This is a genomic window from Methyloversatilis sp. RAC08 (assembly GCF_001713355.1).
Taxonomy (GTDB): domain Bacteria; phylum Pseudomonadota; class Gammaproteobacteria; order Burkholderiales; family Rhodocyclaceae; genus Methyloversatilis.
In genome coordinates this window covers 1,977,233-2,033,929 of the sequence record NZ_CP016448.1, presented here as the reverse complement: position 1 = coordinate 2,033,929, position 56,697 = coordinate 1,977,233, and the positions used below count along the sequence as shown (strand labels likewise).

Genomic DNA, 56,697 nt, shown 5'->3' with positions numbered 1-56,697 from the left:
GTCGCACCCAACCGTCGGCTGACCGTGGCGCCGGCGGCCATGCGCGCGCTGCAGGCCTATGCCTTCCCGGGCAATGTGCGCGAGCTGCGCAATGTGCTGGAACGCGCCAGCCTGCTGTGCGACGGCGAAGAGATCGGCACGCAGCATCTCGATGAGGAAATCTGCATCGGCTGCGCAGGCCCTGCCCGCCGTGACGCGACAGACGGTCTGCCGGTGGAGGGCGAGGGCGCGGTCGATCTGGAAGAGGCGCAGCGTCAGATGCTCGCGCGCGTGGTGCGCAACCACACCGGCAGCCGCCACGACCTCGCCCGCAAGCTCGGCATCAGCGAACGCACGCTGTACCGCCGGCTGCGCGCGCTGGGCATCGCGCAGGACTGAAACCGGCGCTGCGAGCGGTGCGACTGCGCCATCGCTGGCAGGCAGCCCTGACTGCGCTGGCAGCGCGGCAGTTCCGGCTGGCACATGCATCGACCGCAAACGGCGCGCTGCGGTGAAAGTGCCGAGTGGCACGCGGATTGCGAATGTCCAGTGACAGAAACCGGCAACCGGGGGCAGGCAGTGACCCGGGTCGCCGGCTTCGTCCTTTTCCGCATGCTTCACCGGAGCCCGTGCCATGACCCACACGACCGAACTGCCCGCCCTCCTTCCGCACGCGATGTGCGCCGACCGCCGCCGCCTGCTGATCGCCACCACCGGCGTCGGCGCAATTGCCGTCGCGGCGACCGCCGTCCCCTTCCTGTCCAGCTTCGCGCCGTCCGATCGGGCGCGTGCCGCCGGCGCGCCGGTCGAAGCCGACGTGAGCAAGCTGGCGCCGGGCAGCATGATGACCGTCGAATGGCGCGGCAAGCCGGTCTGGGTGCTGCACCGGACGCCCGAAATGCTGGCCGCGCTCGAGCGGCACGAAGCACGTCTGGCCGACGCCACATCGGCCGAAGCACAGCAGCCCGGCTATGCCGCCAATCGCGAGCGCGCGCGCCGCGCCGACTATCTGGTGGTGATCGGCATCTGCACCCACCTCGGCTGCTCGCCGACCGAAAAGATCGACACCGGCAGCAGTTCCGGTCTGGGCGACGACTGGCCGGGCGGCTTCCTGTGCCCCTGCCACGGCTCGACCTTCGACCTCGCAGGACGCGTGTTCCGCAACCAGCCAGCGCCCACCAATCTCGAAGTGCCACCGCATGCGTGGCTGTCGGATACGCGGCTGCTGATCGGGGACGACGGCGCGACCGCGGCCTGAAGCCGGGAACCTAAGTCGATCGCGGCAGTGGTCGCGAGGCGGGCGAAGGCCCAGTGGACAATCCGATTTTTGTGGATACAATAAATCGGTGCGACTGACCTACGACCCTGCCAAAAGTGAGCGTAATGATCAAGAGCGCGGCATGCCATTCGCGCTTGCCCAACAGTTCGACTGGAGCGTCGCCCTCATCGTCGAGGACACTCGGCAAGCTTACCCGGAGCGGCGTTTTCAGGCGCTGGGCTTCATCGATGAGCACTTGTGCATGCTGGTATTCACACCACGCGAGGGCGCACTGCACGTGATCAGCCTGCGCCGGGCCAACAAACGCGAAAGGACTCGTTATGAAGCGCAAACCCAACCCTGAATGCCTGGACGCCGATGCACCCGAGGCCACCGAGGAATGGTTCGCGAAAGCGCGGCCCGCGAAAAGCGTGCTGCCCGAGTTGATGGGCGAAGACGTGGCTGAAGAAATGCTGAAGCCCAAGCGAGGACGACCCGTAACGCTCCAGCCGAAGGCGCACGTCAACATTCGCCTGGATGCGGACATTCTTGAGGCATTCAAGGATGGCGGAGTGGGCTGGCAGACGCGTATCAACAGTGCGCTCCGCGATTGGCTGAAAACGCACCCCGGCGAGCGAAAGGACTGATGGAGCGCTGAGGATGAGATTGCGCAAGCGCTGAGCAGTCGTCCTCCCGCTCAGCGCTTGCGCGGATGACCTCACAAATCCCAATGAGGCGACAGCCGCTCATCCCATCGCGTCACCGACCTGAACCGCATCACGAGTTCAGCGACCGCTCCCCACGGCTCGCCAGCTAACTCGTCTGCCTGTGCAGGTCTCAGTTCGGAAAACTCATGCCAGACGTGGTCATCCTCGGTCGGCGTGCTCTTGCCTTCCTCCGGCTTCGCATACGCGGCCGGAATTCCGAGCTGTTCGGCGATGAAGAACTCACCACGGTCAAGGCTTGCCTTGACTGCCTCGATGTCGGCTGAAGTCGCGCATCCTTCGAGCAACAGGCTGCGCCACGATTTGTAGTTGCCTGCATCGCGGTAGAGGTAGTCGAAAATGCTGTACTCATTCATGCGAAACCTGCCCAGCGGTTGTCGAGAAATACCTCGCTGCGGTGCCTTCGAAGAAAGGCGGCCTCAGGCACAAAGCGATGCGGTAGCTCGATCGTGCGGCCTTCGAGCGGTTTGAAGACGGACTCGACGAAGGGCTCATCGGATCGGCGCAGCTTGTCCGACAGCAGGACTTTCCAGTCGTCGCTCAGCGAAATGAGCCCTTGGTCGAAAGCACGATCATGAATGGCGGAAAGACACAGCCCGTTGCCCGGATTGAGCCGGTTTGCCTTGTCCGCCTTCCACGGCACGATATGGCTTGCAATGAGCAGCCGCGGTTCGGAAACCCCGGACATGCAACATCGACCGCGATAACTGGCCAGCACAGCGCGGCGGAAGAAGTTCTGCTTGATGCGCTGTTCGGTCAGGACGCGGCGGGATTCGCCGGTGAAATCGTCCGGAATCTCGAAGCCCTGTAGCGCCTCCTCTTCCATCGGGTCGACCGCAGCATCCGCCACGAATTGCTTGCGCAGTCGCTCGCACTCAAGTGCCAGACTTTCCCAGTCAGCATGGAAATCCGCCCAGATCTCGCGGTCGAGCGCAGACGCGCCATCAAGGCCCTTTCGGCCCGTACTCGTGATCGCCGGATCAAGGCTGGCGAAGTTCACAAGCTTCATGGCCACGGCTGACGGCGTTCTGCCGATCTGGCTGGCCAACTGCATGACCTCGTTATTGCGCGAATGCAGCTTTCCGAATGGAAGCTGGCAATACAAATGAAAGGCAAGCTTCAGTTGATCTCTTGTCCAACGGCCTTCACGCATGACGATTTCAGGCAGTGCAACCGAAGCTGCTGCTGCCGGCTCCCCGGGGACTGATGACGTGGCAATGAGTGTAGCTAACGCGCCGGTCATCGGTACAACGAAGCGTTCAGATCGCCGCTCGCTACACTGTCTTCCGGGGCAGACGCCGTAAGCGGATACGCGCCACTACGTCCTAGCCGCGCACTTGTGCCGCTTCGCCGCTGGCGATGCGAGCCTCCCGACAATCGGCCTCTTTCGACCAGGCGGTCGCCCACTCGGGGTCTTTCTCCAGGCTCGAGTTGAGCCGGTCGATGAGCTTGACGCGTTCTGCTTCAGGGAGGCTCAGGACTTCGGCCTCGAGAACATCAATTGGAATGGTCATTTCACACCTCGCTTGCGGCAGGCACGCCACAGGTGGAAGACCGCGTGGATGGCGGCGAGTGCGTGAGGCTGGCTGTCGGACACGCAGATGCAGATCCGCGACGGCCGACGCCGAAGAGGACAAGGTATCAGTGCGGGCGGGCGACAGGCGCCCGCCCGCCCACCGCGAAAATCAGAACGCCACGACCTTGCGGTTCGGCTCCATCAGCGCACGACCCATGGCATCCGGCTTGGCCGGTGCGATGCCGTCCTTCAGCATGTCCGGCTTGTGGCCGGTGTTCGGCAGATAGATCGCGCACACCGACGCGGTGGCGCCCTTCTTCATGGCTGCATCCAGCAGTTGCGCGGGCGTGACGTCCTTGGGCTTGAGCGGCGTGCCGCCGGCGCCCTTCAGCGCGAGGTCGCCCGCCTTGTCGCACAGCAGGATGTCGACCTGTCCGCCCTGTTCCTGCATCTGGTTGGCCAGCACCAGGGCCATGCCCTGGGTCATGCCGCTTTCGGCACTGAGGATGACGGTGACGGCCTGCTTGTCGGCCAGTGCGACGGTCGACAGGGTGGCGAGTGCGAGAGTGGCGAGTGCTTTCTTCATGGGTAGGTCTCCGGGGTTGTGACTGGAAGGGGTGGGGCGTCAGCGCCGCTTCGCCGTCGGCGAAGGACGAGCGTGCCGCAGATGTGCGGCGCGTCTGGATGTCATGTCGGTGATGAAGGCGTCGCGACTGCCGGCGAGCAGCGGTGCGCTGCGCAGGCGCAGTTCGCCCAGCGTGGCCACGCGGCGGCCGCGCAGCGGATGGGCCGGAAACACCAGGGTCTGTTCCGGCAGCATGAAAAGGCGGCAGGTCAGGCTGTCGTACAGCAGGCCGGCATCGGCGTCATCGTCGCCATCGGCGCAACTGCCCAGATCGAAGGCATCGCCGCAGAACAGGCGATCACGCCACAGATAGCTCACGCAGTGCGCGGTGTGGCCGGGCGTGGCCAGCACGCGCAGCACCTCCTGGCCGAACACCAGCGTGCTGCCGTGCACCGCGCGCTCGACCTTCGCCGGGCAGGCGGCATTGATGCCAACACCGTCGGCGATCACCAGCATGGCGCCGGTCAGCTCGCTCAGCGCGCTGCAGTTCAGCGGCTGGCGGGCATGGACATGGGTGCGCAGCACGTGACTCAAGCGCAGGCGGCGCTCGGCCAGCAACGCAAGCAGCAGTTCGGTGCTGCGCGGCGGCGGATCGATGATGACGGCGTCCTGCGTGTCGCCATCGGCGAGCAGGTAGCCGATCTGTCCGGAATCGGGTTCTTCTATCGGATGGAAATACACGATGGGTTCGGCAGGGCGAGAAGGAGTGTGTGCACTGTCCTATCAAGTGCCGTGCCAGATGCGGCAGGAGGGGGAAAAGCCATTCAAATCAGTTGCATGAGCGCTGGGCGCGGCAAGCTGGCCGGGCGGACGCACTGACTTTGGCAGTGGTGCTGCCATCTTGGGCAGTCGTCTGGCAGCGCGGCAGGACGCATGCAGTCGGCGGGCGCAGCCCCAAGTCCATGAATGGATGCGTCTTTTGCGCAGCAAGAACGAGCCGTCGCGCACGGCACGCATCTTGATAGGGGAAACGTGCCCGGCGGCGGCAACGGTGCCGGGACGGATTCAGCGGACCGATCCTTGCGCGCAGTCCGCCGACATTTTCTCGATCGCTTGTCCAGCCCATGACCCAAGACCCTGTGTTTGCCTTGATCAGAGCCACCTGCCGGAATGGAATCGCGCCGGAGCCACCGACAGCGTCGCATGTCGCGAAGCGTGTCGACATCCACGCGTCGCCGTTCAGACGCTGGCTGCTGCGACGCTTCGCGGCGACCCGCGAGCCGCATGGGACCACGCCGGCGGACTGCGGACTGCCGGCGGTCACCGTATGGCTGACGGCCTGCGATGGCCGGCGCCTGCACGGCTGGTTCGTTCCGGCCGGCACCGGAGCGCGCGCACCGGCCGCACTGGTGATGCACGGCTGGGGCGCCAATGCGTCGATGATGCTGCCGCTCGCACGCCCGTTGCACGAGGCCGGCCATGCCGTGCTGCTGCTTGATGCACGCGGGCACGGCGACAGCGATGACATTGACTTCATGTCGCTGCCGCGCTTCGCCGACGATGTGGCCACCGGACTGGACTGGCTCGGCGCGCGCTGCGACGTCGATGCGGCGCGGCTGTCGCTGATCGGCCATTCGGTCGGCGCCGCCGCCGTGCTGCTGGAAGCCAGCCGCCGCCCGCGTGCGCAGGCGGTCATCAGCCTGTCCGCCTTCGCGCACCCGCAGGACATGATGCGGCGCTATCTCTCGGCGATGGGCATCCCGTGGCGACCGTTCGGTGCGCTGATCACGCGCCAGGTGCAGCGAGTGATCGGCGCGCGCTTCGACGACATCGCGCCGCTGGCCACATTGCCGAAAGTCCGCTGCCCGGTGCTGCTGGCGCACGGTCTGCGCGACAGCACCGTGCCGATCACCGAAGCGCACCGACTGGTGGCCGCGCGGCCCGGTACGCCGCTGATTGCCCTCGATGCCGAACATGACCTGAGCGCGGCACTGCCACAGGCGCGCGCTGCGCTGATGGCCTTTCTCGCCACATCAGCGTGACTGCGCTAACCGAAAGCATCGTTGACCTCGATCAGTCTGGACTGAGTCCAGATTGGCCACACTGTAGTCAGTCATTTACAGGGGAGTACCCAGCATGAAACGCATTCTTCTGGCCGCGGCGATCGCCGCGGTGTCGGGTTTGGCGGTCAGCCAGGCCTTCAGGGAGGAGCCCATCAAGCCCATCCGTCCGCCGCAGAACATCAATCTGGGCATGGTCGAACTGGGCAAGAAGCTCTACTTCGACCCGCGTCTGTCCAAGTCCGGCTTCATCTCCTGCAATTCCTGTCACAACCTGTCGATGGGCGGCACCGACAACATTCCGACCTCGATCGGCGACAAGTGGCAGCAAGGGCCGATCAATGCACCGACGGTGCTCAATTCGAGCCTGAACGTCGCGCAGTTCTGGGACGGCCGTGCGGCCGATCTGAAGGAACAGGCGGGCGGGCCGATCGCCAACCCGGGTGAAATGGCGTTCTCGCACACGCTGGCCATCAGCGTACTGGGCACCATTCCGGGCTATGTGCGCGAATTCCGCCAGGTGTTCGGCAAGGAGAAGATCGACATCGACCAGGTGACACTGGCGATCGCCGAATTCGAAAAGACGCTGGTGACGCCGAACTCGCGCTTCGACCAGTGGCTGCTCGGCCGGGACGACGCGCTCACCGCGCAGGAGCTTGCCGGCTACGAGCTGTTCAAGGACAGCGGCTGCATTGCCTGCCACAACGGTGAGGCGGTCGGTGGCGCGACGTTCCAGAAGATGGGGCTGGTCGAGCCGTACAAATCCACGAGTTCGGCCGAGGGGCGTTCGGCGGTGACCGGCCAGGACATCGACCGTTTCAACTTCAAGGTGCCGACGCTGCGCAACGTGGAACTGACCTACCCCTACTTCCACGACGGTGCGGCCAATACGCTGGCCGAATCGGTCACCATCATGGGCCGGCTGCAACTGGGCCGGAAATTCTCGCCGGACGAAAACGCGCGCATCGTCGCCTTTCTGAAGACGCTGACCGGTGACCAACCCAGCTTCACGCTGCCCATTCTGCCGCCATCCGCCGACAGCACGCCGCGTCCGACGCCGTTCTCGAAGAACTGAGCGCGGAGACACAGGCCCCCTGTGGAAGCGGGGGACCTGTGGGAGGCGCCACCAACGGCCACAGCGAAACCTCAGCGCAGGGATGTGGGAGCGACGGCCCCGTCGCGATCGGTTCAGTGACCATCGCAGCGCGAAGTGCGCATCGCGGCGAGGCCGCCGCTCCCACAAGGGCAGCACCCTCGGAGACCACAGCAAGCCCTCAAGCGCAGCGCCTCTGGGAGCGACGGCCCCGTCGCGATCGGTGCAACGACCATCGCAGCGCGAAGTGCGCATCGCGGCGGGGCCGCCGCACCCACAAGGGCGGAGCGGGGGTTTCGGCGAGCACTGCTCGCCGCCCGCGGAGCCGGTTGGCCATGCAGGGCCAACCGTGCATCGCCGCGCCCACAGCGGAAGCTCCCACAGGAAACGCTACGGCAGGTCGCGCACCCGAACGAACACCGGGAAGCGCGGCAGGCCGCGGGCGGTCAGTTCGCGATAGCGGTAGGTCACCTGTGTGCCGATGGCCGGCGGCGCGATGCGCGACGCGTCGCTGAAGCCGCTGCCGATGCGAAAACGCCGTCCTTCTGCATCCACCACCTCGAGCGCGCCGAGCCGGCCGCGGTGACGGCCCTTGCCCGGCACGTGGCCGGTCACGGCTGCTTCGGCATCGAAAAAGGGCGTGAGCTTGAGCAGGGCATCGCTGCGCCCGGCCGTCCACAGCGCGTCGGCCCGATGCAGCATCAGTCCTTCGCCGCCACCGGCGACCACCTCAGCGAAGCGTGATGCCAGTTCGGCCCGGTCGGCCACACGTTGTTGCGGCACGGCCTGCAGCCAGGGCAGACCCGCGTCGGCGACGATGTGCTTCAGGCGCGCGAGGCGCTGGCTGAAGTCGCCCGGCGCACCAGGCAGGTCGAACAGCAGGTAGCGCACCGGCTGCCAGTCGACATCGTCCGGCACATCGCGCCGCACTACACCGGACAGCACATCGAAGCGGCCACGGGCGATCCACAGTTCGCCATCCAGCGGCACCGCAGGCAGCGACGCGGTGAACCAGGCCGGCGCCGCGATCGGCCGCCCGCTGCGAAAGCGCAGCACCCGCCCGTCCCACACCGCGCGCACCCCGTCCAGCTTTTCGCTGACCCAGTAGGCGGCCGGATCGATGCCGTCGTGATGGCGCTGCGCGTGCATCAGTGCCGGCGGCGCAGCCTGTGAGGCCTGCATCGACAGCACCGCGCACAGCGCGACGCACAGCCATGCGCGCAATCGGAGCATAGGGGCGATGTATCGGGGAGCGGGATGCACAGCTTAACCCCGACATGCGGATGGCATCAACTTTAGCGGTCGGAGATGTTCGCAGGTGACATTGCATCTGACGGCGCAGTGGCTGCGTAGACGTCGCGAGCCTGACCGTGTCGCCGACACGGGTCCGGTTCCCGCATGACGCAGTCACCCCACAACACTCCGGAGGTTCAGATGAAAGCTTCAATCCTGTTTGCACCGGCTGTCCTGGCAGCCGCCCTGTCGTTCGGCCACGCCGCGAACGCCGCCGTCAATGTCACGCTGCAGCCGGACGAAGCGTCCAGCGAAGACGTGTTCATCTACGAATTCGGCATCGACGGTGTATTCGGTATTCCGGCACCGCGCCGCACCAATCTCGACACGACCACGCTGTCGGCGCTGAACCCGCCGGCCGCCGTGCCCTTCGGCAACTTCCTCGGCACCGCGGACACCGACCCGCGTTTCGGCGAAGGCGGCGTCGAGCGGGCGCACGACACCAAAACCCTGATCCGCTTCGACCTCGGGCTGCTTAACCTGACGTCGGCCGGCGTCGGCAGTGCGACGATCAACCTGTATGGCGTGCCGTCGCTGTCGCCGTTCGAAAGCCCGAGCGCCGAGCATCCAGCGACCACCGAAATGTTCCAGGTGCTCGAAGCGTGGAACGAAAGCAGCGTGACCTGGGAAACGGCGCCGATGACCGCCATGACGGCCAGTTCGAGCACGGTGCAGAACAGCGTGAATACCTGGGTCAGTTTCGATGCCACGGCGCTGGTACGCAGCTGGCTCGACAATCCGTCGTCGAACTACGGTGTGCTGCTGGCGCAGCGCGACGTGGTGGAATTCGACGTTGACGGCAACAGCCGCTACGTCGGCGCGCTGTATGCGTCGTCGGCGTCGGCCGATGCCTCGATGCGCCCCTTCCTGCAGATCAGTGCGGTGCCGGAGCCGTCGTCGGTGCTGATGATGGGCGCCGGTCTGGGTCTGCTGCTGATGGTGGCGCGTCGCCGTCGCAACAGGGCCTGAACGTCGTTGCAGCAAAGCAGCCTGCGCGTCGGTCAGCGACCGTTGCGCAGGCTGTCGATGACGGCCATGTTCTGTTCGATCAGCCGATTGCACTCGTCGCTGCGCCGGTCGACGGCTGCTGTCGTCTCACTCGCCCAGATAGGCGGCGCGTACGGCGGGATTGTCGAGCAGTTCGGCCGAGGCGGCGGCCAACGTGATGCGTCCGCTGTCCATCACGTAGCCGCGATCGCACAGCGACAGCGCAAGGCGCGCGTTCTGTTCGACCAGCAGCAGGGTGACGCCGTCGCGCGCGATGTCGCGGATGACGCCGAACACCGTATCGACCATGACCGGTGACAGGCCCATCGACGGCTCGTCGAGCAGCAGCAGGCGCGGCCGGCTCATCAGCGCGCGGCCGATGGCGACCATCTGCTGTTCGCCACCGGACAGGGTGCCGGCGGTCTGACCCGCGCGTTCCTTCAGCCGCGGCAGCAGCGTATAGACACGTTCGAGATCCGCTGCGATGGCGGCGCGGTCGTCGCGCGCATAGGCCCCCATGTCGAGGTTTTCGCGCACCGACAGGCGGGCGAACACGCCGCGGCCTTCCGGCACCAGCGCCAGACCGCGACCGACCAGAGTGTGCGGCGGGGCATGCGAAATGTCGCCGCCGTCGAAACGCACTTCACCACCGGCCGGCAGCATGCGCGCCAGCGCCTTCAGCGTGCTGGTCTTGCCGGCGCCGTTGGCACCGATCAGCGCCACCTTCTCGCCGGCCGCGATGTCCAGATCGATGCCCTTGACCGCCCGGATGCCGCCGTAGTGCACGGTCAGCCCGCGTACTTCCAGCATCAGGCGGCCTCCGGGTCGGACTGCTGGCCCAGGTACGCGGTGATCACGCGCGGATGGCGGCGCACCACGTCGGGTACGTCTTCGGCGATCTTCTCGCCGTAGTCGAGCACGGCCACACGGTCGCACAGGCCCATCACCAGCTTCACGTCATGCTCGATCAGCAGCGCGGTGAGCCCGTCGCCGCGCAGCTTTTCGATCAATGTGCGCAGACCGGCGGTTTCGGTGGCATTCATGCCGGCCGCCGGTTCGTCGAGCGCCAGCAGCTTGGGTTCGGACGCCAGCGCGCGGGCGATTTCGAGCCGGCGCTGGTCGCCGTAACTGAGGTGGGTCGCCTGCTGGTTGGCCAGATGGTCGATGCCGACATAGCGCAGCAGCGCATGCGCGCGCGCCTCCGTCGCCGCCTCTTCGGCGCGCGCGGACGGCGTGCGCAGGATGGCGCCGATGACGCCGGTACGCAGCCGGATGTGCCGGCCGACCATGACATTCTCAAGCGCGCTCATGGCGCCGAACAGCCGGATGTTCTGGAAGGTGCGCGCGATGCCGGCGCCGGCGATGCGGTGCGGCACGCCCGGCGGCAGGTCACGGCCGTCGAACATGACGCGACCTTCGTCCGGGCTGTACAGGCCGGTCAGCACATTGAAGAAGCTGGTCTTGCCGGCGCCATTCGGCCCGATCAGGCCATACACCTCACCGCGCCGTATCGTCAGCGACACGTCGCGCAGCGCCTGCACGCCGCCGAAACGCTTCGACACGCCGCTGGCCGACAGCAGCACTGCGTCCTGCGCGAACGTGCCCACCGGGTCGCTCATGTCGCCTCCGCGTGCGCGGCCAGTTCGCGCTTGCGCAGCGCCGATGGCCACAGGCCGGCCGGTCGCCAGCGCATCACGAGCACCAGCGCCACGCCGAACAGCAGCAGGCGCAGCGATTCCGGATCGACCAGCACCTTGCCGAACAGCCATTGCTGCACCGGTGCGGCGCCCCAGCGCAGCAGTTCGGGCAGCAACGCCAGCAGCAGCGCACCGAGGATGACGCCGGCGATGTGGCCCATGCCCCCCAGCACCACCATGCACAGCACCATGATGGATTCGAGCAGGCCGAACGACTCCGGACTGACGAAACCCTGGAAGCCGGCAAACAGGCCGCCTGCCACGCCGCCGAACGTCGCGCCGAGCCCGAACGCCAGCAGCTTCACGTTGCGCGTATTGATGCCGCAGGCACGCGCCGCCAGTTCGTCTTCGCGGATGGCCACCCAGGCGCGGCCGAGCCGCGAATCCTGCAGGCGCACGCAGATGAAGATGACCGCCAGCGTCAGCGCCAGGAAGAAGTAGTAGTGCGCGGTGACCGAGGGGATCTGCAGCCCGAACAGTTCGAAGCTGCGGCCGAGCGACTGGCCGGCGATCTGCGCCGACTGGATGTTGTTGATGCCCTGCGGCCCGTTGGTCAGGTTCAGTGGTGCATTCAGGTTGTTCAGGAAGATGCGGATGATTTCGCCGAAGCCGAGCGTGACGATGGCGAGGTAATCGCCGCGCAGCTTCAGCGTCGGCGTGCCCAGCATCACACCGAACAGGCCGGCGACCAGCGCACCCAGCGGCAGCACCAGCCACACCGACCACGCCGGCGCACTGGCGAACACGGCCGGAAAGGCGATGGCCAGATGCGGGCTCGACAGCAGCGCGTACAGATAGGCACCGACTGCGTAGAAGGCGATGTAGCCCAGGTCGAGCAGGCCGGCGAAGCCGACCACGATGTTCAGGCCGAGCGCCAGCATGACGTAGAGCAGTGCGAAATCGATGATGCGCACCCACGAATTGCCGAAATTCGCGCCGACGACGAAGGGCAGCACCGCCAGCGCGATGCCGATCAGCACGATGCCCAGCCGGGCGCGCAGCTTCGGGTCGCCGGGCAGGGTCACGTGGCGTCACCGAGAAAAGGGTTCTCGACACGCACGCCGTCAATCACCTGGCCGTGGCTGAGGTCTTCGGTGATCAGCGTGCCGCATCCGGCATGGGCGGCCGCTGAAACGATGAGCGCATCCGAGAACGACAGTCGATGATGCTGACTGCGCCGCGCCGCGATCAGTACCAGTTGCGGCGTGACCTGTACGACATCGAGCACCGTCAGCGCCTCGGTCATGCGAAAAGCGTCCTCCGCCGGAACGGTGGACGCGAATCGTGCCCGAAGCACGTAATGAAACTCCTGCATGACTTGCGTGCTGATGACGGCGTTGCCGGCTTCAGCGTGGTGGTTGAAGCACGCGCGGGCGGACTGCTGCTTGATCGGGTCAGCCGTATCTATCCGGTACAGCAGGACATTCGTGTCGAAGAAGAACTTCACTGCTCGCGCGCCGGGCCATGGGGTGACATCCGCTCTTCGTAGATGTCATTGCGATCGAAGGTCCAGCCGTCTCCGCTGGAGGGCTGGAGGCGGTCGACCAGTGCGTCGAGATCCGCCAACGCGCGCAGGCGCGCCTCGCGGCCGCTGGCGTAGCGGGCAATCTGCTCGCGCACGACAGCGTTGACCGAAGTCCCTTCGCTCGCTGCCCGGATTCTCGCCTTCTGCAGCAACTCGTCATCGATCACCAACGTAAGATTGGCCATGGCACCCTCGACATCGAAAAATTACACAGGACCAGCGTAGCACAGGTCATGTGTTAAAGATGCCATGCGCTCATGCCCGTTCCGCCACTTTCTCGCCCATCAGGCCGGACGGGCGGAATACCAGCACCAGGATGAGCACGAAGAACGCGAACACGTCCTGGTAGTGGCTGCCGAGGAAACCGCCGGTCAGGTCGCCGATGTAACCGGCGCCCAGACTTTCGATGACGCCCAGCAGCAGGCCGCCCAGCATGGCGCCGCCGACATTGCCGATGCCGCCCAGCACGGCGGCGGTGAAGGCCTTCAGGCCGAGCATGAAGCCCATGGCGTAGTGCGCGATCGAATAGTTGGCCGCGACCATGACGCCGGCCACCGCGGCCAGTGCCGAGCCGAGCACGAAGGTGAAGGCGATGACGCGATCGACGTCGACACCCATCAGCCGCGCCACCGCCGGATTCTCGGACGTCGCGCGCATCGCGCGGCCAAGCCGGGTGCGCGTGATCAGCCACAGCAGCGCCGACATCAGCACTGCGGCGGTGACGACGATCAGGATCTGCAGATCGGTGATCGCGGCGCCGAACACCTGGTGCGGCGTGGTCGGCAGAATGGCCGGGAAGGTGTGGTAATTGCGGCCCCAGCCCATCATGGCCAGCTGCTGCAGCACGATGGACACGCCGATGGCCGTGATCAGCGGCGCCAGCCGGGGTGCGTTGCGCAGCGGCCGGTAGGCGATGCGCTCGATCGAGAAGCCGACCACCATGCAGACCGGAATCGCGATCAGCAGGCCGCCGAGCACCACCACCGGGCCGGGCAGCCCCGACGGCACCAGCAGGCCGATGGCGGTCAGCGCAGTCAGCGCGCCGATCATCACCACCTCGCCGTGCGCGAAATTGATCAGCCCGAGGATGCCGTAGACCATCGTGTAGCCCAGTGCCACCAGCGCATAGATGCTGCCGAGCACCAGACCATTGATGATCTGCTGGATGAAAATGTCCACGCGGCGCTTACGGCGTCGCGTCGCCGCCCATCGTCTCCAGCGGAGACCATGCGCCAGCCTTCGCCTGGTACAGCGTCACCGCGCCGTTCTTGATGTCGCCCTTTTCGTCGAAGGCGATCTGCGCGGTCAGGCCGGGGTAGTTGATCTGTTCAAGTTCGGGCAGGAATTTCATGCGATCGGTCGAGCCGGCCTGCTTCATCGCCTCGGCCACGACGCGCACCGCGTCGTACGCATACGGCGCGTAAAGCTGGATGTCGGTGTTGAACTTCGCCTTGTAGCGGTCACGGAAAGCGGTGCCGCCGGCCATCTTTTCCAGCGGCACGCCGGGCAGCGAGCAGTAGTGGCCTTCCGCGCCCTCGCCGGCCAGTTTGTGGAATTCCACCGTGCAGCCACCGTCGCCGAACAGCATGGGGATGCCCAGATTGAGTGTCTTCAGCTGGCGCGCCATCGGGCCCGCCTGGGTGTCCATGCCGCCGTAGAACAGCAGGTCGGCCGAAGTCGATTTCACCTTGGTCAGGATGGCGGCGAAGTCGGTCGCCTTGTCGGTCGTGTATTCGCGGGTGACGATTTCTGCGCCGGCCGCCTTGGCGGCCTTTTCGAATTCGTCGGCCAGGCCCTGACCATAGGCGGTGCGGTCATCGATGATGGCGATGCGCCGCGCATTCAGGTTCTTCATCGCGAACGTACCGAGCGCGCCGCCCTGCTGCACGTCGTCGGCGAACACGCGGAACGCGCCGGCGTAACCCTGGCGGGTGTACTGCGGGTTGGTCGCCGACGGCGACACCTGGACGATGCCCGCATCGTGGTAGATGCGCGATGCCGGAATCGTGGTGCCGCTGTTCAGGTGACCGATGACTGCATTGACGCGCGAATCGGCGAGCTTCTGCGCCACGGTCGTGCCCTGGCGCGGGTCGGCCTGATCGTCTTCGCCGAGCAGTTCGAAACGTGCCGGCTTGCCGCCGATCTGGAAGCCCTCGGCGTTCAGATCATCGATGGCCAGCCTGGCGCCGTTCTCGTTGTCCTTGCCCAGATGCGCCTGCGGCCCGGTCAGCGGGGCCACATGACCCAGCCGCACGATCAGCGGAGCATCCATCGCCGGTGCGCCGCCCACGGATGCCGCCGACGGCGCCGTATCGGACTGCTCGCCGCACGCCGCGAGCAGGCAGGCCGACAGAATGAGAAGCGCAGGCAGGGGACGCGACGGGAAAGGTTGGGTCATGAAAGGTCTCCGCAAGGCTGGAAGGAAGGTCAGCGCCGGATTTTGCGGGCGGCTGCGGGCAGCGTCAATTTTGTTTGTGCGCTGCGGCGCCGGGCGGGCGGCAGACAAGATGGATGGCGTGCGCTTGCATCACCTCGCACGCCGGCTTTTCAGAACCTCGGAACCGCTTGCGCCTTAAGGATGAGACCCGGACCGGCAGGGAACAGCGCATACGCTTCCGGCTCCGGCCGCGACAGCACGATCCGGTTCAGCTGCCGCCGCCCCCTTCTTGACCGCCACCGGGAAGCAACAGGAGACGGCGAAAGAACATGGTGAAGTGCCTTGAACCCAATACGGGCGCTTGGCCGCCGTCGTTTCATCACAACCATGTCGTAAAGACCCATTGCCGGAACAAGGCACTCAGGTGATGCATTGCAGGGCGGCCATCCACTCTGAAAAAGAGTGCGACACACCTTCAGCGCAGGTCACTGACCTTTGCGGCCGCTGGCGCCAGCCCGCCTTCTTCACGCACATCTTCCGGCAGCTGGTCGCGCAGGTCGCGGATGATGCCCAGCGCGGCCAGCAACTTGAGGATGTAGTAGGTCAGGTCGATTTCGTACCAGGCGAAGCCGGCGCGTGCGCTGGCGCCGTAGCGGTGGTGATTGTTGTGCCAGCCGCCACCCATCGTCAGCAGCGCCAGCAGCGGGCGGTTGACCGAATCGTCGTCGGTGTCGAAGCGGCGATAGCCACCGGGGAGATGGCCGAAATGACCGATCGAATTGACCAGCGACACCGTCTGCACGCCGAGCGCGGTCGGCAGGAAGAAGCCCCACATCAGCGCAGCACCGCCGGTCACGGTCGGACCGAAGGCACCCGCCGTCGCCAGCAGCCAGATGAAGAACGCGCCGGACAGCATGAGCAGCGTGTAGTGCTTGTTCACCCACAGGATTTCCGGGAAGCGCGCGAAGTCGGGTACCACGTCGAGATCCGTGTCCTTGTAGCGCTCGCACCAGACCCAGCCGACGTGCGACTGCATCAGCCCGTGCTGGCGCGGCGAAATCGGATCGTCCGGCTGTTCGACGTTCTGGTGATGGACGCGATGCACCGACGCCCACCACAGCGGCCCGTGCTGGCCGCACTGTGACGCAATCACCGCGAGCACGAACTGCACCGGGCGCGAACACTTGAAGGCGCGGTGCGAGAAGTAGCGGTGGTAGATGGCTTCGACGCCGAACATGCGCAGTGCGTAGCTGGCGACGGCGAGCAGCACGAGCGGCCAGGTCGGCGGAAAGAGGAAGGGGGTGGCGATTGCGCAGCCGAACAGGATGACGTAGCGGACCCGGGTCTGATTGATCGATTCGGTGACCTGCTTGCCGTAGCGGACGCGCGGCGGGGTCGTTGCACTCATGCTCGACTTCTCCTGACAGACACATGTCCGTCGCGAGCTTAGCAAGGTCAGCGTCACCCGCAGGCCCGAGAAAAGGGGGTGTAAGCGCCGCTATTCCGGCTGAACAAAAAAAAGCCGGCTGTTGCCAGCCGGCCTTCTGCTGCGACGCGTGCTGCGCAGCCTTACTTGGCGCCCGCGAGGATCCAGGCGGCCAGCTTCTTGGCGTCGGCTTCGCTGACGCCCGGATTGGCCGGCATCGGCACCGCACCGCCCCACATCAGCTTGGAGCCGGCCGGCGTGCCGGCGCGGATGAAGGTCGCCAGCTTGCCTTCGGCGTCCTTCTGGCCTTCGTACTTCTTCGCCACAGCCTGATAGCCCGGGCCGAGGACGCCCGCCTTTTCGATGGCGTGACAGCCCAGACAGCCCTTGGCGGTAGCCAGGTCCTTGCTGGCGAAAGCCGGTGCGCTCACGAGCGCGATGGCACAGACGGCGGCGGAAATGATCGTTCTCATGACGTTCCTCGACAGTAGTTTAACCAATGATTATCGCGGGGCCGGGCTCTCCGGCATCAACTCGGCGGCGCGGCTCGCCAGTCTAGTCCAGCCGCTGACGGTGAACAAGTTTGGCGAGTCGCAACGACCCTCGTGCATAACGGCAGTCCCCGGCGGTCCGTTGACCGGGAATTTCACCGGGGCGTTCGCCGCCATCCCAGCGTCAGCGCGGTACCGACCAGAATCACTGCCGTACTGGCCAGCATGGCGGGCGTCGGCACCTCTTCGAACAGCAGGTGGCCCCACAGCATGGCGAACGGCGGAATCACGAACGTGACGCTCAGCGCCGGCGTCGCGCCGATGCGGCCAAGCAGCCGGAAGTACATGACGTTGCCGAGCGCGGTCGACACCAGACCGAGCACCAGCACCGCACTGATCGCCGGCCACGACGGCAGCGCGGCGGGCAGCGAAACCAGCGCCCAGGGCAGCAGCAGTATCGCGCCGGTGACCGAAAACCCGGTAGCCACCGCCGATGCGTTCAGATCGCCGAGCTTGCGCCGCGCCAACTGCACACCCAGCCCGTAGCAGGCAGCGCCCGCAAGGCCGAGCAGCACGGCGTCGATACCGATGCGCAGCGGACCGAGCTCGCGCAGGCTGGCCAGCAATGCGACGCCGGCGAAGCCCAGCATCAGGCCGACCGCCTTGCTGCGCGACAGCGCCTCACGCCACACGCACACCGCAAGCAGCGCCGAGAACAGGGGCGAACTGGCATTGAGCACCGCAGCAAAGCCGGCGCTGGAGCGCATGACGGTTTCAGCAAACAGCGTGAAGGGCAACGCGGTGGTGCCGGCGCCGATCAGCGCGAGCCAGCCCAGCGTGCGCCGCCGGTCGATGGTCGCGACGCTGCGCAACGGAGAACCGAATACGAGGCAGAGCGCCGTCGCCGCCAGCAGCAGGCGCAGGCTGACCGTCGCAGCGAGGCCGAATTCGGGAATCGCCACCCGGTACAGCGCGAACGACGCTCCCCAGACCAGACCCAGCAGCAGGAATTCGATGGCAGAACGCATGCGGCGACAGAACGCCGGTCAGGGCGATCAGCCGCGCAGGCGCGCGATCAGCCCGTCGAGCTGGTCGAGGTCGTTGAAGCGGATGGCGACCTTGCCGGCGCCACGCGCATTGGCCTGCACGCTGACCACGGCACCCACCAGATCGGACAGTTCCTCTTCCAGCCGCGCCAGATCGCGCGGCACGCTGGCGGTGCGCTTGCTCCCCTGTTCGGCCACACCGCCCTGCGCCACCAGCTTTTCGGTGTCGCGCACGGTCAGGCCCTGCGCCACGACGCGATTGGCGAGCGCGATCTGGTCGGCGCGCGGCAGCGTCAGCAGCGCGCGCGCATGACCCATGTCGAGATCGCCGGTGATCAGCTGTTCCTGTACCGGCTCGGCCAGCTGCAGCAGTCGCAGCAGATTGGTGGTGGCCGACCGCGAGCGGCCGATCGCGTTGGCCGCCTGTTCGTGCGTCATGCCGAACTCATCGATCAAGCGCTGCACGCCGGCCGCCTCTTCCAGCGGATTCAGGTTCTCGCGCTGGATGTTCTCGATCAGGCTCATCGCCAGCGCGGCTTCGTCGGCGATTTCGCGCACCAGCGCCGGCACTTCGGTCAGCCCTGCCAGTTGCGCGGCACGCCAGCGGCGTTCGCCGGCGATGATTTCGAAGCGCTCGCGCGCGACCTCGCGCACCAGGATGGGCTGCATGATGCCCTGCGCGCGGATCGACTCGGCCAGCTCCTCGAGCGAGCCCGGGTCCATGCGCGTGCGCGGCTGGTACTTGCCCGGCTGCAGCGCACCGACCGCCAGCGTGCGCAACTCGCCGGCATTGCCGGACTCGCCGGAATTGCCGGCCAGCAGCGCATCCAGCCCGCGGCCGAGACCTTTCTGTTTGGGTGGGGTCATTGTTTGCCTTCTTCTTGTGTAGTGCGAATGAATGCGGCTAGAGGGTTTTCACCCGCTCGATCATTTCCTGTGCGAACGCGGTGTAGGCCTGCGCGCCCTTGGCGCTCTTGTCGAACAGCACGCCCGGTACCCCGTAGCTGGGAGCTTCCGCCAGACGGACGTTGCGCGGGACAACGGTTCTGAACACCTTGTCGCCGAAGTGCGATTCGAGCTGCGCCGACACCTGCTGCGACAACGTGCTGCGCGGGTCGAACATGACGCGCAGCAGGCCGATCACCTTCAGGTCGCGGTTCAGGTTGGCATGCACCTTCTTGATGGTGTTCACCAGATCGGACAGGCCCTCGAGCGCGTAGTACTCGCACTGCATCGGAATGATGACGCCGTGCGCCGCGCACAGGCCGTTCAGCGTGAGCAGGCTCAGGCTGGGCGGGCAGTCGATCAACACGAAGTCGTAATCGTCTGCGCACTCTGAAATGGCCTTTTTCAATCGGTTTTCCCGATTTTCAATTTCGACCAGTTCGACTTCGGCACCCGCCAGATCGCGGTTGGCCGGCAGCACGTCGAGACCGGCATGCGGACTGGTGACGCGCGCGTCGGCGAGCGAAGCCAGGCCGAGCAGCACCGGGTAGACGCTGGATTTGAGCGTGCGCTTGTCGACGCCGGCGCCCATCGTGGCGTTGCCCTGCGGATCGAGGTCGACCAGCAGCGTGCGCTGGCCCGCCTGACCCAGCGCGGCGGCGAGGTTGACGCTGGTCGTCGTCTTGCCGACTCCGCCCTTCTGGTTGGCGATCGCGAAAATGCGCGGCATCGGCCGGTCAGCCTGCAGCAGGCACGCGGGCAAGCCACAGCAGGTGGCGCGCGCCCTCGACGCCCGGCACCTGCAGTTCTTCGGCCCGGCGCAAGGCCCAGCCGGCAGGAATGGCCCGCACTTCCTCGTCCGGATAAACGCCCTTCATCGCCAGCATCTGACCGTCCGGCTTCAGCAGATGCCCCGCCACCTTGATGAAGTCGGCCAGATCGCCGAAGGCGCGCGACACGATGAAATCACGGCTCTGCGGCAGTTCGACCGCTTCGGCACGCGCAATCTGCACATCGAAGTTTTCCAGACCGAGGTCGATGCGTACCTGCTGCTGGAACGATGCCTTCTTGGAATTCGGCTCGATCGACAGCACGTCGAGGTCGGGTCGCGCGATGGCCAGCGGGATGCCCGGCACGCCACCGCCGGAACCGATGTCGATCAGCGTCGAACCGTCCGGAATGAAGCGTGCGATCGACAGCGCGTCGAGCAGGTGATGCGTCAGCATGCGCGACTCTTCGCGGATCGCGGTGAGGTTGTACACCGCGTTCCACTTGGCCATCAGCGCGATGAATCGCAGCAGTCGCGTCTGCGCGGCGGCGGGAATCGAAAGGTCGAGGACGTTCAGGCCGGCGGCCAGTTCGGTTTGCAGGGTCATGGGCAGATCGCTTGAGTCAACTTCAATTCGGGGGGTCGGCTTACCGGCTCAGGCTGCGCTGCGCACGGCGTGACGCTTCTTCAGGTGCACCAGCAGCAGCGATATCGCCGCCGGCGTGATGCCCTGGATGCGCGAGGCCTGGCCCAGCGTTTCCGGGCGGTGCTGTACCAGCTTCTGGCGCACCTCGCGCGACAGGCCGGTCACGGCGGCGTAATCCATGTCGTCGGGCAGGCGCATGTCTTCGGTCGCGCGCAGGCGCTCGACTTCGTCCTGCTGGCGATCGATGTACCCCTGGTACTTGGCCAGGATGTCCAGTTGTTCGATTGCGTCGACGTCGGTGATCGGTTCGGGCGCACCCGGCAGCGTCATCAGTGCGGCATAGCTCACGTCAGGACGGCGCAGCAGATCGAACAGCGAATACTCGTGCTCGATGGGCTTGCCGAGCACGCGGATGGCGTCGCTTGCCGGTACCGTGTCCGGGCGTACCCAGGTCGCGCGCAGGCGCTGCGTTTCGCCGGCGATCGCGTCGCGCTTGCGGTTGTAGGCATCCCAGCGCGCGTCGTCGATCAAGCCCATGTCGCGCGCGATATCGGTCAGCCGCAGGTCGGCGTTGTCTTCGCGCAGACTGAGCCGGTACTCGGCGCGCGAGGTGAACATGCGGTAGGGCTCGGATACGCCGCGCGTGATCAGGTCATCGACGAGTACGCCCAGATAGGCCTCGCTGCGCGCCGGACACCACGCATCGAGGCCGTGCACCTGACGCGCTGCATTGAGGCCTGCCAGCAGGCCCTGCGCCGCGGCTTCTTCGTAGCCGGTCGTGCCGTTGATCTGACCGGCAAAGAACAGGCCTTCGATGGCGCGGGTTTCCAGCGAAGACTTCAGACCGCGCGGGTCATAGTAATCGTATTCGATCGCATAGCCAGGACGCAGGATGTGAGCGTTCTCCAGCCCGGGAATGCTGCGCACCAGATCGATCTGCACGTCGAACGGCAGCGAGGTCGAAATGCCGTTCGGATACACCTCGTGCGTCGTCAGGCCTTCCGGTTCCAGGAAAATGTTGTGGCTGTCGCGGTCGGCGAAGCGGTGGATCTTGTCCTCGATGCTCGGGCAGTAGCGCGGACCGACACCTTCGATCACGCCGGTGTACATCGGGGAACGATCCAGACCACCACGGATGATGTCGTGCGTGCGCGTCGTGGTGTGCGTGATCCAGCATGGCAGCTGACGCGGATGCATGGCGCGGTTGCCGATGAAGCTGAACACCGGCACCGGGTCATCGCCCGGCTGCGCCTCCATCAACGAGTAATCGATGCTGCGACCGTCGATGCGCGGTGGCGTACCAGTCTTCAGGCGGCCCTGCGGCAGCGCAAGTTCCTTCAGCTTTTCGGCCAGGCGGATCGCGGGTGGATCGCCTGCGCGACCGGCGGAATGGTTTTCCAGACCGACGTGTACCCGGCCATTCAGGAAGGTGCCTGCGGTCAGCACGACCGACCGCGCACGGAATCGGATACCCACTTCGGTCACGACGCCGGCGACGCGATCGCCCTCCATGATCAGATCGGCTGCAGCCTGCTGGAACAGATCAAGATTCGGCTGATTTTCAAGCCGGCTGCGGATGGCCGCCTTGTACAGAACGCGGTCGGCCTGCGCGCGCGTGGCGCGCACCGCCGGGCCCTTGCTGGCATTGAGTGTGCGGAACTGTATGCCGGCCTCGTCGGTGGCCAGTGCCATCGCGCCGCCCAGCGCATCGACTTCCTTCACCAGATGACCCTTGCCGATGCCGCCGATCGATGGATTGCACGACATCTGGCCGAGCGTTTCGATGTTGTGCGTCAGCAGGAGCGTGCGCGCGCCGATGCGCGCAGCCGCCAGCGCGGCTTCGGTACCGGCATGGCCGCCGCCAATGACGATCACGTCGTAACGGGTCGGGAAATCCATTTTCGCTGCAATGCAAAATAAGGCGAAGGGGCTGAATGATACGACCGAAGGCAACGATCACCAAGGTCGCACGCCCGTGCAGCCTTGCAAGTTCTTACAGTTGCTTACGGCACAAAGCGTCCGCGCTCACTACGCTTGTGTCGTGTTCACCAAGAGTAAGAACCATGAAAACCCTCAGTTCGGTACTTGCTGCACTCACATTGACGTTCAGCGGTGTCGCGATGGCGGACCGCGACGACTGGCGCGGTCACCGCGGCGACCGTCACCATGGCTATCAGAAGGACTTCCGTGGCCATCACGATTTCGGGCGCCATCACCGTGGCTACGGTCCCCGACATCACGCCCCGCGCATCAGCCACCACTACTATGGCGGACCGGCCTACTACGTCGCACCGCCACGCTACTACGGCTATGGTGGCTACGGTCACCACGGTCATCGAGGTGGTGGCGGCGTGACCATCGTGCTGCCGCCAATCCGCTTCGGTCATTGATGCTGCGCCTGCGCAGGAACGTCTGAAGGATGTTTCACGTGAAACATCCTTCAGACTGACAGCACATCCCAGGTCAAACGCGCGATCAGCACACCCACCACGACAATGAATACGCGGCGCACGAACAGTGCGCCGTTCTTCATCGCAAGATGCGCGCCCACCCATGCGCCGGCGAGGTTGGCCAGCGCCATCAGTGCAGCCACCTTGATCATGATTGCACCCACAGGCACGAACCAGCACAGCGCGGCGAGGTTGGTGCTGACGTTCACGACCTTGGCAGCCGCCGACGCACGCAGGAAATCCCACGCATAGCAGCGGATGAAAAGAAAGATCAGGAAGCTGCCGGTTCCCGGTCCGAAGAAGCCGTCGTAAAAGCCGATCGCCGCACCCAGCAACAGCGCAAGTACCGGGCGCGGCTTGCGGTCGATGCCGCGCGACGAAGCGCCAAAGTCCTTCTTCTTCAGTGTGTAGGCAAGCACAGCGACCAGCAGCACGATGACCAGTGGTCGCAGCATCTGCGGCGGGAACAGGCCGACAGCAGCCGCGCCGGCAAATGACGCGACAAATGCAGCCAGGGCAGCGCGCCAGAGCACGCGCCAATCCATGTCCACCTTGCCCAGATAGCGGCGCGCCGCAAAGGCCGTCCCGACGATGCTGACCGCCTTGTTGGTACCGAACAGGGTCGCGGGCGCGACGCCCGGGAACACATTGAACAGCAGCGGTATCTGCACCAGTCCGCCACCACCGACCATGGCATCCACAAGACCTGCGAAGAATGCGCCGACAAACAACAAGGCGAAGTCAGCCAACAAAACGACCTTCCGGATGTTTCACGTGGAACATCACTTTCCGATGCAGAAGCGGGAAAAGATCTCACCCAGCAGATCATCAGGTGTGAACTCGCCGGTGATGTCGCCGAGCGCTCGATGGGCGAGACGCAGCTCTTCCGCAAACAAATCAAGCTGCAGAACCTTGCCGGCAATGCAGCTACGAGCGGCATCCAGCCTGTCCATCGCTGCATCGAGCGCATGAAGGTGTCGAGCACGGGCAGACAACGCGTCTTCGGCGCCACCATGCCAGCCGATGCAATCAAGCAGCGCCGTGCGGACGAGGTCCAGCCCCGCACCTTCGCGGGCGGACAGCCATACCGAGACGACATCGCCCGCGCGCTCGGAGTGGGGCGAATCATCGGTGAGATCGATCTTGTTGAATACGCGTATGCGCTTCAGTCCGTCCGGCAAGCCTTCGTCAATGCGCCGCGCCGCCGCATCGAACCCGGTCGTCGCGTCGATCAGGTGAACCACGGCATGCGCGCGATCGAGCTCGCGCCGCGTGCGGGCGATACCGGCCTGTTCGACCGGATCGCTCGTGTCGCGCAGACCCGCAGTGTCGATGATGTGCAGCGGTACGCCGTCGATGGAAATCAGCTCGCGCAGGGTGTCGCGCGTGGTTCCCGCGATATCGGTCACGATGGCGCGATCTTCGCCGGACAGCGCATTGAGCAGGCTGGACTTGCCAACGTTCGGCGCGCCGGCCAGCACGACCGTCAGCCCCTCTCTGAGGACGGCACCGCAGCGAGCCCTTTCGCGCAACGCGCCAACCGCCTGCATCACCTCATCGAGCTTGCGCCGGGCGCCTGCCTGTTCGATGAACTCGACATCTTCCTCGGGAAAGTCCAGCGTCGCCTCGACAAACAGTCGCAGGTTGACCAGCGCGTCCTCCAGTTGATGGACGTGACGCGAAAACTCGCCATCCAGGGAACGCATGGCGGCACGGGCCGCCGTTGACGTACTCGCGTCGATCAGATCGGCGACCGCCTCGGCCTGGGCCAGATCGATGCGATCGTTCAGGAAAGCCCGTTCGGTGAATTCACCGGGGCGGGCAGGGCGCGCACCCAGTTCGAAGCAGCGTGCGAGCACCGACTGCAGCACCGCGCGGCCACCATGACCGTGAAGCTCGAGCACATGTTCGCCGGTGTAGGACGCTGGCGCCGCAAACCACAGCGCGACACCGTGATCCAGCGTCGTCCCGTCGGCCGCCTGAAATCTCAGGAACGCGGCCTGACGAACTGGCGGCAGGCGCCCGAGTACGCCAAGTGCAACATCGGCCGCCCGGCTGCCGGACACCCGGACAACGCCGATGCCGCCGCGACCGGTTGCGGTCGCTATCGCGGCAATGGTGTCGGCAGGGTACCTGGCTGGATGCATGGTCGAGGGTCCGGTAACGAAGAGGGCGCCGCGCCCACAATACAACCCGCCGCGGGTGATTGCAGTCGCGGCGCCCTCGACGCCGGAGCGGGTATCTGCGGGATCAGGTCTTGGCGGCCTTGCCGCTTTCGATCATGCGGGTGATCTGCCACTGCTGGGCGATCGACAGCACGTTGTTCACCACCCAGTACAGCACCAGACCGGACGGGAAGAACAGGAACATGCCGGTGAACACGATCGGCAGGAAGAGCATCACTTTCGCCTGGATCGGGTCCGGCGGCGTCGGATTCAACTTGGTCTGCACGAACATCGTGATGCCCATGATGATGGGCAGAACGAAGTAGGGATCCTTGATCGACAGGTCGGTGATCCAGCCTATCCAGGGCGCGTTGCGCATTTCAACGCTGCCCAGCAGCACCCAGTACAGCGCGATGAACACCGGGATCTGCACCACGATGGGCAGGCATCCGCCGAGCGGATTGATCTTTTCCGTCTTGTACAGCTCCATCATTTCCTGCTGCATGCGCATGCGGTCGCCGCCGTGGCGCTCCTTGATCTGCTGCATGCGCGGCGTGACCACACGCAGCTTGGCCATCGAGCGGTAGCTGGCGGCGGACAGCGGGAAGAAGATCGCCTTGATCAGAATCGTCAGCAGGATGATGGCCCATCCCCAGTTGCCGACCATGTCGTGCAGCTTCTCCAGCACCCAGTGCATCGGCGAGGCGATGATGGTCAGGAAGCCGTAATCGACCACCAGATCAAGGCCCGGCGCCAATGCAACCAGATCTTCCTGGATCTGCGGACCCGCGTAGAGCGGCACTTCGATCGACGAAGTGGCGCCCGGCGCTGCCGCAGCAAGCGGCACGACGACGCCTGCGGTGTACAGGTCATTGCCGACCTTGCGGGCAAAGAATTCTCGATCGGCTCCCTTCGGAGGCACGAAGGCACTGACGAAATAGTGCTGCACCAGCGCCACCCAGCCATCCGGCGCCTTGTTGACGAACTTGGCCGAATTATCGGCGATGTCCGAAAAGTCGATCTTCTGGTACTTGCCCTGATCGGTATAGAAGGCCGGGCCGGTGAAGGTGCTCAACATGGCATTGCCGCCGGCGGTGGGCTTGCCGTCGCGCAACAGCTGGAAGTAGGCATGCGCGCTGACCGGCGCCTGCGAGGCATTCGCCACTTCGTAGCGCGTGCCGATCTGGTAGCTGCCGCGAGTGAAGGTGAGCACCTTGGTCACCGTGACGCCTTCGCCACCGGCTGCCGTCATGCGCAATTCGACCTTGTCCTGGCCATCAGCCAGCGTCAGCTCGCCTTCCGGCAGCTGGAAAACCGTCTTGTGTGTCGGCAGACCCTCACCAATCAGACCGCTCTGCGCGTGATAGAGGTGGGCACCGCCATTGTCGAGCAGCACGAAATTGCCGGTCGCTTCGGGGCCCGCCTTGTGCTGCAGCAGTTCGAGCCGGATGATCGAACCGCCCTCGGCCGACACATCGGCGATGAACAGATCGGTTACCACGCGGGTCGCGGTCTTCTGCGCCACGACCGGCACGGCCGGTACATCGGCTGCACCGGCCGGCGTGCTCACGGTCGGCACCGGTGCCTGGGCACCCGGCGACTGTGCCACTGCATCGGCAGCCGGTGCTGCGGCGACCGGCGGTTGCGACTGGCGCTGCCAGCCGTCCCACAGCATGAACAGCGAAAACAGGAAAACGATCAACAGGGCGGAGCGTTGGGTATCCATCTGGGGAATCGTCGGAAAAATGCGTCGTTGAGTGGAAAGCGATCGTGGAGGCGGCCGGGACGACTCGGTGCTCACGGCACCGGATCATGTCCCCCGGGATTCCACGGATGGCAGCGCGCAATGCGCCTGAGCGACAGCCAGCCGCCACGCAGGCTGCCGTGGCGGCGGATCGCTTCGGTGGCGTATTCGGAACAGCTGGGCAGGAAGCGGCAATTGGCTCCCAGCATGGGGCTGATGGCGTAGCGATACACGGCAAGTACGGACAGCAGAAGACTTTTCAACTGGCTGGCTCCGAAACAGGCGGCTTCCCGCTGGACGGCCCGGCATCGGGCGCTACGGCCGGCGGGCGCATCCGGCCAAAAAGATGGTCAAGTTCCGCCCGCAGCGCCTTGCGATCGAGGCTTTCAGGCCGCGAATTCAGGCGCAGAACCATGTCGAGCGGCCTCAACCCCGTCCGCGCATGGCGGAATGCTTCGCGCGCCAGTCGCTTGACCAGATTGCGATCATGCGCGCGCTTCAGGTGCCGCTTCGCGACCACGACACCCAGACGCGCTCCGGTCTCTGCATCCGGGCCGGACGATTTGACCGGACCGTGATGGATCACGAAATGACGGCTGCGCTGTGTGCGCCGTAAAGCAAAAACGGATGAAAACTCATCCGTTTTTCTGAGCCGGAAGACCGGGCGGAAACTGCATGTTCCTCGCGCCGGCGTTTCCGGTGAATCTGCCGTGCCTGCATCGCTCACTGTGCACTCACCCTCCGGCTTGCTGCCTGATGGCAGACGACCGGACGATCACGGACACGGCAGCGCGGGCTGGAAACGTCTGGCTACGTCAGACCGCGAGCCGGACGCGGCCCTTGGCCCGACGGGCACGGATGACGGCGCGACCACCACGGGTGCGCATGCGTTCGAGGAAACCGTGGGTGCGGGCACGGCGGACAGATGACGGCTGGTAGGTGCGTTTCATGGCCTGCTCACTATGTATACGGAAAAGCCCGCGATTACAGCGCAACATCAGCGCCTTGTCAATCGCCCCGCAGTGGCGCGGGTTTGGCCGGTGTGGATAAGCAGGGCCGAAAGCGCTAGACTCCGTCACTCAAAACAGCTGGCAAAAGCGGACCCGGGCCACCGGTCACCGCAGTGCCCGGAACACCGCAAAGAGGCGATCCTTCTTCACGGATCGACTGTCCCGGGTCAGGTCACAAGGCTGTGCCATACCCCCTAGAAATCGACCCGGCGACCTCGCAGACCATGATGCAACAGTTTTGGGCAGTCTGCCTCAGCCGCTTCGAGCAGGAACTTCCCGCGCAACAATTTCACACCTGGATCAAGGGCTTGCGCATCGATCCGTGCGCCGATGCCGAAACCGAATCACTGGCGCTGGTCGCCCCTAACCGCTTCGTTCTGCAATGGGTGCGCGAGCGCTATGTGTCGCGCATCGAAGCGCTCGGTCTCGAATATTTTTCGCAACCGGTATCGGTGCGCCTGAGTCTGCCCCAGGCAGGCAGCCAGGCGAACGACGCTGCCGATGCACCCATACTGGTGCCGTCGTCGTCCGACGCGCCACGCGTACGCCAGACGCATCTGCGTGCCGACGGAGAAGAAACCACCCGCGTCACGCCGCCGGCCATCATCAAGTCGAACGGCGACGCGCAGTCCGACCGCAATGAACGCAACCGCGGCCGGCCCGACGAACGCGACCGCTCGCGCCTGAACCCGGGATTCACCTTCGACAACCTGGTCACCGGCCGTGCCAACGAGCTGGCGCGCGCCGCCGCCATACAGGTCGCGCAGAACCCGGGCATGTCCTACAACCCCATCTTCATCTACGGTGGTGTCGGGCTGGGCAAGACGCACATGGTGCATGCGCTGGGCAACGAGGTGATGCGGCACAACCCGGACGCGGTCATTCGCTACGTGCACGCCGACGACTACTACGCCGACGTGGTACGCGCCTACCAGCAGAAAAGCTTCGACGCCTTCAAGCGCTACTATCGCTCGCTAGACGTGCTGCTGATCGACGACATCCAGTTCTTCAACAACAAGACGCGCACGCAGGAAGAGTTCTTCTACGCGTTCAACGCGCTGACCGACGGCAAGAAGCAGATCGTCATCACCTGTGACACCTATCCGAAGAACATCCAGGGTGTCGAAGAACGCCTGACGACGCGCTTCGGCTGGGGACTCACGGTGCAGATCGAGCCGCCCGAGCTCGAAATGCGGGTCGCCATCCTGAAGAAGAAGGCCGAGATGGAGCGGGTGAAGGTGGGTGACGACGTCGCCTTCCTGGTCGCCAAGAACATCCGCAGCAATGTGCGCGAACTCGAAGGCGCGCTGAAGAAGATCATCGCCTTCGCCCACTTCCACACGGTGCCGATCACGCTGGAAGTGGCCCGCGAGGCGCTGAAGGACCTGCTGGGCGCACACAACCGGCAGATCACGCTCGAATTCATCCAGAAGACCGTCGCCGACTACTTCAAGATCAAGGTGTCGGAGATGTATTCGAAGAAGCGTACGCGTGCCATCGCGCGGCCGCGTCAGGTCGCCATGTGGCTGGCCAAGGAACTGACGCCGGAAAGCTATCCGGCGATCGGCGAAGCCTTCGGCGGGCGCGACCACACGACCGTGCTGCATGCCTGCCGCACCATTGCCGACCTGAGGCTGAAGGACGAAGTGCTCAATCATGACCTGCACGTGCTCGTGCAGACCTTGCGCAAATAGCCGGAAACCGCCGCTGGAAGGGTGTGGATGAAGCGGTATTGAAGCTGTACGGATAAACAGGTGTGAAAACGTGTATGGCCGCTGTGGATAAGCAGGCTGTTTTCAGCAGGTCACGGTTTCATCCACATTTGTTCAAGCGCAGATGAGGCAGTTGTACATACAACGATACATACTGCAAGTAGCTGAAAAAAAGAATAATTAAAGTGTTCTCCACAGAAAATGGTCGACGTTAACGGTTTACAGAGGTTTATAAAATGCTCTTAATGAAGATAGAACGCGAACAGCTGCTGCGTCCGCTGCAGTCGGTCAGCGGCATCGTCGAGAAGCGCCACACCCTGCCGATCCTGTCCAACGTCCTGATCGAAACCGAGGGCGATGCGCTCACGCTGCTGGCCACCGACATCGAAATCCAGATCCGTACCCGCTCCACCGGCAACATCAGCGCCGCCCAGCCCGCTGCGCTGACGGTCGCTGCCCGCAAGCTGCAGGACATCCTGCGTGCCCTGCCGGAAGGGCAGGAGGTGAGTCTCGACGCCGACGACCGCAAGCTCACGGTGCGCTGCGGCAAGAGCCGCTTCACGCTGCAGACCCTGCCGGCGCAGGACTACCCGCGCATGCAGGTCGCCGAGGGTGAAACCGTCAAGCTCAGCCTGACCCAGCGCAAGCTCAAGCGGCTGCTGTCGCTGGTGCAGTACTCGATGGCCCAGCAGGACATCCGCTACTACCTCAACGGCCTGCTGCTGGCCGTCGGCAGCGAGGAACTGCGGCTGGTCGCAACCGACGGCCACCGTCTGGCCTACGTGTCCGAGGCGCTGCCCGGCGTGACCGACAAGCTCGACGTGATCCTGCCGCGCAAGACCGTGCTCGAACTGTCGCGCCAGCTTGCCGACACCGACGACCCGGTCGACATCGAACTGGGCGGCAACCAGGCGCGTCTGCGCTTCGGCTCGGTCGAGCTCATTTCGAAGCTGATCGACGGCAAGTTTCCCGACTACGAACGCGTGATTCCGAAGGATCACCCGAAGGAAATCATGCTTCAGCGTTCGTCCTTCCTGCCGGCGCTGCAGCGCGCCGCCATCCTGACCAACGAAAAGTTCAAGGGTGTGCGCGTCGTGCTTTCGTCCGGCCTGCTCAAGCTCATTTCCAGCAATGCCGAGCAGGAAGAGGCGCAGGAAGAGCTGGAGGTCGACTACACCGGCGACGCCCTCGACATCGGTTTCAACGTGAGCTACCTGCTCGACGTGCTCGGCAATGTGGCCGGCGACACGCTGAGCCTGCGCCTGAACGACGGCAACAGCAGCGCACTGATCACGCTGCCCGGCACCGACGGCTTCAAGTACGTCGTGATGCCGATGCGCGTGTAAGCCGCGCCACCTGCACCACCGCCCGGCCTGCGCGCCGGGCTTCGTGTTTTTTGATGGACCCCGCGCACCTCGTGCGCAGCACCGGAATACGCCATGTCTGACGAGCTCACACCGAACTCCCCCGAAACGCCGATGGTCCCCGGTGCGCCCAACGCCGACGCCTACGGCGAAGGCAGCATCCAGATCCTCGAGGGGCTGGAAGCCGTGCGCAAGCGCCCCGGCATGTACATCGGCGACACGTCTGACGGCACCGGTCTGCATCATCTGGTGTTCGAGGTGGTCGACAACTCGATCGACGAGGCGCTGGCCGGCCACTGCGACGACATCGTAATCACCATCCACACCGACAGCTCGATCTCGGTGACGGATAACGGCCGCGGCATTCCGACCGGCATCAAGTTCGACGACAAGCACGAACCGAAGCGCTCGGCCGCCGAGATCGCGCTGACCGAACTGCACGCCGGCGGCAAGTTCAACCAGAACTCGTACAAGGTGTCCGGCGGCCTGCACGGCGTGGGCGTCAGCTGCGTGAACGCCCTTTCGAAGTGGCTGCGCCTGACGGTGCGCCGCGACGGCAAGAAGCACTTCATGGAATTCGAGCGCGGCGTGCCGGTCGAGCGCCTGCTCGAGGTGCAGAACGGCGTCGAGGTATCTCCGCTGAAGGTGCTGGGTGCGACTGAAAAGCGCGGCACCGAAGTGCACTTCCTGGCCGACGAAACCATCTTCGACAACATCGAATTCCACTACGACATCCTGGCCAAGCGGCTGCGCGAACTGTCCTTCCTGAACAACGGCGTCAAGATCAAGCTGGTCGACCAGCGCAACAACAAGGAAGAGGATTTCGCCTTCCTCGGCGGCGCGCGCGGTTTCGTCGAATACATCAACCGCAACAAGACCGCGCTGCACCCGAACGTGTTCTGCAGCGCCGGCGCGTCGATGCAGGGCAATGTGCAGATCGACGTCGAAGTCGCCATGCAGTGGAACGACAGCTACGCCGAACAGGTGCTGTGCTTCACCAACAACATTCCGCAGACCGACGGCGGCACCCACCTGACCGGGCTGCGCGCGGCGATGACGCGCATCATCAACAAGTACATCGAAGAACACGAAATCGCCAAGAAGGCCAAGGTCGAAATCACCGGCGACGACATGCGCGAAGGCCTGGCCTGCGTGCTGTCGGTGAAGATGCCCGACCCGAAGTTCGCGTCGCAGACCAAGATGAAGCTGGTGTCATCCGAAGCGCGTCCGGCAGTCGAGGAAGTGGTGGCGCAGAAGCTGACCGACTTCCTGCAGGAGCGCCCGAACGACGCCAAGACCATCTGCGGCAAGATCGTCGAAGCCGCCCGTGCGCGCGACGCGGCCCGCAAGGCACGCGACATGACGCGTCGCAAGGGCGTGCTCGATTCGTTCGGCCTGTCCGGCAAGCTGGCTGACTGTCAGGAGAAGGACCCGCGCAATGCCGAGCTCTACCTGGTCGAGGGTGACTCCGCCGGCGGCTCCGCCAAGCAGGGCCGTGACCGGAAGTTCCAGGCCATCCTGCCGCTGAAGGGCAAGATCCTGAACGTCGAAAAGGCGCGCTTCGACAAGCTCATTTCCAGCCAGGAAATCGTCACGCTGATCCAGACCCTGGGCACCGGCATCGGCAAGGACGAATACAAGCCGGAAAAGCTGCGCTACCACCGCATCATCATCATGACCGACGCCGACGTCGACGGCGCCCACATCCGCACCCTGCTGCTGACCTTCTTCTACCGCCAGATGCCCGAACTGGTCGAAGGCGGCCACATCTACATCGCGCAGCCGCCGCTGTACAAGATCAAGCACGGCCGCACCGAGCTGTACGTGAAGGACGACCACGAACTGAACCAGTACCTGCTCAAACTGGCGTTCGACGAATCCAGCCTGGTGCCGCACGAGGGTGCCGAGCCGCTGTCCGGCAGCGCCTTCGAAGAGATGGCGCGCGAATACCTGCTGGCCGAAGCCATCGTCGAACGTCTGGCCGAGTACGCCGACGGCGAACTGCTGCGCACGCTGCTCGAACACAACATCGCGCTCAGCCTCGACGACGAAGCCGCTGCCCGCGACAGCGCCGCCCGGCTCGCCGCCAAGCTCCCGCCCAATGTCACGCTGCTGGCCGAATACAACGACAAGACCGAAGCCTGGCAGCTGCGCATCGAACGCATGCACCACGGCAACCGCAAGATCGGCCGCGTCGACAGCGAATTCCTGCTGTCAGGCGACTATCAGCGCATCCGCCACGCCGCCGAACTGATCGCCGGCCTGGTCGGCCCCGGCGCCATCGTGAAGCGCGGCGAAAAGCAGCAGGAGGTCGCCAGCTTCACCGAAGCCACGCGCTGGCTGCTGAACGAAGTCGAACGCAACCTCGGCAAGCAGCGCTACAAGGGCCTGGGCGAAATGAACCCGGAACAGCTGTGGGAAACCACGATGGACCCGACCGTGCGCCGCCTGCTGAAGGTACAGATCGACGACGCCATCGCCGCCGACGAAATCTTCACCACGCTGATGGGCGACAACGTCGAGCCGCGAAGGGCGTTCATTGAAAGCAATGCGTTGGGGGTGAGGAATCTGGACGTGTGATGTCGCTCCGGCTCACGCAGCAGGTCAAGGGGGCATTTGCCCCCTTTTCATTGCCCACGCAGACCCGGAGACTACAGCGCGTGCGCGGTCGGCCCCGACAGACCCATGAACGAACAAGGACTACCGATGAGCGGCCTGCCCCCCTGCCCGCAATGCAGTTCCGAATACACCTACGAAGATGGCGACATGCTGGTCTGCCCCGAATGCGCCCATGAGTGGAGCAAGGGCGGCGCCGCGGCGGTCGAGGAAAAGCGCGTGTGGAAGGACGCCCACGGCAACGTGCTGCAGGACGGCGACTCGGTCACCGTGATCAAGGATCTCAAGGTCAAGGGCACCTCGTCGGTCGTGAAGGTCGGCACCAAGGTGAAGAACATCCGCCTGATCGAAGGCGATCACGACATCGACTGCAAGATCGACGGCTTCGGCTCGATGCAGTTGAAGTCCGAATTCGTCAAGAAGGCCTGATCGGCCGCCTTCGAGTCTGTGCCCGGGCCGCGCAGGTCGGGCAATGCGATGACGGTCTGTCGGTCGCCACCATCCAACGCACCGATCGGCGATTGTGGTTAAAGTCGCGCGGTGCCCGATGCCTGCGCGTTCGCAGGGCAGCCGGTGCACGCTGACCCACGACCCGGAACGCCATGCTCGACGACATCAAGAAAACCCTCTGGGCTACCGCCGACAAGCTGCGCGCCAATATGGACGCGGCCGAATACAAGCACCTCGTGCTCGGCCTCATCTTCGTCAAATACATTTCCGACACCTTCGCCGCGCGTCGCGCCGAACTGGTGCGTCGCTTCGCCGACGAAGCCGACGACTACTTCCTGCCCGACAGCACGCCCGCCCTGCTCGCCGAAGAACTCGAAGACCGCGACTACTACCGCGAGGTCAATGTGTTCTGGGTACCCGAAGCGGCGCGCTGGGAAACCCTTCGCGCGGCGGCCAAGCAGCCCGACATCGGCAAGCGCATCGACGACGCGCTGTCGCTGATCGAGGTGGAGAACCCGAAGCTCAAGGGCATACTCGACAAGCGCTACGCGCGCGCTCATCTGCCCGACGGCAAGCTGGGCGAACTGATCGATCTGGTGTCGACCATCGGTTTCGGCGCCGACAGCAAAGGCGAACCGGGCGCCGCGCGCGACGTGCTCGGCCAAGTGTACGAGTATTTTCTCGGTCAGTTCGCCAGCGCGGAAGGCAAGAAGGGCGGGCAGTTCTACACGCCGGCCAGCATCGTCAAGACACTGGTCGCGGTGCTCGCGCCGCATCACGGCAAGGTGTACGACCCCTGTTGCGGCTCGGGCGGCATGTTCGTGCAGTCCGAGAAATTCATCGAGGCGCACGGCGGCCGGCTGGGCGACGTGTCGATCTACGGCCAGGAATCCAACCCGACCACGTGGCGGCTGGCGGCGATGAACCTCGCCATCCGCGGCATCGACTTCAATCTGGGCAAGGAACCGACCGACACCTTCACCCGCAACCAGCACCCCGACCTGCGCGCCGATTTCATCCTCGCCAACCCGCCGTTCAACATCAGCGACTGGTGGCACGGCAGCCTAGAAGGCGACCCGCGCTGGGAATTCGGCAACCCGCCGGCCGGCAACGCCAACTACGCCTGGCTGCAGCACATGCTGTATCACCTCAAACCCACCGGCCGCGCCGGCATCGTGCTGGCCAACGGCAGCATGAGTTCCAGCCAGAACAGCGAAGGCCAGATCCGCGCCGCCATGGTCGACGCCGACGTGGTCGAAACCATGATCGCGCTGCCCGGCCAGCTCTTCTTCAATACCCAGATTCCCGCCTGCCTGTGGTTCCTCACCCGCCACAAACCGCGCCGCCCCGGCGAGGTGCTGTTCATCGACGCGCGCAAACAGGGCCGCATGATCAGCCGCGTACAGGCCGAACTGAACGACGACACCATCGCCCGCATCGCCGCCACCGTCGCCGCCTGGCGCGGCGAAGCCGGCGCCGGCGACTACGCGGACGAGCCCGGCTACTGCCGCAGCGTGAAGCTGGCCGAAATCGCCGAACACGGTCACGTGCTCACCCCCGGCCGCTACGTCGGCGCCGAAGCGGTCGAAGACGACGACGAGGCGTTTGCCGACCGCATGCAGACGCTGACCGAAAAGCTGGGCGAACAGATGGCTAAGGGCGCGGAACTGGACCAGTTGATCCGGCAGAAGCTGGGGGGGCTGGGGTATGAGTTCTGAGAAGCAACGGGCGCTAATTCGCCCTTTGTTTGCCCCCACGGTTAAATCCGATTGGTCGTGGAGTCGCCTCGATGAGATATCTCAGGTATTTGATTGCCCTCATTCCACTCCTAAGCTCGTTGACGATCCTGCATCGCCCTTTGTCGTTAGATCGCAGGATGTGAGAACCGGGTCATTCTTAACGGCAAATGCCGCAAGGGTTTCACCCGGGACTTACGAGGAGCGCATCAAGAGGGTCGAACCAAGATTTGGCGACCTTGTATATAGTCGTGAAGGCACATATTTCGGGATCGCAGCCGAGGTACCAAGGGGAATTAAACTGTGCCTTGGACAGCGGATGGTGCTGATAAGACCTGATTCATCAAAGGTAGATCATGCGTTTTTGAAGTATTGGCTTAATTCGCCTCAGATACACGGCCACATTCATGGCTTCCGAGACGGTACTGTTTCCGAACGTCTGAACCTGCCGGTTATTCGGGGACTGGCCATCGCATTTCCGTCAAAGGCTGTGCAGCGCGAGATCGCCGAAGTCTTAACGTCACTCGATGACCGCATAACCCTCCTGCGCGAAACCAACGCCACGCTCGAAGCCATCGCGCAGGCGCTGTTCAAGTCGTGGTTCGTCGATTTCGACCCCGTCCGCGCCCGCATGGAAAGCCGCGCGCCGGAAGGCATGGACGACGCCACCGCCGCCCTCTTTCCTGACAGCTTCGAGGAATCGGAACTGGGCTGGGTGCCGCGGAGGTGGCCGACAGGCAAACTTCAAGACTTGCTGGTATTGCAGCGGGGTTTCGATCTGCCGGCCTCTTCGCGCACGGAGGGCGCTTATCCCCTCATCGCTGCAAGCGGTCCAAATGGTACGCATGACGTTGCAATGGCAAGCGGTCCCGGGGTCGTGACCGGTCGATCCGGCGTCTTGGGCAAAGTCTTTCTTGTCCTCGAAGACTACTGGCCACTGAACACGACGCTTTGGGTCAAGGAGTTCAAGCATTCGACGCCCTGTTACGCCTTCGAACTGCTGAAACGGCTGGATTTCGCGTCGTTCAATGCAGGCTCTGCGGTTCCGACGCTGAACAGAAACCACATCCACGGACTCCCGTACTTGCTACCGCCGAAGGAATTGCTCCTTGGATATGAGGCTGTGGCGATGACGCTCCATAGACGCGCGCTTGAAAACAGCCGACAAGCCCAGACCCTCGCCACCCTTCGCGACACCCTGCTGCCCCGCCTGATTTCCGGCCAGCTCCGTTTGCCGGATGCGGAAGCGATGGTGGAGGCCAGTGTGTAATGCCTCATCGCGTGACCGAACTGCACTCGATCATGCCGATAGACAATGTGCCGTCGGTCATGGCGCACGGCCTGCTGTCGTACGAGGCTGCGGCGGCGTTGACGCATCACTCGGTCGCGATGCCGGAGATACAGGACCGTCGCGACAAGGTGCAGGTACCCGGTGGCCTGAAGCTGCATCAGTACGCGAATCTGTACTTTCATGCGCGAAACCCGATGATGTTCAAGCGCCGCCATCAGGCTTCGGGCCTTTGTGTATTGAGGGTATCGCGCGAGGTGTTCGATCTGGATAATGTCGTGCTGGCGGATCAGAACGCTGCCAGCAATTACGTGCGCTTTCTGGGGCCGGCGCAGCTTTGGGCGATCAATCTCGATCTGGTTTATGCACGTGACTGGACCAGCCCGGACCTGATTGCCTATTACCGGCAGAAGGCGGCGAAATGCGCTGAAGTGCTGGTGCCCCAGCGTGTTCCGCCCGAACTGATTGTCGGTGCGTATGTGGTGAGCGAGGCGGCCGGCAACCTGCTCAAGATGACCGGTTTCGGTCTTCCGATCACCGTAGACGCCGATCTGTTTTTCCATTGAGGCCAGCCATGATCAAGATTCTGATCGGCGACATGTTCGAAAGCGGCGCGGCCACCCTGGTCAATACGGTGAATTGTGTCGGCGTGATGGGCAAGGGTGTGGCGGCCGAGTTCAAGAAGCGCTATCCGCAGATGTTCGCCGACTATGCGTCGCGCTGTGCCGCCGGCCAGGTGAAGCCGGGTGAGCCCTACCTGTATCGCGACGTGCTGGGCACGTCGGTCATCAACTTCCCGACCAAGGACCACTGGCGTTCGCCGTCACGGCTGGACGACATCGTGCGCGGCCTCGATCACCTGATTTCGCACGCAGCGGCGTGGCAGCTCGAATCGCTGGCGGTGCCGCCGCTCGGCTGCGGCAATGGCGGGCTCGAATGGTCGCTGGTCGGGCCGATCATGTTTCAGAAGCTGTCGGCGCTGAACATTCCGGTGACCATCTACGCGCCCTACGGCACGCCGCAGTCGCAGCTGTCGGCCGAGTTTCTCAGCCAGACGATGAGCGCCGACAACGTGAAGGGGCGCCAGCAGCAGAAGCTCAATCCGGCCTGGCTGGCCCTGCTGGCCGTGGTCGATGAACTGGGCCGGCAGCCGTATGCCTACCCGGTCGGCCGGACCATCTTCCAGAAGATCGCCTACATCCTGACTGAGCAGGGTGTGGACACCGGCTTCCGTTTCGAGCAGGGCAGCTACGGGCCGTTCTCGGCCGAGTTGCAGGAAGCGATCAAGGTGTTCGCCAATACGAACCTCATCGAGGAACGCACGCTGGGCCGCATGACCGCCGTGTACGCCGGGTCGGCCTACCCGGCGTTCCGCGACCGGTACGCGTCGCTGCTGGAGGGCTACCGGAAGAAGATCGACAAGACGGTCGACCTGTTCAGCCGCATCAAGAACACCGATCAGGCCGAAGAGGTGGCCACCGTGCTGTATGCGGTGCGCAAGCTCAAGCAGGAAGCTGTGCAGGAAGTGTCGGAAGAAGACCTCTATCGCTACATCCTCGGCTGGAAAAAGTCGTGGGACCGCGAGGACAAGCGCCGGTCGATCGCCGGGACGATACGCAATCTCGAAATGCTGAACTGGATGCGGCTGAAGTACAGCGAGGCGCTGGAAGTCGAGTAAGACGCGCTGCCGTTGCCGTACGCCGCCGACGTCTGTTTAGCAATTGCTTAGCAAACCCGCTTGCTACCCCAGGTCACCGCAGGGTGCGTGACTGGATAATCAATGTAAACAGTGGGTTGATGTACTTGACCCCTGTTTGGCTCGCCGATCATTTCCGTCTTTCGGCGAAAGCGGCAGTCCTCGCGCCTTGCCGTACACCCTGCCGACCATCCCGACGACGCCGATCAACTGACGTTTTCAGGTTCAAACCGGCTTTAACTGGATCTCTACAAGTTAAAGAATGCTTTAATATAAAAAGCGTCGTGTAAAGAATCCATGCCTGTCATGCGCAGCACCGGTACCTGCGTCACCACCTCGACCCTCGGCGAATCCGTGCAGGCCTTCGTGCCGCACGTCTTGCCGCCGCGAGACCCTGCGCTGTCGGTCGATGCGTTCGCTGCGCTGAACCAGGCGGCCGAACACGCGCTCGCGCGCCTGTCCGGCGTGTCGGGGTTGGTGCCGTCGGTGGACTGGCTGCTGTACAGCGCGATCCGTAAAGAGGCCTTACTAACGTCGCAGATCGAAGGCACGCAGGCGACGCTGACCGACCTGTTCGACGACGAGGCCGGTCTTGCGGTGAGCAATACCGACGACGTCGAGGAAGTGACCAACTACCTGCGCGCTTTCCGGCATGTGCGCGATGCGTTGCGCGACCCCGCTGGCCTGCCGCTCAGCGTGCGCCTGCTGCGCGAGGCGCACGGGCTGTTGCTCGACGGCGCGCGGGGGCGCGGCAAGCAACCGGGCGAATTGCGTCGTTCGCAGAACTGGATCGGTGGCACCCGGCCTGGCAACGCGGTGTTCGTGCCGCCGCCGGCCGAACAGGTCGCGGCGCTGCTGGCCGACGTCGAACGCTTCATCCACGAGCCGGCGCCGGCCGATCTGCCGCCACTGGTCAGGATCGCGTTGGTGCATGCGCAGTTCGAAACCATCCACCCCTTTCTCGACGGCAACGGCCGCATGGGCCGTCTGCTGATCACCGTGCTGATGGAACACTGGCAACTGCTGCCGGAACCACTGCTCTACCTCAGCGGCTATCTGAAGCGGCATCAGTCCGAGTACTACCGCCGCCTGTCCGGCATACGCACCGACGGCGACTGGGAAGGCTGGGTCGCGTTCTTTCTCGAAGGTGTGGCGGTCGCAGCCAGCGCGGCCGAACGCAATATCGTGGCGATCGCGAGCCTCGTGGCCGCCGATCGTCGCCGCCTGCTGGCCGAACCGAAAGCCACGCCGGCGAGCTACCGGCTGTTCGAACTGCTGCCGATGATGCCGCGCTTCACCATTGAGCGCGTGCGCCAACAACTCGACACGACTTTCCCGACCGCCAATGCGGCGGTGAAGCTGCTCGAAACGCTGGGCATTGTGGTCGAACTGACCGGCCAGAAGAAAAACCGCAGCTTCAGCTATCAGTCCTATATCGAAATGCTGGCAGACTAGGCCGCGTTTTCATCCAGATCGATACCGGCGAGCGCCTGCCGTGACGTCCGACAGAAGGTGCGCGATACGCCATGACCGAAGACCACCTCGAACAGGAAGTGCTGGGCTGGCTGGCTGACGTCGGTTACACGCCGCTCGACGGCCCGGATCTGGCGCCTGACGGCAGCCGCCCGGAGCGCGGCCACTACCGCGAGGTGGTGCTGGAAGGTCGCTTGCGCAGCGCGATCGCGCGGCTGAACCCGGCGGTTCCGACGGCGGCGCGCGAGGACGCACTGCGCCAGGTGCTCGATCTGGGCACGCCGGCGCTGCTGGCGGCGAACCGGCAGTTTCACCGGCTGCTCATCGGCGGCGTGCCGGTCGAGTATCAGAAGGACGGCGACACCCGCGGCGACTTCGTGCGCTTGATCGACTGGGCCGACCCCGCGTGCAACGAGTGGCTGGCCATCCGGCAGTTCACGATCAAGGGGCCGAAGCACACGCGCCGGCCCGATGTGATCCTGTTCGTCAATGGCCTGCCGCTGGTGCTGCTGGAACTGAAGAACCCGGCTGACCAGACTGCCAGCATCTGGAAGGCCTATGACCAGATACAGACCTACAAGGCGCAGATTCCGGATGTGTTCCAGTACAACGAACTGCTGGTGATCGCCGACGGCAGCGAGGCGCGGCTGGGTTCGCTGTCGGCCAATTCCGAGCGCTTCATGCAATGGCGCACCATCGACGGGGACGTGCTCGACCCGCTGGGCCACTTCAACGAACTCGAAACACTGGTGCGCGGCGTCCTCGCGCCGCCGATGCTGCTCGATTTTCTGCGTTTCTTCGTGTTGTTCGAAGACGATGGTGGGCTGGTGAAGAAGATCGCCGGCTACCACCAGTTTCACGCGGTGCGCGCGGCGATCCGCCAGGTGGTGGCCGCGTCGCGTCCCGACGGTGCGCCGCTCACCCGCGGCAAGGGCGGCGTGGTGTGGCACACCCAGGGCAGCGGCAAGAGCATCACGATGACCTGCTTCGCCGCCCGCGTGATGCAGGACGTGGCGATGGAAAACCCGACCATCGTCGTGATCACCGACCGCAACGACCTCGACGGCCAGCTGTTCGGCGTGTTCTCGCTGGCGCAGGACCTGCTGCGCGAACAGCCGGTGCAGGCGGCCACCCGGCAGGATCTGCGCGCCCGGCTAGGCAACCGCCCGTCGGGCGGCATCGTGTTTGCCACCATCCAGAAATTCATGCCGGGCGAAGACGAAGACAGCTTCCCGGTGCTGTCGGATCGCCACAACATCGTGGTGATTGCCGACGAGGCGCACCGCACACAGTACGGTTTCGAGGCGAAGCTGAAAACAGTGCGCCCCGCGCGCGGCAGTTCAGCCGATGCCGCCAATGACGGCGGGCGGGCGCTGAAGGTGGCTCAGCCGGATACCGAATACGTCACGCGCTATCAGGTCGGCTACGCGCAGCACTTGCGCGATGCGCTGCCCAACGCCACCTTCGTCGCCTTTACCGGCACGCCGGTGTCGAGCGAAGACCGCGACACGCGCGCCGTGTTCGGCGACTACATCCACATCTACGACATGCAGCAGGCGCGCGAAGACGGCGCGACGGTCGCCATCTACTTCGAATCGCGGCTGGCCCGGCTGTCGCTGAAGCAGGAGGACCTGCCGCAGATCGACGACGAGGTCGACGAACTGGCCGAAGACGAAGAAGAATGCCAGCAGGCGAAGCTGAAAAGCCGCTGGGCCGCGCTCGAAAAGGTGGTCGGCGCCGAACCGCGCATCGCCCGCGTGGCGGCCGATCTGGTCGAGCATTTCGAAGCGCGCAACGCCGCGCAGACCGGCAAGGCCATGGTCGTCGCGATGAGCCGCGAAATCTGCGTGCATCTGTATGACGCCATTGTGGCGTTGCGCCCCGACTGGCACGACGACGACGCGGAGAAGGGCGCAATCAAGATCGTCATGACCGGCTCGGCGTCGGACCGCGCCCTGCTGCAGCCGCATATATATAGCGCGCAGGTCAAGAAGCGGCTCGAGAAGCGCTTCAAGGCGCCGGGTGATCCGCTCCGCCTGGTCATCGTGCGCGACATGTGGCTCACCGGTTTCGACGCGCCGTGCATGCACACGCTCTACATCGACAAGCCCATGAAGGGCCACAACCTGATGCAGGCGATCGCCCGCGTCAATCGGGTATTCAAGGACAAGCAGGGCGGGCTGGTGGTCGATTACATCGGCATCGCCAACGAACTGAAAAGCGCGCTGAAGGAGTACACCGCTAGCAACGGCCGCGGCCGGCCGACGGTGGATGCCGCAGAAGCCTATGCGCTGCTGGCGGAAAAGCTCGACGTGCTGCGCGCGCTGCTGCACGGCTACGACTGGAGCGATTTCCTGACCGCCAGCCACAAGCGCCTGGCCGGTGCAGCCAATCACGTGTTGGGCCAGCCTGAGGGCAAGAAGCGCTTCGCCGACAATGTGCTGGCCATGAGCCAGGCATTTTCGCTGTGCTGCACGCTGGATGAGGCGAAGGCCGTGCGCGAGGAAGTCGCATTCCTGCAGGCGATCAAGGTCATCCTGACCAAGCGCGACATCACACAGCAGAAGCGCACCGACGATGAGCGCGAACTGGCCATCCGCCAGATCATCAGCTCGGCGGTTGTGTCCGAAGACGTGGTCGATGTATTCAATGCCGTCGGGCTGGACAAGCCGAACATCGGCATTCTCGACGACGACTTCCTCGCCGACGTGCGCAACCTGCCGGAACGCAATCTGGCGGTCGAACTGCTCGACCGGCTGCTGCAGGGTGAAATCAAGTCACGCTTCGGCAGCAACGTCGTGCAGGAAAGGAAGTTCTCCGAACTGCTCGCCAACGTCATCACGCGCTACCAGAACCGCGCCATCGAAACCGCCCAGGTGATCGAAGAGCTGATCGCGATGGCGAAGAAATTCCGTGCGGCGGCCAGCCGTGGAGAGGAACTGGGTCTGAGCGAGGACGAAGTGCGCTTCTACGACGCGCTGGCCGACAACGAATCGGCGGTGCGTGAACTCAGCGACGACATCCTGAAGAAGATCGCCCAGGAACTGACCGACAGCCTGCGCCGGAACCTGACGGTCGATTGGTCCGAACGCGAAAGCGTGCGCGCAAAGCTGCGCCTGATGGTGAAGCGCATCCTGCGCAAATACCGCTACCCGCCCGACGAGCAGGAAAAGGCGGTGGAACTGGTGCTGCAGCAGGCGCAGGCGCTCGGTGAGGCCTGGTCGGCGTGAGCGTCCCGACCCTGCCCGCTGCGGCTGCCTTACCGACACCTGGCTCGGTGCGCACGCATCCCAACGACATGCCACCGCAAATAACCGCGAGTTCCTGCACGAGGAAGAAGATATGAACAAGCCGTTCTCGCTGCGCATCTTTGTCGCCGACGGCGACCCCGACGCCCTTCGCATCGTCGAGCGATCGAACTGGATCGGCAAGGCGCTGATGTTCCCGCGCGCTCTGCTGCCCCAAGTGAAGCAGCGCGATGAACTGAAGCAGACCGGTGTCTATCTGCTGCTCGGTCCGCGTGAGGATGGCGAGGGAGAGCTGCTCTACATCGGCGAAGGCGACCCGGTGCGCCCGCGGCTCGAAAGTCACTATGTACAGAAGGACTTCTGGACTCGCGCCATCTGCTTCATCGCGGCGCCGGGGCAGCTCAACAAGGCACACGTCCAGTTTCTCGAAGCCCACCTGATCCGCCTGGCGAAAGCGGCTCGCCGCGTACCACTGGACAACGCGACCCAGCCCCTCGAATCCAGCCTGTCGGAAGCGGACCGGGCAGACATGATGGTGTTTCTGGAGAACATGCTGGGGATGCTGCCGGTGATGGGCGTTCATGCGTTTGAATCGAGCCCCGCGCCGATAGGCAGGAGAGAGGTACTGCTGACCTGCAATGCCAAAGGCGTTCTGGCGACCGGGTTCGAGTCCAGCCAGGGCTTCGTCGTGAAGGCGGGTTCCCAGGCGGTGGTCGTGGTGACGCCGAGTTTTCAGCAAATGCGCCGGTCGAGCGATCTGCGCCAGGAGTTGATCGAGAACGGCGCGCTCGCTCGTGAAGGCGATGTGTACCGCTTCACCCAGGACTATGTATTCAGCTCGCCATCGTCCGCGTCAGACATGGTGCTCGGAACGTGTTCCAACGGCCGACTGATGTGGAAGGACGCGAAGGGCCGGACCTTGAAGGAGTGGCAGGCCGAGCAGGCGTCGGTCTGATCGGGGTAGGGCGCCGATTACTACAGTTCACATTGCGCTTCCCCACCGCCATCGTACGTTGCTCGCTGGCGACGCCTCGCGCGCGGCCACACTGCGCCGTTGCAGTGCGCAACGCACCCAAAGCGGGCAGATTTCACACTCCCGACCATTGATTCATAAGGACTTTCCCTCTGGCACGATTGATGCACCGCAACATGCGGTGCTGCACATCCCCCACTGTCCAGAAGGAGCGTCCGCATGTCGAGCTGTACTCATCCCGCACATCAGCACTGCAGTTTCTGTGATGCAAAAGGCCGCCTGACGGTACAGGTCGACGGCAACGGCGAAGCGGCGCTCGATACGCCGGCGCCGCCGGATCCGTCGCGGCGCGGCTTGCTGAAGGGTTCGCTGGCGGCCGGTTTCGGCACGCTGAGCGCCGGCTGGGTCGGTTCGGCAATGGCCAAGGATGCGGCCACCGGCACGATGAAGGCGGTCAATCACTACTACATTGCGGCCAGCGCCGACACGGTGCACTGGGGTTACTTCAGCAAGTCGCTGAAGCCGCAGGTGACGGTCGAACCGGGTGATTTCGTCACCATCGAAACGCTGACCCACCACGCGGGCGACGATTTCGACCGCATGATCAAGGGTGACCCGGGCGCGGAAAGCGTTTTCTACTGGGACAAGAAAAAGAAGGGCGTCATCCGCCGCGGTGCCGGGCCGATGGACGCCAGCCTGTTCGGACGCGGTGCCGGCGAAGGTCTCGGGGTGCACATATGCACCGGGCCGGTGTATGTGAAGGGTGCGGAAGAGGGCGACGTGCTCGAGGTGCGCATCGTCGATGTCACGCCGCGGCCGAGCGCCAACCCGAAGTACAAGGGCAAGAGCTTCGGCGTCAATGCCGCGGCCTGGTGGGGCTTCCACTTCAAGGAGCTGATCACCGAGCCGAAGGAACGCGAAGTCATCACGATCTACGAGATCGATGCCAGCAGCGAGAAGAACTGGGCGCAGGCGGTGTACAACTTCCAGTGGACGCCGCAGACCGACCCGTTCGGCGTGGTGCACAAGACGATCGACTACCCGGGCGTCATCGTCGATCACTCGACGATCAAGGAAAACCACGGCGTGCTGAAGAACGTGCGTGTGCCGACGCGGCCGCACTTCGGCGTGACCGGCGTGGCGCCGAAAGAAGCCGACATGGTCGATTCCATCCCGCCCAGCTATACCGGCGGCAATATCGACAACTGGCGCATCGGCAAGGGCGCGACGATGTACTACCCGGTCGCGGTCAAGGGCGCGCTGTTTTCGGTCGGCGACCCGCACGCGGGTCAGGGCGATTCCGAACTGTGCGGCACCGCCATCGAATGTTCGCTGACCGGCACCTTCCAGTTCATCCTGCACAAGAAGGCCGACCTCGCCGGCACCGCACTCGAAAAGCTCGCCTACCCGCTGCTCGAAACACCTGACGAATGGGTGATCCACGGCTTCAGCTTCGCCAACTATCTGGCCGAACTGGGCGACAAGGCGCAGAGCGACATCTACGCCAAGTCTTCGGTCGACCTCGCGCTGAAGGACGCCTTCCGCAAGAGCCGCGCCTTCCTGATGGACACGCAGAAGCTGACCGAAGACGAAGCGATTTCGCTGCTGTCGGTCGGCGTCGATTTCGCCGTGACCCAGGTGGTGGATGGCAACTGGGGCGTGCACGCGGTGATCAGGAAGGCGCTGTTCTCCGGCGGCAGCCTGTAGCGTACCGCCGCCAACAACGATCGGCCCGGGGGGTGTCCCCTGCGGGAGCGGCGGCGGTTCTGTGGGAGCGGCGGCCTCGCCGCGATCGGCGCGTTGATCAGCGATCATCGAAGCATCAATCGCGGCGAGGCCGCCGCTCCCACAGGCCGCTCCCACAGGCCGCTCCCACAGGTCCCTCCCACAGGTCCGCTGCCGCCGTGCCCGGCGCAAGCAGGGATTGCAGTTTTCGACAAGACTTCGCTGCAGTGGCCGTGCAGACTGGCAGCCCTTCATTCCAGGTCCCGTGTCGTGCTTGCCGTCGTCGCCCCTGCCCTGTTCGTACTTGTCTGGTCCACCGGCTTCATCGTTGCGCGGGCGATCGACGGTGTGGCCGATCCGGCGCTGTTCCTGCTCGCCCGTTTCACGTTGACCACACTGATGTACGCCGCCATCGCCGGCGCGCTGCGTGTCGCCTGGCCGGCGCGCAGCCAGTGGCCCAAGCACCTGCTGGCCGGTGCGTTGCTGCAGGGCGTCTACATGGGCGGCGGCTATTGGGCGGTGGCGCACGGGCTGTCGCCGGCGGTGATGGCGCTGCTGGCCACGCTGCAGCCGATGTTCACCGCCCTGATCGCGCAGCGTCTGTTCAACGAACCGCCGGGCCGTCATTTCTGGGCCGGGCTGCTGGCCGGTGCGCTGGGGGTCGTGCTGGTGCTGGCGCCGCGGCTGGCAAGCGTAGGCCCTGAGGCGCTGTCGCCGCTGGTCGTCGGGGTGGCGCTGGTCGCCGTGGCCGGCATCACCGCCGGCACGCTGGTGCAGAAAAGCTCGATCGCCGCCGCCGATCTGTTCAGTTCGAGTGCGATCCAGAACGCCGGGGGCGCGCTGGTCTGTCTGGTCGTGGCGCTGGCGCTCGGCGAGTCGTTATGGGTGCCCGGCCCGGCACTGTGGGCGGCACTGGCGTGGGCGGTGTTCGGCCTGTCGGCCATCGGCAGCACGCTGCTGGTGTGGATGGTGCGCCGGGGCTCGGCCGCAAAGGTGAGCGTGCTGGTGCTGCTGGCTCCGCCGCTGGCCGCGGTGCAGGCCGCCCTGCTGTTCGGCGAGCGGCTGGCGCCATTACAGATGGCCGGTTTCGCGCTCGCTCTGGGCGGCGTGCTACTGTGCCGGCGTCGCTGAAGGCCATGCCATGCACGTCACCGATCCCAACGTCGATACCCGCTGCTACGCGGCCGAACCGGCCGGGCACGCGCACGACTTCCACCAGGTCGTGCTGGGCGGCGACGGCGGCACCGAACTGGAGCTTGAGGGCCACCTGCACCGGGTCGATGCCGGCGCCGGCCTGCTGATACCGGCCGGCACCCGGCACGACTACCGCGGGCTGGACGCCGCAAACCGCCAGCTGGTGGTCGACCTGCCGGCGGCGTCGGTCGCCTTGCCGGCGTCGCTGTTCGAGCGTCCGCGTGCCTTCGCCATTGACGCCGCGTTGCGCCGGCGCGTGCAGCCCTTGCTCGGCCTGGCCGGCGAGCGCGTGTCGCGGCCGCGTCACTGGCTGCTGGCCAGCCGCTTGGCCGATGATCTGGCCGGCCGGCTGCATGCCGCCCCGGCGAACGACGACGCGCGCCGTTTTCCGGTCGCACGCGTCGACGCCTGGCTGCGCCGCCACGCTGGCGACGCACCGCCGCTGAAGGAACTGGCGGCCCGCTTCGGCTACGGTCCGCGCCGCTTTCACGATCTTTTCGTCGACGCCTTCGGCGAAGCTCCGCACCGTTACCTGACCCGCTTGCGTCTGGACGCCGCGCTCGCCCTGCTCGACGACAGGTCACGTTCGCTCGGCGACATCGCGCTCGACACCGGTTTCGCCGACCAGAGCACGTTCACTCGCCGCTTCACGCAGCGCTTCGGCCTGCCGCCCGGTCATTGGCGACGGGTGGCCTGAGTACGCTCCGCTTGCTGACCGCACCTGGCAGTGGAACGGGGCGCGGCGCCTTGCTTTGAAGGCACGAAGTCTGCAGGCCGCGCGCCTGCGCGTCGGTGACCCTGGCAGATCCATTCGTCTATCATGCGCGATGTTTCGTGCCGTCATCCTCAAGCATGGCCACGCTCATTCCTTCATACGGCGCCTGCGCCTCGCGCATGCAGGCGGGCGAACGACGTTTCGCGCAGCGTCTCGCAGACAAGCTCGAAGACGACTACCTGTGCTGGTACGACATGCCGGTCGGTGCCCGCCGGCGGTACTCGGATTTCATCGTCCTGCACCCCCGCCGCGGCCTTTTGCTGCTCGAGGTGAAGGACTGGCGCCTGGCCACCCTGCAGTCCATCGACCGCGTATCCGTGCAGCTTCTGACCGAGGCCGGTCCGAGGGTGGTGAGCAATCCGCTGGAACAGGTCAGGCAGTGCGCCTATCAGCTGATCGGCGATCTGGAACGCGATCCGCAGCTGGTGCAGCAGGAAGGCCGGCATCGCGGCAAGCTCGTGCTGCCGTGGGGCTATGGCGTCGTACTCAGCGGCATGACGCGCAAACAGTTCGAAGCCACCGACCTCGGCGACGTATTGCCGCCGCATCGCGTGATCTGCGCCGACGAAATGCGCGAGGCGAGCGATGCCGAAGCCTTCCAGCAGCAGTTGTGGAACATGTTCGACGTGAGCTTCCCGCAAAGTCTCACGCTGCCGCAGATCGACCGCATACGCTGGCATCTGTTTCCGGAGGTGCGCATCGGTCATCAGCAGGCAGACCTCTTCGCCGAGGTGGGTGAAGACGCTTCGGACGACGGCCTGCTGCCGGACCTCGTCCGGGTGATGGACATGCAGCAGGAGATGCTGGCGCGCAGCCTGGGAGAGGGGCACCGCGTCATCCACGGCGTGGCCGGATCCGGAAAGACGCTCATCCTCGGTTACCGCTGCCTGCATCTGGCGCGCGTTCTCGCCAGACCCATTCTCGTGCTCTGCTACAACATCGCGCTGGCGGCTCGCCTGCGCGACCTCATCGCCACCCGCGGCCTTGCCGGCAAGGTGAGCGTGTACCACTTTCACGACTGGTGCAGCGAGCAGTTGCGGGCGTATCACGTCGAGCGCCCGGCGGCCGGGAAGGACTATTTCGATCGTGTCGTGTCCGCGGTGATCGATGCCGTCGACAAGGGCGCCATACCGCGCGCCCAGTACGGTGCCGTGATGATCGACGAGGGGCACGACTTCGCGCCCGAGTGGTTGCGCCTCGTCGTCGGCATGGTCGATCCGGAAACCAACGCCTTCCTGATGCTGTACGACGATGCGCAGTCCATCTACGGCAAGCGCGGCGGTCTGGACTTCAGTCTGTCCAGCGTGGGCATACAGGCGCGCGGCCGCAGCACGGTGCTCAAGCTCAACTACCGCAACACCGAGGACGTGATCCGCTTCGCCTACGACTTCGCGCGCGCCTACCTGACCGCGGCCGATGCCGACGACGACCACGTGCCGCTGCTCGAACCGCAGTCGAGCGGCCGTCGCGGACCGCCGCCGGTGCTGCGCATTCTCGAGTCGGACGCCGAGGAAATGGCGCTGATCACGCGCACGTTGAAGAAGATGCATGCGGAACGCGGCGTGGCGTGGGCCGACATGTGCATTGCCTGCCCCGACAAGTACATCGGCGATCGTCTTCATCGTTACCTGATGGCCGCGTCGATTCCGGTGCACTGGCTGTCCGATTCGAGATCGAAGCGTCGTTTCAGCCCGTCCGAGGACACCGTGAAGCTCATGACCATGCACAGCAGCAAGGGCCTGGAATTTCCGTTCATGGTCGTGTGCGGCGCCCACACGCTGCCGCGGGCCGAAGACGACGCGGATCGCGTGGCGGCCGACGCCAAGCTGCTGTATGTCGCCATGACGCGATCGACCGAGCGCCTGCTGGTGACGGCCTCCGCAGAACGTGGATTCGCTGCGCGTCTTAAGGCCATGCAGGGCAGCACAGGTGGATGACACATTCGCAGCCGGTTGCGACCTGCCCTTGCGGCCAGCCGGGCAGGATCAGACGCGCGCCATCACTTCCAGGGTGTCGACCAGCCGGCGTGCGTAACCCAGTTCGCTGCGGTAGCCGGCGCACACCTTGACGATGCGGCCCGACACCTGGGTCAGCGCCGCCTGGAACAGGCAGGAATGCAGGTCGGTTGCGCTGGTCGTGTCGTCAGGGCCGTCGCAGTAGCGCAGCAGGTCGCCGTAGGCGCCGAAGCTGGCGCACTGGATCAGTGCGTTCACTTCTTCCACGCTGGTGTCGCGCCCGGCGGCGAACACCATGCCGAGCAGCACCAGATCGCAGTCCGGCAAATGTACCGGCGGTGTTTCGTCCAGCGCACCCGGCAGGCGCGGCAGTACCTGCTGCAGCTGCGCAGCCACGCTGCCTTCTCGCTCGCAGGCGATGCCGGCGCAGTGCTGCACATCGTGCATCGGCGTGATGACGGCGTGCTCGATGCCCAGCGCGTAGTGCAGCAGGCGCGCCACCGGCGCGATGCCGTGGGTGGCGCTGCACGCGCCGTGCAGCAGGCGGTGCGAGCCATCGATCCGCATGTGGTTCACGCCGAACACCACCAGGCCGTCGAACGCGAAGCCGCCGGCCGGCGCGCCGCACAGCACCTTGGTCGCACCCGCGGCAAGGTGCCGCCGCGGATCGTCGCCCGAACAGTCGAGCACGATGTCGACGCCGTGTTTGCCCCAGGCCGGCGTAGCCTCGCCGCGCACGGCCACGTTCACCAGTTCCAGCCCGCCATTGGCGCAGAACGCCGGGTGCGTGCAGATTGCCGCCCGCGCGTTGCGCGCGGTGCGCCCGCAGCCGTCGATGGCGATCCGCCTCACCATGTCCGCTGCGGCGGCATTCGTCGCCGCCTGTCCGGTCGGGTGATCATGCCGTTCATGCTGCCCGCTGCTGCCGACGGCGTTCCAGCAGACGCAGGATCATCGGCGTGAAAATGAGCTGCATTGCCAGTTCCATCTTGCCGCCCGGCACCACCAGCGTGTTGGCGCGCGACATGAAGGAGTCGTGCAGCATGCTCAGCAGGTAAGGGAAATCGAAGCCGCGCGGATTCGAAAAGCGAATCACCACCAGGCTTTCATCTGCGCTTGGAATGGTGCGCGCGATGAAGGGGTCGCTGGTATCGACCACCGGCACGCGCTGGAAGTTGATGTGGGTGCGCGTGAATTGCGGGCAGATGTAATGCACGTAGTCGTGCATGCGGCCGAGGATCACGTCGGTCACCGCGGCGGTCGAGTAGCCGCGCGTGCTGCGGTCGCGGTGAATCTTCTGTATCCATTCCAGATTGATGACCGGCACCACGCCGATCAGCAGGTCGGGGTAGCGCGACACGTCGATGGTGTCGGTCTTCACACCGCCGTGCAGGCCTTCGTAGAACAGCAGCTCGCTCGGCGGCAGGTCGGCCCAGGGCGTGAAGGTGCCTGCCGGCTGATCCCAGGGGGCGGCCTCTTCGTCGTTGTGCAGGTATTTGCGGCTGCGTCCGGTACCGGTTTCCGAATAGGTGCGGAACAGCGTTTCGAGCTCATCGAACAGATTGGCTTCTTCGCCGAAATGGCTGAAGTGCGGCTTTTCCTTCGGATCGATTTCGGCAGCGGCACGCTTCATTTCGGCGCGGTCGTAGCGATGAAAGCTGTCGCCCTCGATCACCGCCGCGGCCACGCCCTCACGGCGGAAAATGCTTTCGAAAGTACGGGTGACCGATGTGGTGCCGGCGCCGGACGAGCCGGTGATCGCAACGATGGGGTGTCTGACTGACATGGCAACCTCGTGATGACTGGATTCTGTTCCGTGCGCACCGCTCAGCCGTTCTGACCGGCGAACAGGCCACGTCGCCCGAACAGGGGCGATTCATAGGTGTCCGGTTGCGGCTCGCGGTGATACGCCTCGATGCGCGTCACTTCTTCGGCCGAGCCGAAGACGAAAGGAATGCGCTGGTGCAGCGACGTCGGCTGCACCTCCATCAGCCTGCTGTGCCCGGTGCTCGCCATGCCGCCCGCCTGCTCGATCAGGAAAGACACCGGGTTCGCCTCGTACAGCAGGCGCAGACGACCCGGTTTCGACGGGTCCTTCGTGTCGCGCGGATACATGAACACGCCGCCACGCATCAGGATGCGATGCGTTTCGGCCACCAGCGAGGCGATCCAGCGCATGTTGAAATCTTCGCCGCGCGGTCCGGTTTTTCCAGCCAGACACTCATCGACATAGCGACGCACCGCGGGTTCCCAGAAGCGGCTGTTCGACGCGTTGATGGCGAATTCGCGCGTGCTGCGCGGCACCGTCAGGTTGGCGTGGCTGAGCACCCATTCGCCCAGCACCGGGTCGAGCGTGAAGGCGTGCGTGCCATTGCCCAGCGTCAGCACGAGCATCGTGGACGGGCCGTAGATGGCGTAGCCGGCGCACACCTGCTGCGTGCCCGGCTGCAGGAAGTCGGCGCCGGTCGCGTCTTCGCCGGGCCGCACGGCGCGCGTGATCGAAAAGATGCTGCCGACCGACACGTCCACGTCGATGTTCGACGAACCGTCGAGCGGGTCGAACGCCAGCAGGTACTTGCCGCGCGGATAGTGGCCCGGCAGCAGGTGGATGTCATCCAGCTCCTCCGACGCCATGGCGGCGACGTGCCCGCCCCATTCGTTGGCACGCAGGAAGATGTTGTTGCTCAGCACGTCGAGCGTCTTCTGCGTTTCGCCCTGTACATTGATCGCGCGACCCGATCCGCTCTTGTCATGGTCGCCCAGCACGTCGGCCAGACCGCCGAACGCAACCTTGCGCGAGATCGCCTTGCAGGCGAGCGCGATGTCGGCAATCAGGCCGTTCAGGTCGCCGGTGGCGCCCGGGTGCCGGCGCCGCTCCTCGATCAGGAACTGGATCAACGTACTGCGTCCGCCTGTCGGCATTTCGGTCTCCCCTCAGATCATTGCTCGGTCATTGTGCATGTCATTTTTATGCCCGGTTGTCCGGCCGCGCCTCTGCGGGCGCGGTCCGGCCGGGGTGCTGCCTGCTCTTCCCTCTCCATCCCGGTCGCGCTACCCCTGTTCGGCGCAGCGCGACATCATTTCCTGCAACAGTTGCGCGGGCGATGCGACATGCCAGGGCTCGATGCCTTCGGGTATCGAATGCGCGCCATATCCCCAGCCCACCAGCACCACCGGGCAGCCGGCGGCGCGCGCCGCCAGCAGGTCGGCCGAACTGTCGCCCACCATCAGCAGCTCGTGCGGCGCAACGTGCAGCCGCTGTGCCGCGGCCAGCAGCGGCGCCGGCGACGGCTTAAGCTCTTCTGCCCGGTCGCCGCCATGGACCGACGCCATGAAGGGCAGCAGGCCGGCCGCGCCGAGCACGGCGCACGCCAGCGGGGTCGGCTTGTTGGTGACCACGGCGAGCGGAAACACGCCGTACAGGCCTTCGATCATGTCTGCGATGCCGTCATACACATGGCCGTACTTCAGCGGTGCGGCCAGCGTTGCTGCATCGAAGGCCTGGCGCAGCTGCGCCTGCAGCGCGCCGTCGCTGTCTGCGATGCCGAAGTGCGCCAGCGCACGGCGGATCAGCAGATCCGGGCCGCCGCCAATCCAGCCGCGCGCGGTGTCGAGATCGGCGCTCGCGAGGCCGGCCTTGATCAGGCCGGCATTGAGTGCTGCGCAGATGTCGGGTGCGCTGTCGACCAGCGTGCCGTCGAGGTCGAAGGCGATCGCGCGGATGTGGTTCAGGGTGTCGGGGTTCATGTCAGCTGTCTTGTCGGTTCATCGAGAAAACGCGGCTGGCCAGCACGTCTTCCGCGTACAACGTGCACAGCGCGTCGCGCGTCGGTGCGGTGTCGGTGGCGAACAGCCGGGTCGCGTGGCGCAGCCGGATGCGGTCGAGCGCGTTGCGCACCGAGCGCGCGTTGGCGAAGTGCGGCTGCTGGCGACGCAGGCCCAGGTAGCGCTCGAACGCGGATTCGGCGGTGTCGTCGAAGCGGTAGTTCAGATTGCGCAGCATCAGCTGGGCGATGCGCATCAATTCGTCCTGGTCGTAATCCGGGAAGTCGATGTGGTGCGCGATGCGCGACGCCATGCCGGGGTTGCTGGAAAAGAAGGTGTCCATGCGGTCGCGGTAGCCGGCCAGGATCACCACCAGGTCGTCGCGGTGGTTCTCCATCACCTGCAGCAGGATTTCGATCGCTTCCTGCCCGTAGTCGCGTTCGTTTTCCGGCCGGTACAGGTAGTAGGCCTCGTCGATGAACAGCACGCCGCCCATCGCTTTCTTGATGATTTCCTTCGTCTTGGGCGCGGTGTGGCCGATGAACTGGCCGACCAGATCATCGCGCGTCACCGCCACCATGTGGCCCTTGCGCACATAGCCGAGCTGCTTCAATACCTCGGCCATGCGCAGCGCCACCGTGGTCTTGCCGGTGCCCGGGTTGCCGGTGAAGCACATGTGCAGAGACGGCGGCTTCGACTGCAGGCCCTGTTCGGCGCGCAGCCTGTCGATCAGCAGCAGCGCGGCAATGTCGCGGATGCGGCTCTTGACCGGCGCGAGACCGATCAGCTCGTCATCGAGCTGGTCGAGCAGCGCCTGCACGCCGGACGATGCGAACATCGAGCGCGGCGATTCGATTCCGGTCGGAGGTGCGGTGACGGCGTCCATGAGGCAAACCTCCTTCAGTAACGCGCGCCTTCCGGACGCGCCTGCACGGCATAGCTTTCGATGCTGTAGCGCACGGTGCGGCCCGGTTCTTCGGTGCGGATCAGGCGGAAGCCGGGTTCGGCGTCCGGCCGATTCACGATGAAGGACAGCACGACCGATTCGGTGCCGTGCGTCGAGTCGAACGCGGTTACCCGGATGTAGTACTGCGGGAAGGTGGCGCGGCAGGCATTCACCTCGAGCAGGATGGCGGTCGCGTCGCGGATGTCGAACATCGGGTTGCCGTACATTTCCCAGAAGGTGTTGCGCGGGTGCGGGTCATCGGTGTACTCGATGCCGACCGCCCAGCCCTGGTCCAGGCAGTAGTCGATCTGCGCCGCGATCTGGGAATCGGTCAGGTCCGGCAGGTAGGAAAAGGTGCCCTGGGTGATGCGCATGCTGTTCTCCTTGTTCAGTTGATGTTCCGTGGCATCGCGGCCTGTTATGTGAGCGGGCTGTGGGAGCGGCTGCTGTGGGAGCGGCGGCCTCGCCGCGATCAGTGCAGCGATGGCCACATTGCAGCGTGCGTATCGCGGCGAGGCCGCCGCTCCCACACAACACCGCTCCCACGGGCTGTTCCTGCACGACGCTGCCTCCTGGCTTTGTCCATGGTCAAGCCACCGACGGCGTCGGCGCATAGTCCGAGGTGTCGGTCGACGCATAGTTGAAGGTGATGTCGCCCCAGGTATCGAGAGCGGCGGCCAGGGGCGAACACCACTTCGCGGCGTCGCGCAGGATCTGCGGGCCTTCTTCGGCGATGTTCCGGCCTTCGTTGCGCGCCAGCACCATGGCTTCCAGCGCCACGCGATTGGCGGTGGCACCGGCCTGGATGCCCTGCGGGTGGCCGATCGTGCCGCCGCCGAACTGCAGCACCACGTCGTCGCCGAACAGGTCGATCAGCTGGTGCATCTGGCCGGCGTGGATGCCGCCGGACGCGACCGGCATCACCTTCTTCAGTGCGCCCCAGTCCTGGTCGAAGTAGATGCCGCGCTGCAGGTCGACCTCGGTGTGCGTGTCGCGGCACACGTTGTAATAGCCCTGCACCGTCATCGGGTCGCCTTCCAGCTTGCCCACTGCGGTGCCGGCGTGGATGTGGTCGACCCCGGCCATGCGCATCCACTTGGCGATGACGCGGAAGCTCACGCCGTGGTTCTTCTGCCGCGTGTAGGTGCCGTGGCCGGCGCGGTGCAGGTGCAGGATCATGTCGTTCTGCCGGCACCAGTGCGACAGCGACTGGATCGCCGTGTAGCCGACCACCAGGTCGACCATGACGATGACCGAGCCCAGATCCTTCGCGAAGTCGGCGCGCCGGTACATTTCTTCCATCGTGCCGGCGGTGACGTTCAGATAGCTGCCCTTGACTTCGCCGGTCGCGGCGCTGGCCTTGTTGACCGCGTCCATGACGAACAGGAAGCGGTCGCGCCAGTGCATGAAGGGCTGCGAGTTGATGTTCTCGTCGTCCTTCATGAAATCCAGCCCGCCCTTCAGGCCTTCATACACCACGCGGCCGTAATTGCGGCCACTGAGGCCTAGCTTGGGCTTGGTCGTTGCGCCGAGCAGCGGGCGGCCGAATTTGTCCAGCCGCTCACGCTCCACGATGATGCCGGTCGGCGGGCCGGCAAAGGTTTTCACGTAGGCGACCGGAAACTTCATGTCCTCCAGCCGCGCCGCCTTCAGCGGCTTGAAGCTGAACACGTTGCCGATGATCGATGCGGCGACGTTGGTGATCGAACCTTCCTCGAACAGGCTCAGGTCGTAGGCGACGTAGGCGAAGAACTGACCCGGCGTGTTGGGTACCGGATCGACGCGATAGGCCTTGGCGCGGTACATGTCGCAGGCGGTCAGGCGGTCGGTCCACACGACGGTCCAGGTCGCGGTGCTCGATTCGCCTGCCACCGCGGCGGCGGCTTCGATCGGATCGACGCCGTCCTGCGGCGTGATGCGGAACAGCGCGAGGATGTCGGTCGCCTTCGGTTCGTAGTCGCTGTCCCAGTAGCCCATCTGCGCATATTTCAGGACGCCGGCCGAGTAGCGCTTC

The 56,697-nt window shown here is 65.0% G+C and carries 56 protein-coding genes (2 of these 56 only partly in view); 23 read left to right on the top strand and 33 right to left on the bottom strand.

Going from position 1 to position 56,697, the window contains the following annotated elements; all coding sequences use genetic code 11:
• The 4 genes from BSY238_RS09535 to BSY238_RS09520 all read left to right on the top strand — a co-directional run.
• Positions 1 to 378, top strand: partial view of a sigma-54 interaction domain-containing protein gene (locus BSY238_RS09535; protein WP_069038926.1) — the 3' end only. Its footprint begins 966 nt before the window's first position; 378 of the gene's 1,344 nt are visible here — the last part of the coding sequence; its start codon lies beyond the left edge, outside the window; the stop codon is at positions 376 to 378.
• A gap of 235 nt (positions 379 to 613) precedes the next feature.
• Complete coding sequence (gene petA / locus BSY238_RS09530; RefSeq protein ID WP_223300081.1) at positions 614 to 1,237, top strand: ubiquinol-cytochrome c reductase iron-sulfur subunit; 624 nt, start codon at positions 614 to 616, stop codon at positions 1,235 to 1,237.
• Between the two features lie 88 nt (positions 1,238 to 1,325).
• Entirely contained in the window at positions 1,326 to 1,601 is a 276-nt protein-coding gene (locus BSY238_RS09525) for a BrnT family toxin (RefSeq protein WP_069038925.1), read from the top strand.
• Entirely contained in the window at positions 1,579 to 1,884 is a 306-nt protein-coding gene (locus BSY238_RS09520) for a BrnA antitoxin family protein (protein ID WP_069038924.1), read from the top strand. Before BSY238_RS09525 ends, BSY238_RS09520 begins: the two co-directional genes overlap by 23 nt.
• A 71-nt stretch (positions 1,885 to 1,955) precedes the next feature.
• On the opposite strand, the gene BSY238_RS09515 is transcribed toward BSY238_RS09520, so the two are convergent.
• The 5 genes from BSY238_RS09515 to BSY238_RS09495 form a co-directional block, all read right to left on the bottom strand.
• Positions 1,956 to 2,318: a hypothetical protein gene (locus BSY238_RS09515; protein ID WP_069038923.1), complete on the bottom strand. Its 363-nt coding sequence runs from the start codon at positions 2,316 to 2,318 to the stop codon at positions 1,956 to 1,958.
• A complete protein-coding gene (locus BSY238_RS09510; protein ID WP_069038922.1) occupies positions 2,315 to 3,115 on the bottom strand; it encodes an HNH endonuclease in 801 nt (266 codons plus the stop codon). The genes BSY238_RS09515 and BSY238_RS09510 overlap by 4 nt, the downstream gene beginning before the upstream one ends.
• A gap of 172 nt (positions 3,116 to 3,287) precedes the next feature.
• On the bottom strand, positions 3,288 to 3,476 hold the full coding sequence (locus BSY238_RS09505; RefSeq protein WP_069038921.1) for an addiction module protein: 189 nt from the start codon (positions 3,474 to 3,476) through the stop codon (positions 3,288 to 3,290).
• Positions 3,477 to 3,647: 171 nt separating this feature from the next.
• A complete protein-coding gene (locus BSY238_RS09500; RefSeq protein WP_069038920.1) occupies positions 3,648 to 4,064 on the bottom strand; it encodes a hypothetical protein in 417 nt (138 codons plus the stop codon).
• 39 nt (positions 4,065 to 4,103) lie between these two features.
• Positions 4,104 to 4,784, bottom strand: a complete 681-nt coding sequence (locus BSY238_RS09495; protein WP_069038919.1) for an MBL fold metallo-hydrolase — start codon at positions 4,782 to 4,784, stop codon at positions 4,104 to 4,106.
• Positions 4,785 to 5,191: 407 nt separating this feature from the next.
• Here BSY238_RS09495 and BSY238_RS09490 point away from each other — a divergent pair, with 407 nt between their 5' ends.
• Positions 5,192 to 6,085, top strand: a complete 894-nt coding sequence (locus tag BSY238_RS09490) for an alpha/beta hydrolase (RefSeq protein ID WP_223300080.1) — start codon at positions 5,192 to 5,194, stop codon at positions 6,083 to 6,085.
• A 94-nt stretch (positions 6,086 to 6,179) separates the two neighbouring features.
• Complete coding sequence (locus tag BSY238_RS09485; RefSeq protein ID WP_069038918.1) at positions 6,180 to 7,178, top strand: cytochrome-c peroxidase; 999 nt, start codon at positions 6,180 to 6,182, stop codon at positions 7,176 to 7,178.
• A gap of 408 nt (positions 7,179 to 7,586) precedes the next feature.
• On the opposite strand, the gene BSY238_RS09480 is transcribed toward BSY238_RS09485, so the two are convergent.
• Positions 7,587 to 8,420: a DNA ligase gene (locus BSY238_RS09480; RefSeq protein ID WP_069040589.1), complete on the bottom strand. Its 834-nt coding sequence runs from the start codon at positions 8,418 to 8,420 to the stop codon at positions 7,587 to 7,589.
• A 210-nt stretch (positions 8,421 to 8,630) separates the two neighbouring features.
• On the opposite strand from BSY238_RS09480, the gene BSY238_RS09475 reads away from it, so the two are divergent.
• Positions 8,631 to 9,458: a DNRLRE domain-containing protein gene (locus BSY238_RS09475; RefSeq protein ID WP_069038917.1), complete on the top strand. Its 828-nt coding sequence runs from the start codon at positions 8,631 to 8,633 to the stop codon at positions 9,456 to 9,458.
• A gap of 126 nt (positions 9,459 to 9,584) precedes the next feature.
• Here BSY238_RS09475 and BSY238_RS09470 read toward each other — a convergent pair whose 3' ends face one another.
• From BSY238_RS09470 to mnmG, 14 genes are all read right to left on the bottom strand, one after another.
• On the bottom strand, positions 9,585 to 10,286 hold the full coding sequence (locus BSY238_RS09470; RefSeq protein ID WP_069038916.1) for an ABC transporter ATP-binding protein: 702 nt from the start codon (positions 10,284 to 10,286) through the stop codon (positions 9,585 to 9,587).
• On the bottom strand, positions 10,286 to 11,095 hold the full coding sequence (locus tag BSY238_RS09465; protein WP_069038915.1) for an ABC transporter ATP-binding protein: 810 nt from the start codon (positions 11,093 to 11,095) through the stop codon (positions 10,286 to 10,288). Before BSY238_RS09465 ends, BSY238_RS09470 begins: the two co-directional genes overlap by 1 nt.
• Complete coding sequence (locus BSY238_RS09460; RefSeq protein WP_069040588.1) at positions 11,092 to 12,192, bottom strand: ABC transporter permease subunit; 1,101 nt, start codon at positions 12,190 to 12,192, stop codon at positions 11,092 to 11,094. The genes BSY238_RS09465 and BSY238_RS09460 overlap by 4 nt, the downstream gene beginning before the upstream one ends.
• Positions 12,193 to 12,194: 2 nt before the next feature.
• On the bottom strand, positions 12,195 to 12,620 hold the full coding sequence (locus BSY238_RS09455; protein ID WP_069038914.1) for a PIN domain-containing protein: 426 nt from the start codon (positions 12,618 to 12,620) through the stop codon (positions 12,195 to 12,197).
• Positions 12,617 to 12,883, bottom strand: a complete 267-nt coding sequence (locus BSY238_RS09450) for a hypothetical protein (RefSeq protein WP_069038913.1) — start codon at positions 12,881 to 12,883, stop codon at positions 12,617 to 12,619. The genes BSY238_RS09455 and BSY238_RS09450 overlap by 4 nt, the downstream gene beginning before the upstream one ends.
• Positions 12,884 to 12,953: 70 nt before the next feature.
• Complete coding sequence (locus BSY238_RS09445) at positions 12,954 to 13,877, bottom strand: branched-chain amino acid ABC transporter permease (protein ID WP_069038912.1); 924 nt, start codon at positions 13,875 to 13,877, stop codon at positions 12,954 to 12,956.
• Positions 13,878 to 13,884: 7 nt separating this feature from the next.
• Positions 13,885 to 15,096, bottom strand: coding sequence for a branched-chain amino acid ABC transporter substrate-binding protein (locus BSY238_RS09440; RefSeq protein WP_069038911.1), 1,212 nt, complete (start codon positions 15,094 to 15,096; stop codon positions 13,885 to 13,887).
• Positions 15,097 to 15,550: 454 nt separating this feature from the next.
• On the bottom strand, positions 15,551 to 16,483 hold the full coding sequence (locus BSY238_RS09435; protein ID WP_069038910.1) for an acyl-CoA desaturase: 933 nt from the start codon (positions 16,481 to 16,483) through the stop codon (positions 15,551 to 15,553).
• 161 nt (positions 16,484 to 16,644) lie between these two features.
• The gene (locus BSY238_RS09430; protein ID WP_069038909.1) at positions 16,645 to 16,974 is read right to left on the bottom strand and encodes a c-type cytochrome; all 330 of its coding nucleotides are present in this window, start codon (positions 16,972 to 16,974) and stop codon (positions 16,645 to 16,647) included.
• Between the two features lie 173 nt (positions 16,975 to 17,147).
• Positions 17,148 to 18,020 (bottom strand): DMT family transporter, encoded by an 873-nt coding sequence (locus BSY238_RS09425; protein ID WP_069038908.1) that lies wholly within the window; start codon positions 18,018 to 18,020, stop codon positions 17,148 to 17,150.
• A 27-nt stretch (positions 18,021 to 18,047) separates the two neighbouring features.
• Complete coding sequence (locus BSY238_RS09420; RefSeq protein WP_069038907.1) at positions 18,048 to 18,905, bottom strand: ParB/RepB/Spo0J family partition protein; 858 nt, start codon at positions 18,903 to 18,905, stop codon at positions 18,048 to 18,050.
• A gap of 37 nt (positions 18,906 to 18,942) precedes the next feature.
• Positions 18,943 to 19,713: a ParA family protein gene (locus BSY238_RS09415; protein WP_069038906.1), complete on the bottom strand. Its 771-nt coding sequence runs from the start codon at positions 19,711 to 19,713 to the stop codon at positions 18,943 to 18,945.
• Positions 19,714 to 19,720: 7 nt separating this feature from the next.
• The gene (rsmG, locus tag BSY238_RS09410; RefSeq protein WP_069038905.1) at positions 19,721 to 20,359 is read right to left on the bottom strand and encodes a 16S rRNA (guanine(527)-N(7))-methyltransferase RsmG; all 639 of its coding nucleotides are present in this window, start codon (positions 20,357 to 20,359) and stop codon (positions 19,721 to 19,723) included.
• Between the two features lie 48 nt (positions 20,360 to 20,407).
• Positions 20,408 to 22,297, bottom strand: coding sequence for a tRNA uridine-5-carboxymethylaminomethyl(34) synthesis enzyme MnmG (gene mnmG, locus BSY238_RS09405; protein WP_069038904.1), 1,890 nt, complete (start codon positions 22,295 to 22,297; stop codon positions 20,408 to 20,410).
• A gap of 164 nt (positions 22,298 to 22,461) precedes the next feature.
• Here mnmG and BSY238_RS09400 point away from each other — a divergent pair, with 164 nt between their 5' ends.
• Positions 22,462 to 22,788, top strand: coding sequence for a hypothetical protein (locus BSY238_RS09400; RefSeq protein ID WP_069038903.1), 327 nt, complete (start codon positions 22,462 to 22,464; stop codon positions 22,786 to 22,788).
• A 50-nt stretch (positions 22,789 to 22,838) separates the two neighbouring features.
• Here BSY238_RS09400 and BSY238_RS09395 read toward each other — a convergent pair whose 3' ends face one another.
• The 6 genes from BSY238_RS09395 to rpmH form a co-directional block, all read right to left on the bottom strand.
• Positions 22,839 to 23,600 (bottom strand): sulfite exporter TauE/SafE family protein, encoded by a 762-nt coding sequence (locus tag BSY238_RS09395; protein ID WP_069038902.1) that lies wholly within the window; start codon positions 23,598 to 23,600, stop codon positions 22,839 to 22,841.
• 30 nt (positions 23,601 to 23,630) lie between these two features.
• Entirely contained in the window at positions 23,631 to 24,995 is a 1,365-nt protein-coding gene (mnmE, locus tag BSY238_RS09390; protein ID WP_069038901.1) for a tRNA uridine-5-carboxymethylaminomethyl(34) synthesis GTPase MnmE, read from the bottom strand.
• A gap of 103 nt (positions 24,996 to 25,098) precedes the next feature.
• A complete protein-coding gene (yidC, locus tag BSY238_RS09385) occupies positions 25,099 to 26,739 on the bottom strand; it encodes a membrane protein insertase YidC (RefSeq protein WP_069038900.1) in 1,641 nt (546 codons plus the stop codon).
• A 71-nt stretch (positions 26,740 to 26,810) separates the two neighbouring features.
• Complete coding sequence (gene yidD, locus BSY238_RS09380; protein ID WP_069038899.1) at positions 26,811 to 27,020, bottom strand: membrane protein insertion efficiency factor YidD; 210 nt, start codon at positions 27,018 to 27,020, stop codon at positions 26,811 to 26,813.
• Positions 27,017 to 27,484: a ribonuclease P protein component gene (rnpA, locus tag BSY238_RS18060; protein ID WP_083223995.1), complete on the bottom strand. Its 468-nt coding sequence runs from the start codon at positions 27,482 to 27,484 to the stop codon at positions 27,017 to 27,019. Before rnpA ends, yidD begins: the two co-directional genes overlap by 4 nt.
• 88 nt (positions 27,485 to 27,572) lie before the next feature.
• Positions 27,573 to 27,707, bottom strand: coding sequence for a 50S ribosomal protein L34 (gene rpmH / locus BSY238_RS18055; RefSeq protein ID WP_083223994.1), 135 nt, complete (start codon positions 27,705 to 27,707; stop codon positions 27,573 to 27,575).
• Positions 27,708 to 27,994: 287 nt separating this feature from the next.
• Between rpmH and dnaA the strand changes: the two genes are divergently transcribed.
• The 15 genes from dnaA to BSY238_RS09300 all read left to right on the top strand — a co-directional run bounded on the left by dnaA (position 27,995) and on the right by BSY238_RS09300 (position 49,954).
• Positions 27,995 to 29,461 (top strand): chromosomal replication initiator protein DnaA, encoded by a 1,467-nt coding sequence (dnaA, locus tag BSY238_RS09370; RefSeq protein WP_442922962.1) that lies wholly within the window; start codon positions 27,995 to 27,997, stop codon positions 29,459 to 29,461.
• A 263-nt stretch (positions 29,462 to 29,724) separates the two neighbouring features.
• Complete coding sequence (gene dnaN, locus BSY238_RS09365; protein ID WP_083223993.1) at positions 29,725 to 30,825, top strand: DNA polymerase III subunit beta; 1,101 nt, start codon at positions 29,725 to 29,727, stop codon at positions 30,823 to 30,825.
• A 93-nt stretch (positions 30,826 to 30,918) separates the two neighbouring features.
• Positions 30,919 to 33,423: a DNA topoisomerase (ATP-hydrolyzing) subunit B gene (gene gyrB, locus BSY238_RS09360; protein ID WP_069038895.1), complete on the top strand. Its 2,505-nt coding sequence runs from the start codon at positions 30,919 to 30,921 to the stop codon at positions 33,421 to 33,423.
• Between the two features lie 126 nt (positions 33,424 to 33,549).
• Complete coding sequence (locus tag BSY238_RS09355; protein ID WP_069038894.1) at positions 33,550 to 33,888, top strand: zinc ribbon domain-containing protein YjdM; 339 nt, start codon at positions 33,550 to 33,552, stop codon at positions 33,886 to 33,888.
• Between the two features lie 173 nt (positions 33,889 to 34,061).
• Positions 34,062 to 35,627: a class I SAM-dependent DNA methyltransferase gene (locus BSY238_RS09350; RefSeq protein ID WP_069038893.1), complete on the top strand. Its 1,566-nt coding sequence runs from the start codon at positions 34,062 to 34,064 to the stop codon at positions 35,625 to 35,627.
• Positions 35,617 to 36,915, top strand: a complete 1,299-nt coding sequence (locus tag BSY238_RS09345; protein ID WP_083223992.1) for a restriction endonuclease subunit S — start codon at positions 35,617 to 35,619, stop codon at positions 36,913 to 36,915. The genes BSY238_RS09350 and BSY238_RS09345 overlap by 11 nt, the downstream gene beginning before the upstream one ends.
• Positions 36,915 to 37,499, top strand: coding sequence for a DUF4433 domain-containing protein (locus BSY238_RS09340; RefSeq protein WP_069038892.1), 585 nt, complete (start codon positions 36,915 to 36,917; stop codon positions 37,497 to 37,499). Before BSY238_RS09345 ends, BSY238_RS09340 begins: the two co-directional genes overlap by 1 nt.
• An 8-nt stretch (positions 37,500 to 37,507) precedes the next feature.
• Positions 37,508 to 38,611 carry a type II toxin-antitoxin system antitoxin DNA ADP-ribosyl glycohydrolase DarG gene (gene darG / locus BSY238_RS09335; RefSeq protein ID WP_069038891.1) on the top strand — a complete coding sequence of 368 codons (1,104 nt, stop codon included), beginning with the start codon at positions 37,508 to 37,510 and terminating at the stop codon, positions 38,609 to 38,611.
• A gap of 315 nt (positions 38,612 to 38,926) precedes the next feature.
• Positions 38,927 to 40,084 carry a Fic family protein gene (locus BSY238_RS09330; RefSeq protein ID WP_223300079.1) on the top strand — a complete coding sequence of 386 codons (1,158 nt, stop codon included), beginning with the start codon at positions 38,927 to 38,929 and terminating at the stop codon, positions 40,082 to 40,084.
• A 71-nt stretch (positions 40,085 to 40,155) separates the two neighbouring features.
• The gene (locus BSY238_RS09325; RefSeq protein ID WP_069038889.1) at positions 40,156 to 43,332 is read left to right on the top strand and encodes a type I restriction endonuclease subunit R; all 3,177 of its coding nucleotides are present in this window, start codon (positions 40,156 to 40,158) and stop codon (positions 43,330 to 43,332) included.
• A 112-nt stretch (positions 43,333 to 43,444) separates the two neighbouring features.
• Positions 43,445 to 44,305: a GIY-YIG nuclease family protein gene (locus BSY238_RS09320; protein ID WP_069038888.1), complete on the top strand. Its 861-nt coding sequence runs from the start codon at positions 43,445 to 43,447 to the stop codon at positions 44,303 to 44,305.
• A 237-nt stretch (positions 44,306 to 44,542) separates the two neighbouring features.
• On the top strand, positions 44,543 to 46,030 hold the full coding sequence (locus BSY238_RS09315) for an acetamidase/formamidase family protein (protein WP_069038887.1): 1,488 nt from the start codon (positions 44,543 to 44,545) through the stop codon (positions 46,028 to 46,030).
• Positions 46,031 to 46,318: 288 nt separating this feature from the next.
• A complete protein-coding gene (locus tag BSY238_RS09310) occupies positions 46,319 to 47,179 on the top strand; it encodes a DMT family transporter (RefSeq protein ID WP_069038886.1) in 861 nt (286 codons plus the stop codon).
• 10 nt (positions 47,180 to 47,189) lie between these two features.
• Positions 47,190 to 47,939 carry a helix-turn-helix transcriptional regulator gene (locus tag BSY238_RS09305; RefSeq protein WP_069038885.1) on the top strand — a complete coding sequence of 250 codons (750 nt, stop codon included), beginning with the start codon at positions 47,190 to 47,192 and terminating at the stop codon, positions 47,937 to 47,939.
• Positions 47,940 to 48,094: 155 nt separating this feature from the next.
• Entirely contained in the window at positions 48,095 to 49,954 is a 1,860-nt protein-coding gene (locus BSY238_RS09300; protein WP_069038884.1) for a DEAD/DEAH box helicase, read from the top strand.
• 48 nt (positions 49,955 to 50,002) lie between these two features.
• On the opposite strand, the gene BSY238_RS09295 is transcribed toward BSY238_RS09300, so the two are convergent.
• The 7 genes from BSY238_RS09295 to BSY238_RS09265 all read right to left on the bottom strand — a co-directional run.
• Positions 50,003 to 50,827: a glyceraldehyde-3-phosphate dehydrogenase gene (locus BSY238_RS09295; protein ID WP_069038883.1), complete on the bottom strand. Its 825-nt coding sequence runs from the start codon at positions 50,825 to 50,827 to the stop codon at positions 50,003 to 50,005.
• A 52-nt stretch (positions 50,828 to 50,879) separates the two neighbouring features.
• Positions 50,880 to 51,758: a phosphoribulokinase gene (locus tag BSY238_RS09290; RefSeq protein ID WP_069038882.1), complete on the bottom strand. Its 879-nt coding sequence runs from the start codon at positions 51,756 to 51,758 to the stop codon at positions 50,880 to 50,882.
• A gap of 41 nt (positions 51,759 to 51,799) precedes the next feature.
• On the bottom strand, positions 51,800 to 52,894 hold the full coding sequence (locus BSY238_RS09285) for a class 1 fructose-bisphosphatase (RefSeq protein ID WP_069038881.1): 1,095 nt from the start codon (positions 52,892 to 52,894) through the stop codon (positions 51,800 to 51,802).
• 129 nt (positions 52,895 to 53,023) lie between these two features.
• On the bottom strand, positions 53,024 to 53,719 hold the full coding sequence (gph, locus tag BSY238_RS09280; RefSeq protein ID WP_069038880.1) for a phosphoglycolate phosphatase: 696 nt from the start codon (positions 53,717 to 53,719) through the stop codon (positions 53,024 to 53,026).
• A 1-nt stretch (position 53,720) separates the two neighbouring features.
• Complete coding sequence (cbbX, locus tag BSY238_RS09275) at positions 53,721 to 54,623, bottom strand: CbbX protein (protein ID WP_069038879.1); 903 nt, start codon at positions 54,621 to 54,623, stop codon at positions 53,721 to 53,723.
• Positions 54,624 to 54,637: 14 nt separating this feature from the next.
• A complete protein-coding gene (locus BSY238_RS09270; protein ID WP_069038878.1) occupies positions 54,638 to 55,057 on the bottom strand; it encodes a ribulose bisphosphate carboxylase small subunit in 420 nt (139 codons plus the stop codon).
• Positions 55,058 to 55,271: 214 nt separating this feature from the next.
• Positions 55,272 to 56,697, bottom strand: the 3' portion of a protein-coding gene (locus BSY238_RS09265) for a form I ribulose bisphosphate carboxylase large subunit (protein WP_069038877.1). The gene runs 41 nt beyond the window's last position; the window shows 1,426 of its 1,467 coding nt (coding positions 42–1,467); its start codon lies beyond the right edge, outside the window — the gene reads right to left on this strand; it ends in the stop codon at positions 55,272 to 55,274.

Bases quoted from the DNA above. Each gene is read 5' to 3' on its own strand.
- petA (WP_223300081.1), top strand. From the start codon at position 614: ATGACCCACACGACCGAACTGCCCGCCCTCCTTCCGCACGCGATGTGC.
- BSY238_RS09520 (WP_069038924.1), top strand. From the start codon at position 1,579: ATGAAGCGCAAACCCAACCCTGAATGCCTGGACGCCGATGCACCCGAG.
- BSY238_RS09515 (WP_069038923.1), bottom strand. From the start codon at position 2,318: ATGAATGAGTACAGCATTTTCGACTACCTCTACCGCGATGCAGGCAAC.
- BSY238_RS09510 (WP_069038922.1), bottom strand. From the start codon at position 3,115: ATGCGTGAAGGCCGTTGGACAAGAGATCAACTGAAGCTTGCCTTTCAT.
- BSY238_RS09505 (WP_069038921.1), bottom strand. From the start codon at position 3,476: ATGACCATTCCAATTGATGTTCTCGAGGCCGAAGTCCTGAGCCTCCCT.
- BSY238_RS09500 (WP_069038920.1), bottom strand. From the start codon at position 4,064: ATGAAGAAAGCACTCGCCACTCTCGCACTCGCCACCCTGTCGACCGTC.
- BSY238_RS09485 (WP_069038918.1), top strand. From the start codon at position 6,180: ATGAAACGCATTCTTCTGGCCGCGGCGATCGCCGCGGTGTCGGGTTTG.
- BSY238_RS09475 (WP_069038917.1), top strand. From the start codon at position 8,631: ATGAAAGCTTCAATCCTGTTTGCACCGGCTGTCCTGGCAGCCGCCCTG.
- BSY238_RS09470 (WP_069038916.1), bottom strand. From the start codon at position 10,286: ATGCTGGAAGTACGCGGGCTGACCGTGCACTACGGCGGCATCCGGGCG.
- BSY238_RS09465 (WP_069038915.1), bottom strand. From the start codon at position 11,095: ATGAGCGACCCGGTGGGCACGTTCGCGCAGGACGCAGTGCTGCTGTCG.
- BSY238_RS09450 (WP_069038913.1), bottom strand. From the start codon at position 12,883: ATGGCCAATCTTACGTTGGTGATCGATGACGAGTTGCTGCAGAAGGCG.
- BSY238_RS09440 (WP_069038911.1), bottom strand. From the start codon at position 15,096: ATGACCCAACCTTTCCCGTCGCGTCCCCTGCCTGCGCTTCTCATTCTG.
- BSY238_RS09435 (WP_069038910.1), bottom strand. From the start codon at position 16,483: ATGAGTGCAACGACCCCGCCGCGCGTCCGCTACGGCAAGCAGGTCACC.
- BSY238_RS09430 (WP_069038909.1), bottom strand. From the start codon at position 16,974: ATGAGAACGATCATTTCCGCCGCCGTCTGTGCCATCGCGCTCGTGAGC.
- BSY238_RS09425 (WP_069038908.1), bottom strand. From the start codon at position 18,020: ATGCGTTCTGCCATCGAATTCCTGCTGCTGGGTCTGGTCTGGGGAGCG.
- BSY238_RS09420 (WP_069038907.1), bottom strand. From the start codon at position 18,905: ATGACCCCACCCAAACAGAAAGGTCTCGGCCGCGGGCTGGATGCGCTG.
- BSY238_RS09415 (WP_069038906.1), bottom strand. From the start codon at position 19,713: ATGCCGCGCATTTTCGCGATCGCCAACCAGAAGGGCGGAGTCGGCAAG.
- rsmG (WP_069038905.1), bottom strand. From the start codon at position 20,359: ATGACCCTGCAAACCGAACTGGCCGCCGGCCTGAACGTCCTCGACCTT.
- mnmG (WP_069038904.1), bottom strand. From the start codon at position 22,297: ATGGATTTCCCGACCCGTTACGACGTGATCGTCATTGGCGGCGGCCAT.
- BSY238_RS09400 (WP_069038903.1), top strand. From the start codon at position 22,462: ATGAAAACCCTCAGTTCGGTACTTGCTGCACTCACATTGACGTTCAGC.
- mnmE (WP_069038901.1), bottom strand. From the start codon at position 24,995: ATGCATCCAGCCAGGTACCCTGCCGACACCATTGCCGCGATAGCGACC.
- yidC (WP_069038900.1), bottom strand. From the start codon at position 26,739: ATGGATACCCAACGCTCCGCCCTGTTGATCGTTTTCCTGTTTTCGCTG.
- rpmH (WP_083223994.1), bottom strand. From the start codon at position 27,707: ATGAAACGCACCTACCAGCCGTCATCTGTCCGCCGTGCCCGCACCCAC.
- dnaA (WP_442922962.1), top strand. From the start codon at position 27,995: ATGCAACAGTTTTGGGCAGTCTGCCTCAGCCGCTTCGAGCAGGAACTT.
- dnaN (WP_083223993.1), top strand. From the start codon at position 29,725: ATGAAGATAGAACGCGAACAGCTGCTGCGTCCGCTGCAGTCGGTCAGC.
- gyrB (WP_069038895.1), top strand. From the start codon at position 30,919: ATGTCTGACGAGCTCACACCGAACTCCCCCGAAACGCCGATGGTCCCC.
- BSY238_RS09355 (WP_069038894.1), top strand. From the start codon at position 33,550: ATGAGCGGCCTGCCCCCCTGCCCGCAATGCAGTTCCGAATACACCTAC.
- BSY238_RS09350 (WP_069038893.1), top strand. From the start codon at position 34,062: ATGCTCGACGACATCAAGAAAACCCTCTGGGCTACCGCCGACAAGCTG.
- BSY238_RS09345 (WP_083223992.1), top strand. From the start codon at position 35,617: ATGAGTTCTGAGAAGCAACGGGCGCTAATTCGCCCTTTGTTTGCCCCC.
- BSY238_RS09340 (WP_069038892.1), top strand. From the start codon at position 36,915: ATGCCTCATCGCGTGACCGAACTGCACTCGATCATGCCGATAGACAAT.
- darG (WP_069038891.1), top strand. From the start codon at position 37,508: ATGATCAAGATTCTGATCGGCGACATGTTCGAAAGCGGCGCGGCCACC.
- BSY238_RS09330 (WP_223300079.1), top strand. From the start codon at position 38,927: ATGCCTGTCATGCGCAGCACCGGTACCTGCGTCACCACCTCGACCCTC.
- BSY238_RS09325 (WP_069038889.1), top strand. From the start codon at position 40,156: ATGACCGAAGACCACCTCGAACAGGAAGTGCTGGGCTGGCTGGCTGAC.
- BSY238_RS09320 (WP_069038888.1), top strand. From the start codon at position 43,445: ATGAACAAGCCGTTCTCGCTGCGCATCTTTGTCGCCGACGGCGACCCC.
- BSY238_RS09315 (WP_069038887.1), top strand. From the start codon at position 44,543: ATGTCGAGCTGTACTCATCCCGCACATCAGCACTGCAGTTTCTGTGAT.
- BSY238_RS09305 (WP_069038885.1), top strand. From the start codon at position 47,190: ATGCACGTCACCGATCCCAACGTCGATACCCGCTGCTACGCGGCCGAA.
- BSY238_RS09300 (WP_069038884.1), top strand. From the start codon at position 48,095: ATGGCCACGCTCATTCCTTCATACGGCGCCTGCGCCTCGCGCATGCAG.
- BSY238_RS09295 (WP_069038883.1), bottom strand. From the start codon at position 50,827: ATGGTGAGGCGGATCGCCATCGACGGCTGCGGGCGCACCGCGCGCAAC.
- BSY238_RS09290 (WP_069038882.1), bottom strand. From the start codon at position 51,758: ATGTCAGTCAGACACCCCATCGTTGCGATCACCGGCTCGTCCGGCGCC.
- BSY238_RS09285 (WP_069038881.1), bottom strand. From the start codon at position 52,894: ATGCCGACAGGCGGACGCAGTACGTTGATCCAGTTCCTGATCGAGGAG.
- gph (WP_069038880.1), bottom strand. From the start codon at position 53,719: ATGAACCCCGACACCCTGAACCACATCCGCGCGATCGCCTTCGACCTC.
- cbbX (WP_069038879.1), bottom strand. From the start codon at position 54,623: ATGGACGCCGTCACCGCACCTCCGACCGGAATCGAATCGCCGCGCTCG.
- BSY238_RS09270 (WP_069038878.1), bottom strand. From the start codon at position 55,057: ATGCGCATCACCCAGGGCACCTTTTCCTACCTGCCGGACCTGACCGAT.